This is a genomic window from Helicobacter magdeburgensis, assembly GCF_000765825.2.
In the GTDB taxonomy this organism is placed as follows: domain Bacteria; phylum Campylobacterota; class Campylobacteria; order Campylobacterales; family Helicobacteraceae; genus Helicobacter_C; species Helicobacter_C magdeburgensis.
The window spans coordinates 56288-113958 of the sequence record NZ_JRPE02000004.1; the positions used below are offsets into that span (position 1 = coordinate 56288).

General features: G+C 39.1%; 51 protein-coding genes and 2 tRNA genes (2 of these 53 running past the window's edge). 34 read left to right on the plus strand and 19 right to left on the minus strand.

Annotated elements, in window-relative coordinates; genetic code table 11:
* The 11 genes from LS74_RS03800 to LS74_RS03845 all read left to right on the plus strand — a co-directional run.
* Window positions 1-309, plus strand: the 3' portion of a protein-coding gene (locus tag LS74_RS03800) for an FKBP-type peptidyl-prolyl cis-trans isomerase (RefSeq protein WP_034585578.1). The gene continues 252 nt to the left of window position 1, outside the view; only the last 309 of its 561 coding nucleotides appear in the window; the start codon falls outside the window, past its left edge; the stop codon is at window positions 307-309.
* Between the two features lie 36 nt (window positions 310-345).
* Window positions 346-444, plus strand: a tRNA-Sec gene (locus LS74_RS10830).
* Window positions 445-478: 34 nt separating this feature from the next.
* Window positions 479-745 carry a flagellar biosynthesis protein FliQ gene (fliQ, locus tag LS74_RS03805; RefSeq protein ID WP_002957507.1) on the plus strand — a complete coding sequence of 89 codons (267 nt, stop codon included), beginning with the start codon at window positions 479-481 and terminating at the stop codon, window positions 743-745.
* A gap of 19 nt (window positions 746-764) precedes the next feature.
* The gene (locus LS74_RS03810; protein WP_034585575.1) at window positions 765-1556 is read left to right on the plus strand and encodes a UDP-N-acetylmuramate dehydrogenase; all 792 of its coding nucleotides are present in this window, start codon (window positions 765-767) and stop codon (window positions 1554-1556) included.
* A 239-nt stretch (window positions 1557-1795) separates the two neighbouring features.
* The gene (gene secG, locus LS74_RS03815) at window positions 1796-2191 is read left to right on the plus strand and encodes a preprotein translocase subunit SecG (RefSeq protein ID WP_034585571.1); all 396 of its coding nucleotides are present in this window, start codon (window positions 1796-1798) and stop codon (window positions 2189-2191) included.
* 3 nt (window positions 2192-2194) lie between these two features.
* Window positions 2195-2752, plus strand: a complete 558-nt coding sequence (gene frr, locus LS74_RS03820; RefSeq protein ID WP_034585568.1) for a ribosome recycling factor — start codon at window positions 2195-2197, stop codon at window positions 2750-2752.
* A gap of 2 nt (window positions 2753-2754) precedes the next feature.
* Window positions 2755-4566, plus strand: coding sequence for a threonine--tRNA ligase (thrS, locus tag LS74_RS03825; protein WP_034585566.1), 1812 nt, complete (start codon window positions 2755-2757; stop codon window positions 4564-4566).
* Window positions 4563-5087 carry a translation initiation factor IF-3 gene (gene infC / locus LS74_RS03830; RefSeq protein ID WP_034585563.1) on the plus strand — a complete coding sequence of 175 codons (525 nt, stop codon included), beginning with the start codon at window positions 4563-4565 and terminating at the stop codon, window positions 5085-5087. The genes thrS and infC overlap by 4 nt, the downstream gene beginning before the upstream one ends.
* Before the next feature lie 21 nt (window positions 5088-5108).
* On the plus strand, window positions 5109-5303 hold the full coding sequence (rpmI, locus tag LS74_RS03835) for a 50S ribosomal protein L35 (protein ID WP_014666543.1): 195 nt from the start codon (window positions 5109-5111) through the stop codon (window positions 5301-5303).
* Window positions 5304-5384: 81 nt separating this feature from the next.
* Window positions 5385-5738 (plus strand): 50S ribosomal protein L20, encoded by a 354-nt coding sequence (gene rplT, locus LS74_RS03840; protein WP_034585560.1) that lies wholly within the window; start codon window positions 5385-5387, stop codon window positions 5736-5738.
* A 253-nt stretch (window positions 5739-5991) separates the two neighbouring features.
* Window positions 5992-7149 (plus strand): metallophosphoesterase, encoded by a 1158-nt coding sequence (locus tag LS74_RS03845; protein WP_034585557.1) that lies wholly within the window; start codon window positions 5992-5994, stop codon window positions 7147-7149.
* A 94-nt stretch (window positions 7150-7243) separates the two neighbouring features.
* On the opposite strand, the gene LS74_RS03850 is transcribed toward LS74_RS03845, so the two are convergent.
* The 6 genes from LS74_RS03850 to LS74_RS03875 form a co-directional block, all read right to left on the minus strand.
* On the minus strand, window positions 7244-7957 hold the full coding sequence (locus tag LS74_RS03850; RefSeq protein ID WP_052086369.1) for a DUF2393 domain-containing protein: 714 nt from the start codon (window positions 7955-7957) through the stop codon (window positions 7244-7246).
* Between the two features lie 8 nt (window positions 7958-7965).
* Window positions 7966-8709 carry a bifunctional phosphoribosyl-AMP cyclohydrolase/phosphoribosyl-ATP diphosphatase HisIE gene (gene hisIE, locus LS74_RS03855; protein ID WP_034585554.1) on the minus strand — a complete coding sequence of 248 codons (744 nt, stop codon included), beginning with the start codon at window positions 8707-8709 and terminating at the stop codon, window positions 7966-7968.
* Between the two features lie 3 nt (window positions 8710-8712).
* On the minus strand, window positions 8713-9843 hold the full coding sequence (locus LS74_RS03860) for a prohibitin family protein (protein WP_034585552.1): 1131 nt from the start codon (window positions 9841-9843) through the stop codon (window positions 8713-8715).
* 9 nt (window positions 9844-9852) lie between these two features.
* Window positions 9853-10776, minus strand: coding sequence for a branched-chain amino acid transaminase (locus tag LS74_RS03865; RefSeq protein WP_034585551.1), 924 nt, complete (start codon window positions 10774-10776; stop codon window positions 9853-9855).
* A 70-nt stretch (window positions 10777-10846) separates the two neighbouring features.
* Entirely contained in the window at window positions 10847-12883 is a 2037-nt protein-coding gene (locus tag LS74_RS03870; protein WP_034585596.1) for an ABC-F family ATP-binding cassette domain-containing protein, read from the minus strand.
* A 1-nt stretch (window position 12884) separates the two neighbouring features.
* Window positions 12885-14357 carry a hypothetical protein gene (locus LS74_RS03875; protein WP_034585547.1) on the minus strand — a complete coding sequence of 491 codons (1473 nt, stop codon included), beginning with the start codon at window positions 14355-14357 and terminating at the stop codon, window positions 12885-12887.
* A 347-nt stretch (window positions 14358-14704) separates the two neighbouring features.
* Between LS74_RS03875 and LS74_RS03880 the strand changes: the two genes are divergently transcribed.
* The 4 genes from LS74_RS03880 (at window position 14705) to LS74_RS03895 (ending at window position 21020) form a co-directional block, all read left to right on the plus strand.
* Window positions 14705-17950 carry a DNA translocase FtsK gene (locus LS74_RS03880; RefSeq protein WP_138128831.1) on the plus strand — a complete coding sequence of 1082 codons (3246 nt, stop codon included), beginning with the start codon at window positions 14705-14707 and terminating at the stop codon, window positions 17948-17950.
* A gap of 77 nt (window positions 17951-18027) precedes the next feature.
* Window positions 18028-19473, plus strand: coding sequence for a Do family serine endopeptidase (locus tag LS74_RS03885; protein WP_034588637.1), 1446 nt, complete (start codon window positions 18028-18030; stop codon window positions 19471-19473).
* A gap of 21 nt (window positions 19474-19494) precedes the next feature.
* On the plus strand, window positions 19495-20325 hold the full coding sequence (locus tag LS74_RS03890) for a CheR family methyltransferase (protein WP_236096795.1): 831 nt from the start codon (window positions 19495-19497) through the stop codon (window positions 20323-20325).
* A gap of 2 nt (window positions 20326-20327) precedes the next feature.
* Window positions 20328-21020 carry a CheB methylesterase domain-containing protein gene (locus LS74_RS03895; protein WP_034588632.1) on the plus strand — a complete coding sequence of 231 codons (693 nt, stop codon included), beginning with the start codon at window positions 20328-20330 and terminating at the stop codon, window positions 21018-21020.
* 103 nt (window positions 21021-21123) lie between these two features.
* On the opposite strand, the gene LS74_RS03900 is transcribed toward LS74_RS03895, so the two are convergent.
* The gene (locus LS74_RS03900) at window positions 21124-22377 is read right to left on the minus strand and encodes a GNAT family N-acetyltransferase (RefSeq protein ID WP_034587018.1); all 1254 of its coding nucleotides are present in this window, start codon (window positions 22375-22377) and stop codon (window positions 21124-21126) included.
* 160 nt (window positions 22378-22537) lie between these two features.
* On the opposite strand from LS74_RS03900, the gene LS74_RS03905 reads away from it, so the two are divergent.
* Window positions 22538-22612, plus strand: a tRNA-Asn gene (locus tag LS74_RS03905).
* A gap of 123 nt (window positions 22613-22735) precedes the next feature.
* On the opposite strand, the gene LS74_RS03910 is transcribed toward LS74_RS03905, so the two are convergent.
* The 10 genes from LS74_RS03910 to leuS form a co-directional block, all read right to left on the minus strand.
* The gene (locus LS74_RS03910) at window positions 22736-23536 is read right to left on the minus strand and encodes a hypothetical protein (protein ID WP_236096793.1); all 801 of its coding nucleotides are present in this window, start codon (window positions 23534-23536) and stop codon (window positions 22736-22738) included.
* Between the two features lie 94 nt (window positions 23537-23630).
* Entirely contained in the window at window positions 23631-23882 is a 252-nt protein-coding gene (locus tag LS74_RS03920; protein ID WP_014666964.1) for a hypothetical protein, read from the minus strand.
* Window positions 23872-26916, minus strand: a complete 3045-nt coding sequence (gene mfd, locus LS74_RS03925; protein WP_034587020.1) for a transcription-repair coupling factor — start codon at window positions 26914-26916, stop codon at window positions 23872-23874. Before mfd ends, LS74_RS03920 begins: the two co-directional genes overlap by 11 nt.
* Window positions 26917-26928: 12 nt before the next feature.
* The gene (locus LS74_RS03930; protein ID WP_034587022.1) at window positions 26929-27354 is read right to left on the minus strand and encodes a bactofilin family protein; all 426 of its coding nucleotides are present in this window, start codon (window positions 27352-27354) and stop codon (window positions 26929-26931) included.
* The gene (locus LS74_RS03935) at window positions 27312-28211 is read right to left on the minus strand and encodes a M23 family metallopeptidase (protein WP_034587024.1); all 900 of its coding nucleotides are present in this window, start codon (window positions 28209-28211) and stop codon (window positions 27312-27314) included. Before LS74_RS03935 ends, LS74_RS03930 begins: the two co-directional genes overlap by 43 nt.
* 7 nt (window positions 28212-28218) lie before the next feature.
* Window positions 28219-29091, minus strand: coding sequence for a M23 family metallopeptidase (locus tag LS74_RS03940; RefSeq protein ID WP_034587026.1), 873 nt, complete (start codon window positions 29089-29091; stop codon window positions 28219-28221).
* On the minus strand, window positions 29076-30299 hold the full coding sequence (locus LS74_RS03945; protein ID WP_034587028.1) for a folylpolyglutamate synthase/dihydrofolate synthase family protein: 1224 nt from the start codon (window positions 30297-30299) through the stop codon (window positions 29076-29078). Before LS74_RS03945 ends, LS74_RS03940 begins: the two co-directional genes overlap by 16 nt.
* Window positions 30300-31358, minus strand: a complete 1059-nt coding sequence (locus LS74_RS03950; protein ID WP_034587030.1) for a hypothetical protein — start codon at window positions 31356-31358, stop codon at window positions 30300-30302.
* Window positions 31348-31860: an LPS assembly lipoprotein LptE gene (gene lptE / locus LS74_RS03955; RefSeq protein WP_034587032.1), complete on the minus strand. Its 513-nt coding sequence runs from the start codon at window positions 31858-31860 to the stop codon at window positions 31348-31350. Before lptE ends, LS74_RS03950 begins: the two co-directional genes overlap by 11 nt.
* Window positions 31861-31874: 14 nt before the next feature.
* On the minus strand, window positions 31875-34358 hold the full coding sequence (gene leuS, locus LS74_RS03960; protein ID WP_138128833.1) for a leucine--tRNA ligase: 2484 nt from the start codon (window positions 34356-34358) through the stop codon (window positions 31875-31877).
* A 224-nt stretch (window positions 34359-34582) separates the two neighbouring features.
* On the opposite strand from leuS, the gene alr reads away from it, so the two are divergent.
* The 11 genes from alr (at window position 34583) to LS74_RS04015 (ending at window position 49314) form a co-directional block, all read left to right on the plus strand.
* Complete coding sequence (gene alr, locus LS74_RS03965) at window positions 34583-35824, plus strand: alanine racemase (RefSeq protein WP_034584744.1); 1242 nt, start codon at window positions 34583-34585, stop codon at window positions 35822-35824.
* 116 nt (window positions 35825-35940) lie between these two features.
* On the plus strand, window positions 35941-38145 hold the full coding sequence (gene flhA, locus LS74_RS03970) for a flagellar biosynthesis protein FlhA (protein ID WP_034584667.1): 2205 nt from the start codon (window positions 35941-35943) through the stop codon (window positions 38143-38145).
* A gap of 9 nt (window positions 38146-38154) precedes the next feature.
* Window positions 38155-39279 (plus strand): DHH family phosphoesterase, encoded by a 1125-nt coding sequence (locus tag LS74_RS03975; protein WP_034584669.1) that lies wholly within the window; start codon window positions 38155-38157, stop codon window positions 39277-39279.
* 27 nt (window positions 39280-39306) lie between these two features.
* On the plus strand, window positions 39307-39573 hold the full coding sequence (locus LS74_RS03980) for a hypothetical protein (protein WP_034584671.1): 267 nt from the start codon (window positions 39307-39309) through the stop codon (window positions 39571-39573).
* A 5-nt stretch (window positions 39574-39578) separates the two neighbouring features.
* The gene (gene purN / locus LS74_RS03985) at window positions 39579-40256 is read left to right on the plus strand and encodes a phosphoribosylglycinamide formyltransferase (protein WP_034584674.1); all 678 of its coding nucleotides are present in this window, start codon (window positions 39579-39581) and stop codon (window positions 40254-40256) included.
* Window positions 40253-41434 carry a cation:proton antiporter gene (locus tag LS74_RS03990; RefSeq protein ID WP_034584677.1) on the plus strand — a complete coding sequence of 394 codons (1182 nt, stop codon included), beginning with the start codon at window positions 40253-40255 and terminating at the stop codon, window positions 41432-41434. Before purN ends, LS74_RS03990 begins: the two co-directional genes overlap by 4 nt.
* Complete coding sequence (locus tag LS74_RS03995; protein WP_034584679.1) at window positions 41434-42834, plus strand: sodium-dependent transporter; 1401 nt, start codon at window positions 41434-41436, stop codon at window positions 42832-42834. Before LS74_RS03990 ends, LS74_RS03995 begins: the two co-directional genes overlap by 1 nt.
* A gap of 6 nt (window positions 42835-42840) precedes the next feature.
* Window positions 42841-44643 carry an extracellular solute-binding protein gene (locus tag LS74_RS04000; RefSeq protein ID WP_034584681.1) on the plus strand — a complete coding sequence of 601 codons (1803 nt, stop codon included), beginning with the start codon at window positions 42841-42843 and terminating at the stop codon, window positions 44641-44643.
* Window positions 44644-44700: 57 nt separating this feature from the next.
* The gene (locus LS74_RS04005; protein WP_052086340.1) at window positions 44701-46491 is read left to right on the plus strand and encodes an ABC transporter ATP-binding protein/permease; all 1791 of its coding nucleotides are present in this window, start codon (window positions 44701-44703) and stop codon (window positions 46489-46491) included.
* Entirely contained in the window at window positions 46475-48238 is a 1764-nt protein-coding gene (locus tag LS74_RS04010) for an ATP-binding protein (protein WP_034584682.1), read from the plus strand. The genes LS74_RS04005 and LS74_RS04010 overlap by 17 nt, the downstream gene beginning before the upstream one ends.
* On the plus strand, window positions 48238-49314 hold the full coding sequence (locus LS74_RS04015; RefSeq protein ID WP_034584685.1) for an ATP-binding protein: 1077 nt from the start codon (window positions 48238-48240) through the stop codon (window positions 49312-49314). The genes LS74_RS04010 and LS74_RS04015 overlap by 1 nt, the downstream gene beginning before the upstream one ends.
* A 14-nt stretch (window positions 49315-49328) precedes the next feature.
* Here LS74_RS04015 and purH read toward each other — a convergent pair whose 3' ends face one another.
* Window positions 49329-50855 carry a bifunctional phosphoribosylaminoimidazolecarboxamide formyltransferase/IMP cyclohydrolase gene (gene purH / locus LS74_RS04020; RefSeq protein ID WP_034584688.1) on the minus strand — a complete coding sequence of 509 codons (1527 nt, stop codon included), beginning with the start codon at window positions 50853-50855 and terminating at the stop codon, window positions 49329-49331.
* A 125-nt stretch (window positions 50856-50980) separates the two neighbouring features.
* Between purH and LS74_RS04025 the strand changes: the two genes are divergently transcribed.
* The 4 genes from LS74_RS04025 to trxB all read left to right on the plus strand — a co-directional run bounded on the left by LS74_RS04025 (window position 50981) and on the right by trxB (window position 53900).
* Entirely contained in the window at window positions 50981-51901 is a 921-nt protein-coding gene (locus LS74_RS04025) for a 3'-5' exonuclease (protein WP_034584689.1), read from the plus strand.
* Window positions 51898-52134 carry a hypothetical protein gene (locus LS74_RS04030; protein ID WP_034584692.1) on the plus strand — a complete coding sequence of 79 codons (237 nt, stop codon included), beginning with the start codon at window positions 51898-51900 and terminating at the stop codon, window positions 52132-52134. Before LS74_RS04025 ends, LS74_RS04030 begins: the two co-directional genes overlap by 4 nt.
* A complete protein-coding gene (hisH, locus tag LS74_RS04035; protein ID WP_034584695.1) occupies window positions 52127-52855 on the plus strand; it encodes an imidazole glycerol phosphate synthase subunit HisH in 729 nt (242 codons plus the stop codon). Before LS74_RS04030 ends, hisH begins: the two co-directional genes overlap by 8 nt.
* A 109-nt stretch (window positions 52856-52964) precedes the next feature.
* A complete protein-coding gene (gene trxB, locus LS74_RS04040) occupies window positions 52965-53900 on the plus strand; it encodes a thioredoxin-disulfide reductase (protein ID WP_034584698.1) in 936 nt (311 codons plus the stop codon).
* Window positions 53901-54059: 159 nt separating this feature from the next.
* Here trxB and LS74_RS04045 read toward each other — a convergent pair whose 3' ends face one another.
* Window positions 54060-54758, minus strand: coding sequence for a toxin-antitoxin system YwqK family antitoxin (locus LS74_RS04045; RefSeq protein WP_052086342.1), 699 nt, complete (start codon window positions 54756-54758; stop codon window positions 54060-54062).
* 211 nt (window positions 54759-54969) lie between these two features.
* Here LS74_RS04045 and dapB point away from each other — a divergent pair, with 211 nt between their 5' ends.
* The 3 genes from dapB to LS74_RS04060 all read left to right on the plus strand — a co-directional run.
* Window positions 54970-55737: a 4-hydroxy-tetrahydrodipicolinate reductase gene (dapB, locus tag LS74_RS04050; RefSeq protein ID WP_034584701.1), complete on the plus strand. Its 768-nt coding sequence runs from the start codon at window positions 54970-54972 to the stop codon at window positions 55735-55737.
* Between the two features lie 78 nt (window positions 55738-55815).
* A complete protein-coding gene (gene purF, locus LS74_RS04055) occupies window positions 55816-57252 on the plus strand; it encodes an amidophosphoribosyltransferase (protein WP_034584704.1) in 1437 nt (478 codons plus the stop codon).
* On the plus strand, window positions 57237-57671 hold the 5' end (the start) of the coding sequence (locus LS74_RS04060) for a TIGR01212 family radical SAM protein (RefSeq protein ID WP_034584706.1). It continues 528 nt past the right edge of the window; 435 of the gene's 963 nt are visible here — the first part of the coding sequence; it begins with the start codon at window positions 57237-57239; its stop codon lies beyond the right edge, outside the window. Before purF ends, LS74_RS04060 begins: the two co-directional genes overlap by 16 nt.

Below are 57671 nucleotides of genomic sequence, written 5' to 3' on the forward strand. Positions count from 1 at the left end.
GAAGGCATCGACCTAAAAGCTGGAATGACACTTTTTGGACAAAGTGAAGATGGGCAAACCGTGCAAGTGATTGTAAAAGATTTTAACGACAAAGCTGTTATGATTGATTACAATCACCCACTTGCTGGCAAAACCCTTAGCTTTGATGTAACAATCCTTGATGTGCGTGAAGCAACGGAAGCGGAAGTTCTCCAAGGTGGTGTTGGTGGAGGCTGTGGTTGTGGAAGCGGTGGCGGACACGGAGGAGGTGGCTGCTGTGGTGGTGGCGGACATAGCCACGGCGGTGGAGGCTGTGGTTGTAGCCACTAAAGTTTTAGAATCTAAGGCAAAGTCTTAGATTCTAAATGGAGGGCAAGCGTCTCTGGTGGGCGTCGTGGGCTTCAAACCCACTGAAGGGTTAGGTGTCTAATCCTTGGGGAGTTCGATTCTCTCGCCTTCCTGCCAACTTTAACTTTTAATCACTAGGCAAAGGATTTTTATGGAAGCTCAACTTATGGCTCTAGCTATTCAAACCTACAAGCTTACTTTGATTCTATCACTCCCTATGCTTTTGGCTGGGCTTATTGTGGGGCTACTTATCAGTATCTTTCAGGCAACAACACAAATCAATGAGATGACACTCACTTTCGTGCCAAAGATTCTTGCCGTTGTGGCTGTGATTATCTTTGCAATGCCGTGGATGATTAATATGATTACCGATTATACGCGTATGCTTTTTACGATGATTTCTAGCATTAATTTCTAAGAATGTAATTTTTAAGCTAATGCAGACAAAAATTATTGACTTTTCCACCTATTCTAGCCTAAAAATTGGCGCTCCCATTGAAGTAAATCTTATCCAAACGCCACAAGATTCTAAACTCGCACTCTCTCAGCATATGCAAGTTATCGGCAAAGCAAACAACCTACTTGTTTCTCCAAAGGCTACAAATCTCGCCCTACTTGATAAAACATTTTCATATATCACTGATTGTGGGGAATATATTGAAATTGGTGGGGCATACCCCTCTGGGAGAATCTTTAGCTATTTTAAATCTCATAATCTCGGTGGCTTAGAGTTTCTCCAAGCCCTGCCCGGAAGCCTTGGAGGCTTAGTCAAAATGAATGCGGGTATGAAACAATATGAGATAAAATCAATCCTGCATTCCATCAATGTCAATGGAGAGTGGCACGATGTCAGCACATTTCCTATGAATTACCGCGATAGTGGCATTACAGGCATCATCTTAGCAGCAAGATTCTATAAAAAAATAGGCTTTGACACAGCTCTTCATACGCAATGCAATGCCTTGCGGAAGCACCACCCAAAAGAGCCAAGTTGCGGAAGTTGCTTTAAAAACCCAAAAGGCGATTATGCAGGGCGACTTTTAGAATCTGCGGAACTCAAAGGATATAGGATAAATGATATTGCTTTTAGTGAGCAACACGCCAATTTTCTCGTCAATAAAGGCAAGGCAAGTTTTGAAGACGCCATCTCCCTTATAGAGCTTGCCAAAAAGCGTGTTTTTGAGCAAAGCGGTATTCAGCTAGAATGCGAAGTGCAGATTCTGCACTGAATTGAAAGGCTTAGCAGCACTTAATTTTAGAATCTGCAAACAAATTTCGCCTACACAACAAACTTTTAATTTAACAAATGTTTTTATACTCCTTGCATAGTTTGTCATATTCTCAAATTTGTTACATTTTCATTAAGCCTTTGACTTTGTTTAAGGATTTTTTGCTATAATCCACCATTTGTTTTCAATATTTGTTCCAACTTAATTTTAACTTAATTTTTAAATCTTTGGAGTTTTAGATGACAACTACCCTTTTTGTCGTGCAAATTGTATTGGCTATATTTATCACCATTATGGTGCTTTTGCAAAAAAGCTCAAGCATAGGACTTGGAGCATATAGCGGAAGTAATGAATCTGTATTTGGTGCCAAAGGTCCTGCTGGATTTTTAGCGAAATTTACAATGTTTTTGGGACTGCTTTTCGTTCTTAACACAATTGCCCTTAGCTACTCATACAATAAACAAGCGGAGAAAAGTATCCTTGATTCTCTGCCTAGCACACAAACACCCGCCGCACCACAAGCAGCGGATACACCTGCAAATCCAAATGCTTTCATTGTTGATGAAAATGCCGCCCCCACTGCACCACTTGCAGCACCTTTAGATTCAAGCCAAAACAATCAACCAAAGGAATAAGTTATGTTAAATGATATTTATAACAACGCCAAGTCCCATATGGAGAAGACCATAGAATCTCTCCGCAGGGACTTTAGCACATTGCGTAGTGGGAAGGTGAGCATTAGCATTTTAGATAATATTCGTATAGATTACTATGGCACACTCACACCGCTTAATCAAGTAGGTTCTGTCATTGCTCAAGATGCTACAACTATCATTATCACACCTTGGGAAAAGCCATTGCTTAAAGATATTGAAAAGGCCATTCAAGAGGCAAACATTGGTGTAAATCCAAATAGCGATAGCGAATGTGTGAAACTCTTTTTCCCCCCGATGACACAGGAGCAACGCAAGGAAATTGCCAAACAAGCCAAATCGATGGGAGAAAAGGCAAAGGTAGCTATCCGCAATATCCGCCAAGATTCTAACAATGGCATTAAAAAGCTTGAAAAGGATAAGAGCATCACCGAAGATGAGGGTAAAAAGGGGCTTGATGAGATTCAAAAATATACTGATGAGTTTGTCAAAAAATGCGATGATATGGTAAAACACAAAGAAGAAGAGGTAATGAAAGTATAAAAATGAGTGAAGTTATAGGCATTAAACATAATCAAAATATTTATGATCTCTGCACCGCAAGTGAGCTACATATCAATGGGGAAAATATATATTTTGATAACTCTCCTGAATCTTTAGAAATTATCCGCCACTCTTGTGCACACCTTATGGCTCAAGCGATTAAATCACTCTATCCAGAGGCGAAGTTTTTTGTGGGACCTGTAGTAAATGAGGGCTTTTACTATGATTTTAAAGTAGATTCTAAAATCAGTGAAGAGGACCTGCCAAGTATTGAATCTAAAATGCTAGAGATTGCTAAAAAAGCCTACCCCATCACAAAATCCACACTTTCACGCAAAGATGCAGAAGCAAAGTTTGCCAATGATGAACTCAAACAAGCCGTGATGAGTAAAATCCCTGATGATAAGCTAAGTGTTTATGCACAAGGGGATTTTGAAGATTTATGTCGCGGACCGCATTTGCCAAATACAAAACTTTTACAGCATTTTAAGCTCACTAAAATCGCTGGGGCTTACCTTGGTGGAGATGAAAAGGCTCAAATGCTTATCCGCATTTATGGCATTGCCTTTGCCGATAAACAATCGCTCAAAGATTATCTTTTTGCCATTGAAGAAGCCAAAAAGCGAGACCATCGCAAACTTGGGCAGGAAATGGGACTTTTTACCTTTTATGAAGACATAGGTGCAGGGCTACCCATTTGGCTACCCAAAGGTGCGAGACTGCGGCAGAATCTTGAGCGATTGCTCACTATCGCCTTAAATGAAAGGGGTTATGAGCCTGTAAGGGGACCTGAGATTCTCAAAAGTGATGTGTGGAAAAAAAGCGGACATTATGATAACTATAAAGAAAATATGTATTTTACAACCATTGATGAGCAGGAATATGGCATTAAGCCTATGAATTGCGTAGGGCATATCAAAGTCTATCAAAGCTCGCCGCGAAGTTATAGAGAGTTGCCGTTGCGTTTTTATGAATATGGAATCGTCCATAGACACGAGAAAAGCGGTGTTTTACACGGACTTTTGCGCGTGAGAGAATTTACCCAAGATGATGCGCATATTTTCTGCCAAACAAACCAAATTAAAGATGAAGTCAATCACATCATAAGCTTTACCAAAAGCATTTTAGACGCCTTTAATTTTGCGTATGAAATGGAGCTATCCACACGCCCGGAGAAGTCCATCGGCAGCGATGAAGTATGGGAATCGGCTACAAATGCGCTTAAAAATGCTTTGGAAGAAAATAAAATCGCCTATCAAATTGATGAGGGCGGTGGGGCATTTTATGGACCAAAGATTGATATAAAAATTACAGATGCACTCAAACGCAAATGGCAGTGTGGGACGATTCAAGTAGATATGAATCTCCCTGAACGCTTTAATCTTAGCTACACAGATGAGAATAACGCTCAAGTGCAGCCTGTTATGATACATCGTGCGATTCTTGGCTCGTTTGAACGCTTTGTGGCAATTTTGACAGAGCATTTTGCCGGTGAGTTTCCACTCTTTATAGCCCCTACACAAGTGATACTTATCCCTATAGGGGACGCACAGCTAGACTATGCAAGGGAGTTGCGTGATGAGATTATTAAGATAGGTGGATATGCGGAGATTATGGACAAAAATGAAAGTCTTAATAAAAAAATTAGACTTGCAGAAAAACAAAAAGCTCCGCTGATTGTGGTGATTGGAGCAAAGGAAGTGGAAAGCAAGATTCTAGCAATCCGCGATAGGCGAGAGAAGGCTCAATATGAGCTTTCTCAAGCTGAATTTATTACGACACTAAAAACAAAAATAGGAGAGGTTCGCTTTTGAGCAGAGAAGAAACATTACTCAATGAAGAGATAAATTTTAAAGAAGTGCGTTGTGTAGGCGATAATGGAGAGGTGTATGGGATTATCTCCTCCAAAGAAGCTTTGAATCTAGCCAATCAAGCCGGACTTGATCTTGTGCTGATTTCGCCCAATGCCAAGCCGCCGGTGTGTAAGATTATGGACTATGGCAAGTTCCGCTATCAGGCTGAAAAAAAACAAAAAGAAGCACGCAAAAAGCAAAAGCAAATTGAGATTAAAGAGATAAAGCTTTCAACGCAAATTGCACAAAATGATATTAACTACAAAGTCAAACACGCCATTGAATTTTTAGAATCTGGTAAGCACGTGAAGTTTAAGGTATTTCTCAAACAACGAGAGCTAAGTATCCCACAAGCGGGTATGGATACGCTTCACAAAGTCGCAGCAATGCTTGAAGATATTGCTATTGCTGAAAAAGAACCAAAGCTTGAGGGCAAATATTTGAATGTGCTTTATGTGCCAAAGAAAAAAGACAAACATTAATCTTATGAAAGGAGAGAGATAATGCCAAAGATGAAAACAAATCGCGGTGCAGCCAAACGCTTTAAGCTAAAGAAAAATGCCATTAAACGCGGAAGTGCGTTTAAAAGCCATATCTTAACAAAGAAATCGCATAAGCGTAAGGCAAATTTGAATGCACCAAAATATGTTCACAGCACAAATGTTGATTCTGTAAAAAGTCTGCTTTGTATGGCTTAAGAATCTAAACTCCCCACTATGCCAAGCATTATGGGAAAGAGAAGCAAAAAAGCTTACACCTAAAAAGGTAAAGGAGAAAAAATGAGAGTAAAAACAGGCGTTGTCCGAAGAAGAAGACATAAAAAGATTCTAAAACTTGCGCGAGGCTTTTACAGCGGACGCCGCAAACATTTTAGAAAGGCAAAAGAGCAACTAGAACGCAGTATGTGCTATGCTTTCCGTGATAGGAAGCAAAAAAAGCGTGATTTTAGAAAGCTATGGATTACGCGTATTAATGCGGCTTGTAAGATGAATGGGATAAGCTATTCTCGCTTTATCCACGCTTTGAAACTTGCCAATATTGACCTTGATAGGAAGATTCTTGCTGATATGGCGATGAATGACATACAGACATTTAACACTATTATCGCAAGTGTCAAGGATAAGATTAAATAAGGATTTTAGATTCTACATTTAGGGCTTATGCCACATTGTAGAATCTACTCCTCACAAAAAACCTTCCTTTTAACTTCAATCAATTTTCAACAATCTCTTTAACAAAGTATTTTCCACAAAAAATGATAGCCTTAATGGACTTTTGAGTATTGCTATCTTACAATACTCCCCTAGAAATCAACCCATAAGCTTTGTAAATTACCACGCAACAAGGATTTATTAAAGCTTTCAAACCACTTCAATAAGGATTTTTATGCAAGATGTGCCTGAGTTTGCCCAAATGCAAAGTGCCATTTTTCCCTTTATGGGTTCTCTGCTTTTTATTATTCTCCATATTTATGTCTATAAAGCATTGTTAAAATCCCTTAGCACCAAGCCTTTTGTCCGTCTAGTGTGGAAAATTTTTACCATCATTAATGCCCTGCATTGTATAGCATATCTCTTTTTACGTGATAATGCCAATGTCCCGCAGGTATATTATTTTCTACTCTCACTTTGTCTTGGCATTACTTTTTTCTTTGTTATGGCAGCTTTAATGTATCAAATCTGCTCACTTTTTATTATGACACTCCGCACAAAATCCGCACGCAGTAGGTGGCGACATAGAGTAAAGGTAGGAATATTTTGCCTTAGCCTTGTAATGCTTGTATTTGCCACTTATAATGGCACAAAGAAGCCAGATATTATCCAACATAGCCTTGAGATTGAAGGGCTTAGCACGCCTCTTAAGGCAGTGGTGCTAAGTGATATTCATATCGGTGGACTTATGGAGCAGAGCAAAACAAGGCAAATTGTAGAGATGACAAATGCCCTAAATGCCGATGTGATTTTTCTCGTAGGAGATATTGTAGATGCTAAATTAGAAGATGTTAAAAATAGCGTAGATGAGCTTAAGAATCTTCAGGCAACACAGGGTGTGTTTTATGTATTAGGTAATCACGAGTATTTTCACGATGTCGAAAATATCCTTGAAAAATTAGAATCTTTAGGATTCCATATTCTCATCAATCAAAATTATGTGCTTGATAATACCATTAATATCGCTGGAATAGCAGACTTTATGGGGTGGCGTGTAGGCTACCTTGAGCCTAATATTGAGCAGACTTTTGAAGGCGTAGATTCTGCCTTGCCTACTATCTTGCTTTCTCATCAACCAAAAGTGATACATTATCTCACTCCACCTTATGATAAAGTCAGCCTTGTTGTGAGCGGACACACACACGGGGGGCAGATTTTTCCATTTTCTTTAGCAATGCTTTTGCAACAGCCCTATATCTCCGGACTCCACACACTTGAAAATTTAAGCAAAACACAAGTGTATGTTTCCCAAGGTGCAGGATTCTGGGGACCACCTATGCGGATAGGCAGTGAGCGAGAGATCACCCTCCTTGAACTCCTACCTCCAAAATAAATACTGATTTTATTTTTAGGGAAGTTATATTTTGGCTTATCACATAAAGATTCTATTTTTATCTTTAGACACACAAAGTAGAATCTTGCAGAGCTTAATGAGACAACAAATCTTGTGATGTTGTTGAACTTGGTGCTTGTGGTGTTGATGCCCGTTCTTGCACATCTTGCTCTTGCAGCTCATTCTCTTGTGTTGGGGTTAATACTTCTGGCTCCTTGGGAGTGATAATATCCTTGCTAGGGGATTGTTTCTTTTGCATTTTTTGGGCAAATTTATTTGACAAATAGCAATCCACATACACTCTAAACAAAGGCTCTTGTGCTTCAAAATTTGGCACAATCACAGAAAAATCAGCATTACTATCAGGCTCAATATCAATGTCAATACTCGTGCTTAGGGAGCTTTTTGGAAAAATGCTATTAAAATATTTCATAAACTTACTATCCTTCTCATCACGCACAGAATCTACACTAATCAAACATTCATTAATAGGTGCTCTGCCTTTATTTGTAATATTTCCTGCGACAAAGAAACCTTTTGTATATTGCATAGGATACGCACTCATCAAAGTAACATCTGTCTTATACAGCACATTTTTCATCATAAAATGCAAAACAAAAGGTGCGGCAAGAATGGCGATAATAGACAAGAAAAAGAAAAACCTTGCAATGAATCTCCGCCCACGCAAAAGCAGCCCTAAAGTAAAAAGCATAATAAAAATAAAAAAACCAATCAGTATTAAGCCTATCTCATAAACGGATAAATAAGACACCATTTGGATAAGCAAAACCTTTAGCTTTTCAAACATCATATATCCTAATGCGTTTGACGCGAGGCTTTCTCTTCTATGCCACTTTGCCCCTTGCGTCTTTTAAGCTCCTGCAATACACGCTCAGGGTTAATATGCTCTAAGGCTAAGCCCACCAAAATATGATAGAGCAAATCCGCACATTCATAGATAATTTCAGATTCCTGCCCATCTTTAATCGCAAAGCACAGCTCTCCTGCTTCTTCAATAATCTTTTTACAAATGCCATTTGCCCCTTTTGCAAATAAAGACGCACTATAAGAAGTTTTGGGATTTTCGTGTTTTTTTTGCTCTATGATATGATACAGCTCATCAAGGATATGATAGATTCCATAAGGGCTTTGAATCTTTGGGGCTACTTGACTTACGCCATTAGATTGAGCCACTTCGCTTTTGCACCCATCTTTAGATTCATCTTTCATTTCGCTTGGGATAATGCGTTGAAAAAAGCAGCTTTTTTCTCCCGTATGACAAGCCACACCCTTTTGCTCCACGAGAAAAATCAAGCTATCATTATCACAATCAAGTCGCACTTCTTTGATTTTTTGTGTGTTGCCACTTTGTTCACCTTTTTGCCAGATTCTCTGCTTTGAGCGAGAAAAATAATGTGCGATTTGGCTTTGCAAAGAAAGCTCTAAAGATTGTTTAGAAGAATACGCAAACATTAAAACTTCATTACTCCCCCACTCTTGAGTAATAGTGGGGATTAGCTCATACCGCTCCCAATCAATCTTTTCTAGCACATCACGCATATATTACTGCCCTACGACACTGCTTTTTTGCTTATTTTTAGAATCTACCCAAATATTTGGCACAGCCCCACCGGGAGTTAAGAATATTTGTGCGTTTGTATTTTCTTTTAACGCCTCATTAAACTTGCCCTGCGTTTCAATTTGCCGCAATTCAAGCAATCGTTGAGAGAGGCTTTCATTCACAAGGCGGTTTGCCTGACTTTGACCTTTGGCTTCAATCTCTAGTGCATCTGCCTTACCCTTTGCCCTTTCACGCAAGGCATTTGCCTCTTCTTTTGCCTTTTGCGCGTCCCTTTTAGCAAGTTCCACACCTTCAATTCTCGTTTTCACCTGCTCTGGCAACACAATCTCACGCAACTGGATAGATACAAGCTTCACAGGCTGATTTGGCGTTGTATCAAGCTTACCTTTAAAACCATTATAGATAAGATTTGCCACTTCATCGCGTTTTGTCGGTAGCTCCTCTGTGGGGTAATTCCCAACAGCACTTCTTACCACATCACGAATGACGGGATTGATGATTTTTTGCTCCCACGCCATACCATACTCTGCAATAGTCGCAGGGACTTTTTCACGCTCAAGCTGATACTGCACGGTGAGTTCAATTGAGATTGTCATACCGCTTGTATCCATAACATTAATCGCATCATTACGCAAAATGCTTGATTCTCGTCCTACATTTCCCATATCCTCGCTACGAGAGAAGTTAATCGTCCTTACCTTTGTATCCACTAAAATCACATCTTGGATAATAGGCATAAAAAAGTGAAGTCCGGGATCAAGCGGCTTAGGGTCATACTGCCCTGTTGTTACTTTAATGCCAACTTCCCCCGCATTGACAATCACAAAAGGACGCGCAGCGATAAAAATCACAATCAATAAAACAACGATAATAATCACGCCAAGCGACTTACCACTAGGCATTGAGGGCATAGGCATATCAAGGTTAAATCCACTGCCACCACGATTATTGTTGTTATTTGGGCGATTATTGCCACCATTACCACCACCGCCATTATTGCGATTGCCACCACCACTATTTTGGTTTCTTGGCTGCTGATTATCGCTAGAGCCTTTTTTTTCATCAAGTTCGGCTCGTTTTTTCTTCAAATGCTCGTTTAAATCAATAGGCATTGTTACTCCTTAATCTATATAAGTTAAATAATGAGAATATTTTGGATTTTCACCATTGACAACATCAAAATATGCTTGTTGCAATTTCTTTGTCAAATCCCCAGCCTTGCCATTGCCAATAACTCTCGCATCAAGCTCACGCACAGGCGTAATCTCTGCTGCCGTCCCTGTAAAAAAGGCTTCATCAGCGATATATACTTCATCTCGTGTAATGCGTCTTTGTTCTACGCTTAAGCCCATATCCTTAGCTATCTCAATAGTTGTGGCTTGTGTGATAGATTCTAGTGTATTATCATAGGGTGGGGTAATGAGCTTACCATTCCTTACGATAAAAAAGCACTCGCCACTACCTTCTGCCACAAAACCATTATCATCAAGTAATAATGCCTCATCGCACCCACAAGCCAATGCTTCGTGCTTTGCCATTTGTGAGTTAAGATAATTTGCCGCCGCCTTTGCTTTACCCATAAATGACTTTGTAGGATTCCGCACAAAAGAGCTTGTTTTGACTTTAATTCCATTATTTAAGCCTTCTTCACCAAGATACGCTCCCCACTCCCAAGCGGCAATTGCGACATTCACCGGTGCGTTAATGTGATTTAGCCCCATAACACCATAGCCAAGATAAATAATAGGGCGGATATACACATTGCCTTTATATTCATCTTTATTTGCCTTCAAAAGCTCCACTTGAGCTTTTTCTAGCTCATCTTGCGTAAAGGGCGATTTAATACAAACAATCTTAGCTGAATCTAAAAGCCTTTTTGTATGCTCCTTTAAGCGAAAAATCGCCAAGCCTTTTTTTGTCATATATGCTCTTGTGCCTTCAAAAACGGCATTTCCATAATGCAAAGTATGGCTCAAAATATGCGTAGTAGCTTCTGCCCACGGGATAAGCTTACCATCTTTCCAAATATATTTTGCTTCTTTCATTGAAGATACTCTCCTTATTGTGAATCTAAACAATGTCGCAGATTGTAGCAAAAGTTTTATAATATTCTAACTATGCCAAATCACTATTTTTCTGCTCTAATTCCAAATATTGCGTGATTTTAGAATCTAGCTCCTTTTCCACTTCTGCTAGCTCCGTTGCCAAGACACTAATACCTTGCTGCTGATAGGTTTGTGGGTTGCTAAGGGCAGTTTGCAGGGCTTTTTGCCTAGATTCTAGCACTTCAATCTCTTGGGGCAGAATCTGCAATGCCCTTTGCTCGTTGTAGCTTAGCTTTTTTGCTTTTTTCACAGGGGCAGATTCTATGGGAGCAGATTCTGTATGCTGTGATTGAATCTTGGGCTTAGAATCTGCACTCAAAGATTCTAATTTCTCAAGCTCTAACAAACTTTCATTCATCTCCAAATACTCGCTATAAAGCATATGTGTCTGCACCACTTTGCCGCCCCCTTCAAAGACAAGCAGTTTTTGGGCGAGTTTATCCACAAAATACCTATCGTGGCTTACAAATACAACCGCACAATTCAGGCTTAAAAGATATTCCTCCACAATATTAATCGTTTGTATATCTAAATCATTTGTTGGCTCATCAAGGATAAACACATCAACTTCCTTGGTAAAAAGCAAAGCTAGGGCTACGCGGTTTTTCTCCCCACCGCTAAGAGAGCCTATTTTTTGCGTTAAAAACTCTTTTGGAAATAAAAAGTTTTTCAAATACCCATAAACGTGTAAATGCTTCCCACGCACTTCAATATATTCCCCACCATTTGGACAAAAAGTCTCTAGCAAATCCTTATCATCTTCAAGTAAAGCTGTGTGCTGATCAAAATAGCCTATGCGTATATCGCCTACCTTTACCACACCTGAATCTGCCTTGTCTTGCCCTAGCAGAATTTTTAAAAAGCTTGACTTGCCCGAGCCATTTTTACCAACAATGGCGATTTTATCATTCCGCAGGATTCTTAAGTTTAAATCTTTTATTAGAATCTTGCCACCTATATTTTTACACAAATGCTCTATCTCAAAAAGGCATTTTTGATTATTTACACTTTCACGCTTATTAAAGCTTTTCTGCTCTCTTTCAAGCTCAAGTCGCATTTTGCGTATCACAGATGGATTGTGCTTTGCCTCTTCACGCATAGCTAAGATTCTATTTTTTCGCCCCTCATTGCGTTTTAGCCTTGCTTTCACACCTTGCCGTAGCCATTGCTCTTCACTTTTTAGAATCTTAAGGAGTTTTTGATGGGCTTGACTTAAATGCCTTAACATTTCCTCTTTTTTGGCTAGATAGTCTAAATACCCGCCATCAAAACTTGTCAAATGAGCGCAATCAATCTCAATAATGCGTGTAGCTACTCTGTCAATAAAATATCTATCGTGGCTAATAAATACAAGTGTAAAGCGGGATTTTAAAATAAAATTCTCCAAAAATGCCACCATTTGCGTATCAAGGTGGTTTGTAGGCTCATCAAGCAATAAAATATCGCAAGGTTGCAATAAAATACTCGCTAATGCGATTTTTTTCTGCTCCCCTCCACTTAGAGAATTTGCAAGCCTATCTCTAAAAACTTGTAATCCAAAATGCTCTAAAATTTCTTCTGCTCTTTTCTGTAAATCCCAGCCATTGTTGTCATCTAAGAAGGCACTAAGTCTTGCGTATTCATCTAACATCTCTTTATGCGTGTTTTGCATTGTCTTTTTGGGCGTGTTTGAGGTTTGAGAATCTTGGCGAGAGGCGTGATATGTAGAATCTTGTGTCATTGAAAGCTTGTTGTTTATCTCTTGCAGGGCGTTATGAGCTTTTGTTATCTCACTCATAGATTCTACAAGCACATCATACACACTTGCATTTGCCTTAAAGATAGGCTTTTGCTCTAAGGATAGAATCTTAAGATTTTTAACACTTATTCTCTCACCGCCATCTATCTCTAGCCCTCCGGCAATAATCTGCAATAAACTTGACTTGCCCGAGCCATTTTGACCAATAACCGCAATGCGTTCATATTGAGAGATATTAAGACTTGCTTGTTTGAGAATAACTTTATTATCGTATTGCTTATGTATATCTTGGAGCGATAAAAGATTCATCTCAAAATTCAAAAGTCTTGATTTGCGCGAGTGATAAAAGGGCGAAATTTGTTTGCTTATTTTTCTTGGATTCTTTACCAATTTTTATGATAGAGGCGGGTTTTTGAAACTTCAGTTCAGAATCTATGTAGATAAGCTCAAAAGTCTGGCGATTTACCGCACTAAAATATTCAATCTCTTTGTGGTAAATCACAACATTATGAAACTTACTCGCTGACATAATCTTAATTTTCAAATCCAAGCTAAAAGCGGGATTATCCGAAAAAATCAAAAAATTCTTAGCATTTTTTGCCATATACTTGTTGTAATATTGATAAACCTGATATTCATTATCGCGTAATTTGCCCTTATCAAGCATTTTGGTGTGATTGCCCAAAAATGTCATTGCACAAAATGGACTATTAATATTATGCTTAAAAAAGACATTTTTAATCGCTAAAGATGACATACCAAGCTTCCATAGCTTATTATCAATATGTGTGGCACAAATATCCATTGCATCTTTTGTTTTATTGATAAGTATCTCATACATCTTATTAAACACGCCCTCAAACTTTATGAGATTCTCTTTCTTAAAATTCTCCGCAAGAGCTTTTAGTCTATCAATAGTCGCACTGATAATTTTAATATCAGATTCAGCTTTTGTAATCACCGCTCTTGTTCTCACCTTACGCTCTTCTAGTGCTTTTGGATCACCCTTTTTAGCATCAAGCTTAGCTTGGATTGAACGCAATTCCATTGAGCCTACGCGAATCTTATTTTGCATAGAAAGCTTTTTTTCATTAAATGTTTCAATCGCCCTTATCACGCCCTTGTAATGATACTGCACATCAAGGAAGCATTCTTGGTAAATTTTATCGGGCGTCAAGTTAGTGTTTGTTTGAAATTGCCTATAAGAATACTCTAATTTTTTAAGCACCTGCATATCATCAGCAAAATTATCAATCGTAATATGTCTATCATTAAACACAAGATAATCAATCGCCTTTGAAAGATAGGGCTTAACAATAACATAATTTATCTTCGTCTGCTGGTCCTGCCCCTCTTCTTCCATACCAGAAATAGCTGTGAGTGCGTGAAACTCTTCTTGAAAATAGTCTTTTATCGTTTCAGGGATTGGTGTGCTTAGCTGAATACTATTGAGTTTAAGGTAATTTGTCTCGGCAAAAATCTGCTTAGCAATGGCAGCCTTTGCATCTGCCTCTTTACTTTTTAGCTCATCATCAGTATTTGTCCGCCAAAAGTCAATCTCGCGTATCAGCCCATTCTCCGGGAAACTTTGATACCTAGAAGCCTTGCAATCCGTAATGACATATCCATTATCATCAAGGCGAAATTCCACAAGCATTCCCGCACTTGGCATCATTCTTTGATCGTGCCAACTTGTATTGCGTAGCTCAAAAATCTTCTTAGAAGCATTCACAACAACGCCATTTTTGGTTTGATTAGAATATCTCAATATCTTGCCATGCATATATATTCCTTACAAAACGAATCTTTAAAACTCTATCCCACAAAAACACAAAGCTCACATTCTAGCCAAATAAAAATAAAAAACTCATTAGTAAAAATCTCAAATTCTTTATGATATAATACCAAATTTTTTAGCCCAATGCGTGAATCCCCGCGAATCTCATAGAGCAATCTTAAGAAATATAAGAAGAACTTAAATTAAATTTTAAATTTTTCTTCAATATCTTTAAGGAGTCTCAAAGATTCCAAGGCTCATTCAAAGCATTCTTGCAGGCTAATCAATCAGCATTATTGAATACTAAAGGATAACTCATCAAAAAACTATACTTATATATTGCATTAAATATTGTGCTTATTTTTCTCTCTACCGCAACGCTTGTTGGCGATTATGGGCTTGTTGGCGATTATGGGACGCGTTTTGCCGCCCTAAACATAGGCATTTTTGGATATGTGGCATATATCTTTTTACCTTTTTTGCTCTATCCACTTTTTTGTTTGTATAAAAATCATCATCTTACTTTTAGGCGATTAGAGCTTATTGTATCTTTTTCTCTCTTTTTTATCGCACTTTTAATTTTTCAATCCCTAAGCCTTGACAAAGGCTCATTTGGTAACTCTCTTGTGTTGTTTCTTAAAGATTACATCGGCTATTTTGGATTATGGGTGCTTGATATTTTTCTTTTTATTTTTTCGTGGCTCATTTCCACAAAACGCAATATTGATCTGCTTTTAAAACAGCTTAAGCACAAACTTCTTGTAGCTTATGATTTTATAAAACTTATTTTATCTATCCTTTATACGCGTATCAGGGCATTTGTCAAATACTTGATTGAAGCGATAAAGCCAAAGATTCAAAATCTTTTTGCCAAAAAAACACAAGATATTCTTGATTTACAAAATGCCAAGCAGGAGACAACCACACAGGCGTATTATGATTTTAAAGATGTTTTTATAGACAAAGCCTTTGATGAAATGCCACAACGCCCCACCACAGAGCAGAATCTACCACAAAATTCGCAACCAATTTTACACAAAGATTCATATCCAGCACAGAATCTACAAGCCCCAGTCCAAGAAAATCAAGATGAAAATCAAGATTCTCACATTTCTATTTCAGCACCACATTTTACACCACAAGAGCCAAGCACTACAAATACCCAGCCACAAGAGCCAAATACACCCAAACAGCCCCATTTAGAAGTCGTGCCAAGATCGCAAGATGATTTAAAGCTTGAAGAGTTTTTAAGAATCCAAGCTGAAAAATACCGCAACGCATTTGCAAAAAATGTCCAACACACAGCCTTAAGTGATCCAGCCATTAAGCCAAGACAAGATTCTATCCAGCTTGTAAATCAGCCAAGCACTCCCCAATCAGCCAAGCACCCGCAATCCCCAGCAGATTCTATCCAGCAAACAACATCACAACCCACAACACCATCACAAACCAATCCAGAATCTTTGCTAGATTCACAATCTCACATAAGCCCATCAAAAGAGATTCCTACACCTCCATCGCGTCCCATTAACCCTGATGTTTTTCTTAAACCAAAAGAAACAAAAAGCCCTTTAGACACACAAAATCCACATCAAGAAATAAAAACAGATTCTATCTCTACACAAAACACGCATTTACCTTTGCAGGAGACATATTCACAGCACCTAGCACAAACACAAGAAGCTTTTACACAAGAATCCACACAACAAAGCCTAGCACAACCCCAAACGCCACAGCATATACCAACACCCCAAAAAATTACGCAAGATTCTATTCACACAGACACACCGCAATCCCAACAAAACCAAATGCTACAAACACCAAACTTCCCACAGCAAGAATCTACGCTCCCCCAAACGCCCACAAACGCCACCTCGCACGCCACCTCGCAAAATACACAAGCTCCACTTGCACCACAAATGCTAGATCTTGAGATTAAAGAAATCACGCCCACTCGCACCAGAGAACAAACCCCACAAAATGCAAATTGGGCAGATTCTATCGTGCAAGAGATTATCCCAGAATCTCCACTGCCAAACCAAACAACACAACCAACGCATACGCCACAAGCACAGCCATACAGCCAAAATTTTAATAGCATTCAAGATTCAAAGCCCATTTACACACGCGTAACCGAGCTTGATGAGAATAAAGCCCTGCTGAATAATTTAGATTATGGCGATGTGGCTAAACCACTACATTTTAAACTTCCTACAACAAGCCTACTGAATCAACCACTAACAGAAAAAACTGAAATTGATGAAAGCGAGATAGATCGCAAGATTGAAGATTTATTAGCTAAACTTAGGACTTTCCGCGTTGAAGGCGATATTGCACGCACTTATTCAGGTCCCATTGTTACAACCTTTGAGTTCCGCCCAGCCCCGGGCATTAAAGTCAGTAAGATTCTAACTTTAGAAGATGACTTAGCAATGGCTTTGCGTGCGAGATCTATCCGCATTCAAGCACCAATCCCGGGTAAAGATGTTGTAGGGATTGAGATTCCAAACAACACTACACAGACGATTTATCTGCGTGAAGTGCTAGAATCTGATTTGTTTAAAACTTCCACTTCGCCCCTTACCCTTGCCCTTGGTAAAGACATTGTGGGTAATCCTTTCATCACGGATTTAAAGCGACTTCCGCATTTACTTATCGCTGGGACAACAGGTAGTGGGAAAAGTATTGGGCTAAATGCGATGATTCTTTCCCTCCTTTACAAAAACTCACCGGATAATTTAAAGCTTTTGATGATTGATCCCAAAAAGGTGGAGTTTAGTATTTATGCAGATATTCCCCATCTCATTACGCCTATTATCACACAGCCTAAAAAGGCGATTGTAGGGCTAAATAGTGCGGTAGCGGAAATGGATAGGCGATATGATTTAATGAGTGAGCTACGCACAAAAGACATTGATAGCTATAATCGCAAAGCGGGGGCTGAAGGAATGGAGAAATTCCCCTATCTTGTGATTATTATTGATGAACTAGCAGATTTAATGATGACAGGGGGTAAGGAAGTGGAATTTGCCCTAGCGAGAATTGCTCAAATGGGTCGTGCCTCTGGGATTCACATTATCGTGGCTACACAGCGACCAAGTGTAGATGTCGTTACAGGACTGATTAAGACAAATCTCCCCTCACGCATTAGCTACAAGGTAGGAAGCAAAATAGATTCTAAAGTGATCCTTGATACTTTTGGGGCAGAATCACTGCTAGGCAAAGGCGATATGCTTTTCACACCGCCGGGTGTTGGGGGTGTTACACGGCTTCACGCTCCGTGGAACACTGAAGAAGAGATTGAAAGAGTGGCAGAGTTTATCAAATCCCAACAGGAAGTGGCGTATGATAAAAACTTTATGCTTGATGAGAGAGATAATCTTGTGAGTGAGAATCTAAGTGAGAGTGGAGAAAATAGCGACCTTATCAGCGAGGCAAAAAAAATCATTCTCCAAGATAAAAAAACTTCAGCAAGTTACCTGCAAAGGCGTTTAAACATAGGCTACAACAAGGCAGCAAATCTCGTTGAGCAATTAGAGAGAGATGGCTTTTTATCCGCACCCAATGTGAAGGGTGTGAGAGAAATTTTAGGGAGCTAAACTCGCTTTGCCTAGCATTTAATTTAAGCTAATAGAATCTCCTACTTCAAACAAACACTATTTTTAAGGAGTATTCTATGAAATATACACAATATGTTTTCAGCAGTGTCATTTTTTTTATTTTGACTTTAAGCAGTGCGTTTGCCATAGATTTTAAAGAAGCACCAAAGATTCAAAAACGCATTAATCCACAAGAAGGCAATGATGCCGTATATTCTTTTAATTCCTCCATTGAACAGGCAAAAAAATCTGTCGTTAATATCTCTACACAAAAAAATGTCAGTAATCAATTTGCTAATCACCCTATGTTTAATGATCCATTCTTTCAGCAGTTTTTTGGCGATATTTATGGGCAAGTGCCAAAAGAACGCGTGGAGCGAAGTCTGGGTAGTGGTGTGATCATCTCAAGTGATGGCTACATTATTACAAATAATCACGTAATTGAAGATGCCTCTAAGGTGCTTGTCTCGCTCTCTGATAGCTCAAAGGAATATGTCGCAAAAGTCATCGGCACAGATTCTAGAAGTGATTTAGCAGTCATTAAGATAGAGAAAAACAATCTTCCTCCCATCAGCTTTGCTCAAAGCTCCAATGTGCTTATTGGCGATGTTGTCTTTGCCATTGGGAATCCTTTTGGTGTGGGAGAGACAATCACGCAAGGCATTGTTTCAGCACTCAATAAAAGTGGCATAGGCATTAATGATTATGAAAACTTTATCCAAACTGACGCGTCAATCAATCCGGGCAATTCCGGTGGGGCATTGGTAGATTCACGCGGAGCGTTGATAGGCATTAATACTGCCATTTTATCTCGCACGGGTGGGAATCACGGCGTAGGCTTTGCTATCCCTTCAGATATGGTCAAAAAAATCGCTAAAGAACTTATTGAAAAAGGCAGTATTAAACGCGGGTTTTTGGGCGTTGGGATTCAGGATATTAATGAAGATTTGAAAGAAAGCTATGGCGATAATAGCGGTGCGGTTGTCATTAGCCTTGAGCCACAATCTCCAGCTGCAAAAGCAGGACTTATGGTGTGGGACCTTATCACGCATATTAATGGCAAAAGAGTTTCAAACGCAGCGGAGCTAAAAAATTTCGTTGGTATGCTTTCACCAAATGAAAAGGTGGTAGTAAAATTTATCCGCGATAAGCAGGAGCGTGTCGCACAAATCACTCTAGCAGAATTGCCCGATTCTAATAAAGATACAAAAGCAAATCCTTCTTCAAATGCTCAAGGCTCAAGTGCCACTATTGAAGGCCTAAGCGTTGAAGAGCTTAGCTCAAATATACGCCAACGCTATGGGATTCCAAATAATATTAATGGCGTTGTAGTAACGCGTGTAAATGCAAACTCAAAAGCCGTTCAAGCGGGATTTGAAGTGGGCGATATTATTGCACAGGTTGAAAATATCGCTATTAAAACTCCTGCGGATCTAAACAATGCCTTTACAAGATTCAAAGGCAAAAATAAAAGAGTGCTTGTGTATAGCTCAAGTGGCACAAAAACAATACTTATCAAATAAAGGGGGAAACCATAAGTGGTAATGCTAGACAACAAACAGCTTTCGCTTATACAAGAGCGTTTGTATAAGTATTGCGGTATTTTTTTGAGCGATTCAAAGCTTACAATGATAAAAAACAGAATCTACCGCCTTATGCGTGATACACATATTGACAACATAGACACGCTGCTTGCAAGTATTGAAAGTAACCCTAAGATTCAACAACAATTTATCAATAGTTTTACAACAAACAAAACAGATTTTTTTCGTGAAGACTTTCACTTCCAAGATATGATTGATCGTGCGTTGCCCTTACTTTTTAAACGCAATAAGCCTATTAAAATCTACTGCTGTGCGAGTTCCACAGGGCAAGAGCCTTATTCTATCGCAATGAGTGTGCTGTATGCTAAAAAACTCTATGGTGCAAGCACGCCGGTGAGTATTATTGCCACAGATATTGATACTGATGTCCTGCAAGAAGCAAAAGAGGGTATTTATACGATTGATTTTAAGATAGAGAAATTCCCAAATTGGTTTGAAATGGAGGAATATTTTACCCCACTTGATGATGGTAAAAACCCAAATGTGCGATTACTCAAAGCCAAAGACAAGCTTAAATCAATGATAACTTTTAAGCAAATGAATCTCTTTGATAAACGCTATCCATTTATGCGTGAAGAGTTTGATATGCTCTTTTGCCGTAATGTGCTGATTTATTTTAAGCAAGAAGACCAGCAGGAGATTCTATCCCGCCTCATTGACACACTAAGAATTGATGGCACTTTTTACTTAGGACATAGTGAAAGTCTCTACCACTTAACCGAAAAATTTGAAAAGCTTGGTAACAAAACTTTTGTTAAGATAAAGGCGTAATTATGTTAATGGAAACGACAAAACACCACCCAGATACCATTCTCAAAAGTAACCCTTGCAAAATCACGCGAAGTAAGCTTGTTGTTATCGGTGCTTCCACAGGGGGTGTTGATGCACTCTCTTATATCTTTTCACGCCTGCCTGCACAGCTCCCACCCATTGCCGTTGTCCAGCATATTCCGCCAACTTTTGGTTCATCTTTTATTAAACGCTTAAATACACTCTCTGAACTGACAATCTGTGAGGTTACAGGCAAAACCCAGCTTAAAGACAATCACGTCTATGTAGCAGGGGGTGATAAACATATGACAATTGATTTTGCTATGGGTTCATATTATGCCAACTCTTTAAATGAAGAGAGACGCATTTCAAGACATAAGCCAAGTGTTGATATTTTATTCCGCAGTGCGAATAATGCCGCTGGACGCTCTGCTCTTGGGGTGATTCTTACAGGAATGGGCGATGATGGCTGCATAGGACTAAAAGAAATGCACGATAATGGAGCACACACTTTGGCTGAAAATGAAGAAGATTGCGTGGTGTTTGGTATGCCTAAAAAAGCCATTGAAATGGGTGCGGTGAGTGAGATTCTAAGCCTTGATATGATAATCCATAGAATCATAGACTACGCCAAAAAGCCAATCAAAACCCTAGCAAAAGATAGCAACGACCCAGCCATTTTTTCTGATGAGTAGGATAGGCCAGAATCTAAGCAAGATTCTAGTATTTACTTAGATTTTCAACTCTCTTAGATTCTAGCACTCTGTTCTGTTTCCATATCTCACGCCACAAACTAAATCAAAAATAATCACTAAAATACGCCTTGCCCTCTGGCAGAATCTCTTCTAGCTTATCAATACTCTCATCATTTGCTTTCAAGCGATTAATACTGCGTAAGTATAGCGGACGCTTATAGCCTAAAAGCATTGTTACAAGCGTTTGTATATCAAGCTTAATGTGATATTCTCCTAGATTCTGATTCTCCCTACTCGCCACAATCTCACTCGCCACAACTTGCAAAGCCAACTCCCCATCTTTAAAATGCAAAATAAAATCCCTATTATTCCATTCCAAAAGCGGATCGCTCACACTGAGCCTAAGAGACATATTTGACTTAACAAACTCAAAAGGATATTGTGTCAAAAACTGCTCCACATCAACGATACGCGCCATAATATAAGGCTGAATGCTTTCTTTGATATGCCCATCTTCAAGCAAAAAAGCAAGATTATGATTACTAAAATTTGCCCCCTCAATACTATCAAACATTGACTGATGGGCGTTTATGTAGCCCCACAGCCCATATCGTGCCTCTTCATTCAAATAAATCATCTCTTTAATCTTAAAAATATCATTTTCCAAAAGATAGACAATATAGCCCGTTGGCTTATCGCATTCATCATAATAAATTGCTACAATCGTATCCTCCACATCCCAACGCCAATACTCATTCCACGCTAGAGTATCACGCACCAAGCAGCCGTGCGTCTTTGCTGCAAACTCATTATGCAGGGCTTTTAAGTCGGGGTGATCTTCTGTAACTCTTTGCATCATACCGCCAACTTGAGGGGGCTTTGGAAATTGATTATCCTTAATGACAAAACTCATCTTATCACTCACTATCTCCCACCCGCGCGAACGATAATAAGGAATAGAATATGGATAAAGACAAGAAATGCTCTGCCCCTTCTCTCGCATCATTTTTAGAATCTCACGCATTAAATCTGCCATCAGCCCAATGCCAGAATACTCCGGATAAGTCGCTACACCTGTAATGCCACCCATAGCGTAGATTCTATTATAAATATTCATCTGCATAGGATAGAGTGCGATTTGTGAGATGAGCTTTTGCCTATCAAACCAGCCTAGCACGCTTGCATTTTGCAAAATGGGGTATTTGGAGCGTTTAATCTCTTCATTATTCCAGCCAAACTCCAGCAAATCACTATCAGTTACTTGAAATGCGTAACGCAAAAGCTCATTAAACTGCTCAATATGGCTAATATCAAGCTGCTGCATAGTAAGACGTTCTCGTATTTGCGTTTTTTTCATCTTTTGCCCCTTTGTGTGGAATCTTTAGGAAATCTCACTTTGTGAAGTATAACAAAAAGTGGCAATATCAGGCAAATATAGGCATTTGTGTTTAGGCTAAAAGGGGCAAAAGCCCTTGACAATAGGAGCAATTTTATATATAATCTCGCTCTTTGTTTATTCCGGATTAGCTCAGCGGTAGAGTAGGTGGCTGTTAACCACTTGGTCGCAGGTTCGAATCCTGCATCCGGAGCCACTTCTCGCAATAAAATCACCACAAAACTTTAGATAATCTGTAACTCAACCTATCCTTCAAACAAAGCTATAAAGGTGAGCTTGTGCTATCTTATTACTTCTGCCGACCTAAAAATTTCAATCCCTAAAACACAGCTCCTATGCTAAGGCTTATAGGTGCTCCGTCTTGCAGTGTGATTCTAGCGTGTTTATCATCTTTAAATCTTATGCTTGTATGGGCAATATAGCCTACTCTCATATCAAAATAATTAAATCCCACAAACACTCGTGCATCATCAATCAATCCACCCTTATTATACACCCCACCCACATAGGCTATCCAATCATTATTGATATGATAATTTACTCGCCCAAAAAATGGAAACTTCACACCCGTAAAGCCCTCTGCAAAATACCCCTTTGTTTGATAGTCATAATTGAGCTTACTCCAATCAAAGAGATTCCATACATTGCTTAAATCCCCACTTAGCATTGCATCTTTAACCTTCTCAACAAACTCTGGCTTCAAAATGCTCTCCACATACGCCAAATCAGCCGAATCAATATGATTTGCCTTGCCATTATGGGAGAATTTCACACTTTGCGTGCCTATTATCCCAGCCCCAAGCTCAAGACTCACATACTGCACAGGACGCAGCAAAAAACCAAGTGTCAAATCAAGCCCAGAGACTTCTGAAGTATTGTAATTTATTTTTTTGTTGCTATAAGTGTTAAAATTCACATCATAGCCTAGAGCCAAACGCCATTCAAATGCTTTGTAAGATTTTTGTGCAGATTCCCATTGAGATTTTCTCTTAGATTCTAGCTCGGCTTCCTGTCTAGATTCACTTGTAATAGAATCTCCAAAATGCCAAGATTCAAATTCTTGCTCATCGGCAAACACATAGCCTACAATCAGCATTCCGCATAAGACAAGCTTTCTCATAACTCCCCCTTTAGAATCTTGCTTTATTTTCTAGCCACACATTACAATTTTACGCTCATTCAAAGCCCACAAAATCACAACACGCCTCATATCCCTACTCATAAGCTTTAAGTGCCTCACACGCCTTTTTATCGCTTTTAAACAAACATTGTCTCTGCAAATGCTCATACTGCTCTAAATGCTCTTTTGCTCTTTGCTCTTCTTTTGCCTTTTCTATGGCTTTTTGCTCCCTATACTGCTTCATTTGAAACTGATTAACCACATACATAAATACGCAAATAAAAATGATAAGCAACACATCAATTTTTTTGAGCCTTTTTATCCTATCACAGAATCTACACGCCATTTTTTATCTCCATTTTTACCCCATTGTTTTGCTTTTTAAGATTCTCACGCAAAAAATTCATAATACTCATAAGCACATCGTCCCAATCCTTGCTTGGTGCTTGAATACTCTGCTTTGTGCTATCCATAAAAGTAAGGGTAATATTCTGCCCATAGTGCATAATCTGCTTTAAGCCTAACGCATTTGCCAACACCTTAATGCGTATAAGCTCAATAAATGCCAAACTCACATCATCAAGCTTCCCAAATCTATCAAAGATTTCAGATTCTATCTCACTGACTTCTTGTAGATTTTCACAGAGTGAAAGACGCCGATACAGCTCTAAACGCAAAGTATCACTTGCGATTAAGCTAGGGTTAAGATAGGCATTAAGACTGAGTTTCAAATCACATTGCGTTTGCGTAATATTCCCCTTTCCGCTTAGATAGTTAATACACTCTTCTAACATACGCAAATACAGCCCATAGCCGATATTTTTAATATGTCCGCTTTGTGCCTCTCCTAGCAGATTCCCACCACCGCGAATTTCCAAGTCATAATAGGCGAGATTCTCCCCACTGCCAAGATAGGAATTTTTCTCTAATGCACTCAAACGCTTTTTAGCTTCAGGCGTAATTTGCTCCATATCCTCTAGCAAAAAGTAGCAAAAGCCCTGTTTATCCCCACGCCCCACGCGTCCGCGTAGCTGATGTAAATCCGCTATGCCAAATCTATCCGCCCTAGCAATGATAATGGTATTAGCATTAGGCAGGTGAATGCCAGATTCTACAATGCTTGTGCAAAGTAGCACATTATAAGCGTTATTGGCAAAATCAAGCATAATCTCTTCACTCTTAGCATTCTCCACTTGTGAATGCAAAATAGCAATTTTAATCTGTGGGAGAATCTGCTGCAACTCTTTTGCTCTTTTTTCAATACTTGCGATGTTATTATGGATATAAAACACCTGCCCACCGCGTCTTATCTCACGCAAGATAATCTCTTTTAGCAACGCATTATTACTCGTTTTGATAAAAGTCCTAACTGGGATTCTAGCCATAGGGGGTGTTTGCAAGGAGCTAAGAGACTTAATCTGTGAAAGTGCCATATTGAGCGTTCTAGGGATAGGCGTAGCACTCATACTTAACAAATGCGTATTGGCACATAACTCTTTAATCTTTTCTTTTTGTTTTACCCCAAATTTATGCTCTTCATCAACCACAATCAACCCAAGATTCTTAAATCTCGCCCCAAGCAATGCGTGTGTGCCGACAACGACTTGTATCTCGCCTTTTTCCAAAGATTCAAAAAGCTTTTTTTTCTCATTTGCTTTTAAGAATCTATCGCACCTTGCTATGCGGATATTATGTGGGGCTAAACGCATCTGCAAGGAATGAAAATGCTGTGCGGATAAAAGCGTTGTAGGCACAATCATCATCGCTTGAAAGCCCGATAAAATAGTAGCATATATGGCATTTATCGCTACTTCTGTCTTACCAAAGCCCACATCACCGCTTAAAAGCCTATCCATCACTTTGCCAGAGCTTAAATCCGCATAAATCTCTTTGATACTCCGCTCTTGGTCTTTTGTAAGGGTAAATCCACAAGTGCTTTGAAAATGTAAAAGCTTGGGATTACCTGTATCAATTTTTACCCCTTGCAAAAGGTTGCGTTTTGCCGCAAGCTCAATAATGCCATCGGCAATTTCTAGTAGCTTTACTCTTACCTTTTGCTTTAATTTAGCAAAGCTCCCCTTGCCTAGCCTATCTAGCATTGGTATCTGCCCTGAATCTGCCACATATCTATCAATCATATTGAGATTTTCAACCGGCAGTAAAAGCTTATCCTCGCCCTGATAGGCTATTTCAATAAAATCTCTTACCACACCGGCTACTTGAGCTTGTTTTATCCCCTGAAAAATCCCCACACCATAGTCATTATGCACGACATATTCACCTTGCGAGATTTCATTAAGCTTTAATGTGGGCTTTTTGTGCTTGGTTTTTGGTGTGAAAGCATTAAGTGATACAATCAGCTCACTTGGCGTGATGAGATTGACTACCGCAGTTGAATGCTTAATTTTGACATTTTCAAAACTTTTTATATCTACATCAAAGGCTTTGAGTTTAATATCATTATGCGTAATGATTGTGATTTGCCTTTTTGCGTGGGCTTGAAGCATTGAAGGGAGATTTTGGGGTAAGAATACAATATCATCATAGCCTTGCTGTGATTCTAAGATAGGCAGTTGCCGTAAAGATTCAAAGCTTATTGCTTGCTCCATTGTGTTAAGCGAGTAGCTCTCTTGTGCTTCTTGTAAAGATTCAGAAGATAGAATTGTTTTGAAGCTTAAAGGCAAAAAATGTGCATTTTCATTTAAAAACCAGAATCCAAATGAAGCCATATCCTTATGAAAGCCATCAAATGTGCTTTGGGCAACAGAATCTTGTATATCCTTACTCTGCTTTTCATTTAAGCAAAAAAGGGCAGGTGTAATCTCAAGGCTACTTATCTCATTTGGGTTACTTAACTGCGTATGAAGATCAAACTCACGGATACTTTCAATCTCATCATCAAAAAACACAATGCGATAAGGAGATTCACAATGGGGCATAAAAATATCAATAATCTCCCCCCTAAAGCTCACCTCCCCTTCTAGCTCCACAACCTCAACACACTCATAGCCATATTCTAAGAGCCGTTTTTGTAGCTCTGCCATTTTATAGACTGCAGATTGTTTCAGCTCAAAGCTCTGTAATATCTCTGCCTTTGGCAAGGCATACAATACGCTAGAGATGGGGGAAATTAGAATCTTTGGCGATTTTGCCGCATAAAAAAGTCGCAATACGCTTAAAGATTCTAAAAATTCTTCCCTAAACGCACTTAAATCATCACCATAGACAAAACGCATCTCCGGCAAGATAAAAGGCGTAATCTTTTCATAGAATCCAAAGACTTCAAAAGCATTCCGTGCTTCTTTAGAATCCTTTGTTAATAGAATCTCATACGCAAATTGCCCTTGATGAAGAAGTCTATACAGGCAAGATTGTATCAACTTCTCCCCTTGCTATTTGTCTTTTTTAGGAAGCTCTAGTGATGAAATGTCAGCTTTTGAAGCTTTAGGGTCTTTTGCCTTGCTCTCACCCATAAACACACCTTTGCGTTCGATGATAAATTCAGCTACTTCAACGCTACCTTCAACGCGTCCTTGAGGCTTAATCTCAAGCATATTAGCAGTTACATTGCCGATAAATCGTCCGCTTACAATCAAAGAGTTAGCACGCACATCACCACGCACCACACCACTTTTGCCAACCATTACCACATCTTTAGCGTGGATATTCCCCTCAAACTCGCCATCAATATGCAAACGGCAATCTGTATTAATTTCTCCCTTAATCCTTGTGCCTTGAGCGATAATAGTCGCCCCTCCACCACCACTACTCGAACCTACTCCATCAAGCTGTTTATTGTCGCTAACAAAGATTGCCATGCTACACTCCTTTCTTTTTCAAAAATTGAATCAAAGTTACTCATCTTCCATTCCATAAAGTTTTTAGGATCAATAACATTACCTAAAAATCTTATTTCATAATGAAGATGAGGACCTGTGCTTTGTCCTGTATTGCCACTATAAGCGATAAGCTGTCCTCGTTTGACAAACATTCCTTTTTGCACCACTATTTTATTCAAATGAGCATAATAAGTCATAAACCCAAGTGAATGATCTATTTTAACCAAATAACCATAACCGCCGGTTGAAAAACTCGCCGCATTCACTACGCCATCAGCTGTGGCATACACGGGAGTGCCAATAGCTGTGGCAAAATCCACGCCTGTGTGTAAATGCCTTGTAAAAAACAGCGGATGCACTCTATAACCGTAATCTGCGGAGATTCTATTATAATGTTCCATAGGGTAACCATTTGGAACAAATTTCATAACAAACGCCTTTTGTGTCCCGCTTAAAGACGCTGCATCAATGCGATGCTCCAAATTATTCTGTTCTCCTTCAGGCACTTCAGTAGAAACACCTATAATACTCTCCAAATCCCCGACACGATTATCAACTTCGGTAATTTCTTCCATTCTTTGCTCTATTTTGATATTCAAAGCCTCATTTTTAGCAAGCATCTTTTCATAACGCTTAGCGATATTTTCATTTAAAATCGCCATTTTTTTAATCTCTGCACTAAAGGTTTTAATTGAAATCACCCCAAAAGCCATAAGCGTGATAACAAAAACAATAGCATACAAGGCAACTTGCTTAAAAATAGAGCTGACATTAAAATAACGCGACCCATTTTGGTCGGTTATCATCAAAACAAGGCGACTTTTTTGTGCTTTCATTCTATGATTAGTAAGTCAAAATATTTTCTTCGCTTTGGTAGCTAATGCGGTAATTTTTAAGCTGAATAATATCATCTAACGCCCACACAAGGCTTTTCCAATCAATGGCACTATTGAGTGCAACTGTGGCAAAATTCTCACTATCCCAGCTTGTATATTTTGCCACCTCAAGTGTAGAATCAATAAAACGCAAGTCATAATACAAATTCGCACTTGAAGCACTATATCCTATAATCTGCCCCTTAGTAACAAAATCGCCCTTCTGCACAACAACTTTGCCCAAATGCCCATAGTTTGAAGTAAATCCATAAGAATGCTGAATCTGGATTCCATAGTTTTCATTCCCCGCTACACGCACAGAGTCAATAATCCCATTTGCTGTGGCATACACAGGGGAGATTTTAGCAAGACTATAAACTGAAGCTCCCTTGCTTGGAAAAGTCTGGGTTGCAAACTCATCAACCGGATTGCCATTAGGAATAATCTTTAAAATCATATCTTTTTGCAATGACGAAAGAGAATCCAGGTTAATATCTTCATTATTATGCGTCCCATTGCTGTGTTTGCGTATATTGACAATGCTTTCTAGCTCATTAATCTTGCTGCTAACTTTCATTAGCTCACTTGTTTTGTAATCAATATTGCGTTCTAGCTCACTATTTTTTTCGTAAATACTTTGGAAACTCTCACGCACCTTCGTGTTATTTGCCAAAATGACTTCAAGCTCACTCATTAAAAGATGTGCCAGAATAAAATACAAAATCACCACCGACACAATGCCTATGCCCGTAAATAATGCAACCTTTTGCACCAAACGATGCACACTAAATTGCTTTGAGCCATTATCATCAATAATAGAAATCATTAATTTATCTTGCACTGCACTTCCCCTTGTCTTGTTGTAATTATATATTGTTGTAAAAATTCCTGTGCTACGCTAAAAGAACCAAAGATGAGATAGGTTTCACTCTCACTCATCGTAGCTATGTCAAAGTCCATAAACGCGATTTGCAAAGATTCTAGAATCTTAACCAACCTTTGCCTTGGGCAAATCCGCGAATTTTGCACGGATAATATTAAAACTTTCTTAATATTTGGCAAAAGTTCGTGTAAAATCGCCTCAATGTCCTTTTCAATGTAGCTATTATACACCAAATTGACCTTTTTGTCACCCAAAAAAGCCCTTAAAGCCCTAGCTCCATCAATATTATGCCCCACATCAAGCACAATATTTTTTGCCAAAATCTCACAGCGTCCGCGTAAAGACAGCCTACCAAGCGTTGCAAAATCAAATTTCATTCCAAAAAATGCCAAAACACGCATAGCATTGCTAAGATTCTCCTGTAAAAACACAGGCAAGTTATATCGCTTGACATACTCATAAAAAGCTTTTTCTTGCTCTCCTAGAATCTTATCCATTCCCTCCCACAAGGCACACTGCAGAGCTTTTTGTGAAGCAATCTCTAAAGCAATTCTCTCTACTTCCTTGTAATTTTGCCTAGCAAGTATTGTGTATCCACTCATCGCTTTAAGCTTTGTCTTCGCAATCTGCTCTATATTTTCACCTAGCATCTCTTGATGATCTAGCCCAATGAGTGTAAAAACACTCATATCTGCTAGAACAACAGAAGTGGAGTCAAACTCCCCGCCAACCCCCGCTTCTAGCACCAAATATTCATACTCCATTCCTAGCACAAGGGCTAAAAATGTCGCATATTCAAAATAACTCGCCTCACGCACAGATTCTATCGCCCAGAGTTTTTGATGAATAGATTCAAGCTTTGATTGTGAAATCTCCCCCCTAAAATCCCCACGACTCACAAAAAATCGCTCATTAAAATCCAATAAATGCGGGGAGCTAAAATGTAGCACACTCTTCCCCTGCTGCTCTAACCCCATTGTGATAAATCGCCCAGTGCTACCCTTACCATTTGTGCCAATAATGTGTATCACCTTACACTTTGTGCCAAAGCACTTTTCAAAGCCAAAAATAGGTGCGATAGAATCATAGATTCTTTTAGCCCTGCTCGTATCAAATGGAGCATATTCCGCCCCCTTGCTTATTAAAACTTCATCAAGAGTTGGCATTTAAGAATCTTTAGATTCAATATTGATATGTGAATTATGCAACTTGTCTCTTAAGGTGCTATTAAGCTGCTCTAATGTCTCAAACTCTCTATACTCAAGCACTTCAGCACTAAACCCAAAAGTAAAAAGCACCCCTTGGTAAGAGAATTTCTGCGTTTGAAGCCGCTCTTTAATGGGTGCAATCTTTTCAAGCACTTGCTCTTTTTGTTCTTTTATCATCACGGCAAAGCCATTTTGATAATGCCCCACAAGTGTAGCTTCTTCCAATGCTTCAAGGCACATTGTTTTTAGAATCTCCATAGCCTTATTGATTGCCTTATCCTTATCAAAATCAGCCTTTTTCTCCACAAACTGCAAATGATTAAGCTTAAAAATCACAATGCATCTTTGTGCCATCTCATCTTTAAGAAACGCACTCTGAATCTCCTTAATCCCCAAAAGCTTCTCAATCTTTTCAAGTAAATACACATCAACAAGATTTTCAGGGTGCATAAGCAGCACTGAAGAAAGCTCTAAAGCTTCCTTGCTGACTTTCCCATTCTCTGTTGGGGTGCGAAGAATAAAGGCAAGGATTCTAACAAGCTTTCTCAAAACGCCAGAATGCACCCCAGAGCTCCTAAAACGCCGCCAATAATTAGCAAGTTTCTTTGTGCCTTCAACTTTGTTTAATCCCCCAATGCCAAAGAGAAAAGAAAATCTTTGCTTAGCATTAATAGAAAAAATATCACTCACACACCCAAGCAATAAGCGATTAAGATTCTTAAGCTCCCTTATATGCTCTAGATTCTGCGTTTCTTTAGAATCTTTTAGTATTGTAGAGAGTATATCAATAAATTCATCAGGACTTTGAGCCTTTTTCAGCTCAAGCTGCAAGGGCTTATCAAACTTCTTAAGCCACTGCTCCTGCCAGTCTAAATCCTTAACTTGCACAGAATCCTTTAAAGACTTTTCTTTTTTCACCACTTCATAAAATGCCTCAAAATACGCACTAGGCGTTGGCGGCTTTTTTGATATATACAAGCGTTGCAAAGCCTTGTGTGAAATCTCCTCAATTCTCATAATAAAACTCTCCATAATAAGCTATCTGTGAAATAAATTTATCAAGGGCTTGATTTGTGGCATTGGCAATAGATTCTAAACGATATTGATCAAGCACAATGGTTGAAGAAAAATCCGCACTATAATCATAAAATCCCGTGTTTGTAGCACTAAAATTCACACCTTGAGCGTTCTTAAACTCAATCAGCAACACAACATTTGTGCGATAAAAGCTCACAAAGCCCTGCTGATTATACGCAATAGGCGTTTGCGTGATACTTTGGATATTAATATCAAGAAAGCTTTGTGCCTCTTGTTTGCTTTTAAGCTTGCTATGAAAACGCTTGATGATAGCATTATTGACCGCATCTTTTACGCCCGTGCCAGATTCAGGCACAGATGGATTAATACGCACCTCCACATATACGCCATCATTAAAGATATCATGCGAATAATGGCTCACAGGCTTATACCCACAGCCGCAAATCCACAACCCCACGCACAATATGAGAATCCACCGCATATGCTTAACGCCCCCTACTTCACCACAAGATTCACAAGTTTATTTGGCACGACAATTTCTTTGACTATACTCACATTCTCTAGCCATTTTGCCACACTTTTTTTCGCCTCATTTAAAATCGCTTCATTCTCTAAACCTAAGGCAAGTTCAATTACAGCGCGTTTTTTACCATTAATGGTAACCGCATAACACACACTCTGCTTTTGTAACGCCGCAGAATCCACACTGATAGGAGCAAAATTTGCCCTAGCAAAAAGATTATTGCTTAGCTCCCAGCAAATATGAGGCACAATAGGCTCTAAAATATGAAGCAAGATAAAATAGCCCTCCGTCCATACTTGCGGATTCTCCTGCTCACTTAACGCATTAAAGGCTTCCATACTTGCAGCAATAAGTGTATTAAACGCATAACCACTTTGCTTTTTACTAAAAATGTCATAGCTTTTTTGTAATGCCTCATAGACCTTAGCCCTAGCATATTGCTCCTGCTTTGATAGCTCACTATGGGCGATTATAGGCTTTTTCTCACAGACTAAAGCATTACTCGCCCTTTCCCACAATCGCTTTAAGAATCTAAATGCCCCCTCTAACGCACTATCATTCCACTCTAGCTCCCGCATTGGCGGCGCAGCAAAAAGTATAAACAGTCTTGCTGTATCTGCCCCATATCGCGTGATAATGTCATTTGGATTGACTACATTGCCCTTAGATTTACTCATTTTTGCGCCATTTTTTAGCACCATACCTTGAGTAAGGAGATTCTTAAAAGGCTCATTGATATGTATATAGCCCAAATCTCGCAGCACTTTTGTAAAAAATCTCGCATACAGCAAGTGTAAAATGGCGTGTTCAATCCCGCCGATATACTCATCAACATTCAGCCAATACTCCAAATTTGCCTTATCAAAGGCTTGTTTTTCCCACAGCTCCCTTGGTGTGGTATAACGCAAAAAATACCAGCTTGATTGGATAAAAGTATCCATTGTATCACTCTCTCTTAAGGCTTGTTTTCCACATTGCGGACATTTGCAAGTTTTCCAAGTAGGGTGCTTATCAAGCGGATTACCCTCACCATCAATCACCACATCTTCAGGCAAGATAATAGGCAGATTCTCTATCTTTTCAGGCACAATGCCACAGGATTCACAATGCACCATAGGAATAGGCGCACCCCAATATCTCTGCCGTGAAACACCCCAATCACGCAAACGATAATTAATCACGCCCTTGCCTAACTGCCTTTTTTCAAATGTAGCAATAATTGCCTCTCTTGCCTCCGCACTACTTTTGCCGCTAAACTCGCCAGATTCTATCAAATAGCCATCTTCACATATCGGGCTATCAAACTCCATAAAATGAGATGTCTTAGAATCTTGCTTTTCTTTTACAATGACGCATTTTAAAGGCAAACCATACTTCTTAGCAAACTCAAAATCCCGCTCATCGTGCATTGGCACACTCATCACCGCCCCACTGCCATAATCCATAAGCACAAAGTTTGCCATCCACACAGGAAGTTTTTCTTTCGTCAATGGGTGAATTGCGTAAATCCCTAAGTCAAAGCCGATTTTCTCACTTTGAGCACGTTCTCTTGCGGCGGTGTTTTGAATAGCTGTAATAGATTCTATCACTTCTTTTGAAAGCTTCTTTTGAGCGATGAGTTCCTTTACAATGGGATGTTCAGGTGCCACCGCACAATATGTAACACCAAAAATCGTATCAGGACGCGTCGTAAAAACCTCCAAGTCTTTTATACTAGATTCTAAAGCAGAATCTAGCTCTAGCTTAAAGCTTAAGCCTTTTGACTTCCCCATCCAATTTCTCTGCATTTGTAGCACTTGCTGGGGCCAATGCCCTTCTAGCTCATCAAGCTTTGCTAGCAACTCATCAGCATACGCTGTAATTTTTATATAGTATTGAAACATCAGCTTTTGCACCACAGGCGTATCACATCGCCAACATTTACCTTCAATCACCTGCTCATTTGCTAAAATCGTCTTATCATTTGGGCAGTAGTTTAAATACGCCTCTTTGCGGTATATAAGCCCCTTTTCCCACATTTTGATAAAAAATTCCTGCTCAAAACGCGTATAGATAGGATCACTTGTCGCAAACTCACGCTCTTTTGAAAAGCTAAGTCCAAGCGTTGCAAGCTCCTTTCTCATTGTGTCAATATTGCTATAAGTCCAAGTTTTTGGGTGAGATTTATGCTTGATAGCGGCATTTTCCGCAGGCATACCAAAAGCGTCCCAGCCCATAGGGTGTAGGACATTGTAACCACTCTTGCGATAGTGTCTTGCCAACGCATCGCCTATGCAATAATTCCTTACGTGTCCCATATGGATAGCCCCACTTGGATAGGGAAACATACTCAAAATATACTTTTTTTGCTTGTTTGAATCTAGCAACATTGAATCTGGCTCAAAGCTGTGATTCTCCTGCCAAAACTCCTGCCACTTAGATTCTATATCTTTAGGATTATATTTCCGCTCTTGCATTACTTACACTCACTTATTGAATTTAAAGTAGCATTATAGAAAAAAAAGCTTAAATCACACCATAGTTAATATCATTCATCACTGCCTTTTGGCTTTAAAATTTTGTTACTTTTTGAAAAAATTTTAATAAAATATTCATACTCAATGTTACAAAATTTAATATTTTTTCTCCTACTTAGTGTAGAATTATTTTATAAACAAACTTATATTTTAAGGAGCAAAAAATGAATATACTCAAAACAGGATTTACTGCCCTATCGTTTATAGGAATGCTTGTTAGTGTGAATCTAGCCTCACCTATACTTGTTGAAAGCACAAATGTAAAGAAAAACAATACAAACTCTTTTATGGAAGTTGATATAAAAGCTTTTAAAAACAATGTCCAAGTCGCCAAAAAAATAGCAGGAAATGCTAAAGTTTGCGCAGTTTTAAAAGCCAATGCTTATGGAGCTGGAATAAGCAAAGTGTTGCCCACTATCATAGAAGAAAAAATCCCTTGTGTGGCTATTACAAGCAATGAAGAAGCAAGAGTTATCCGCAAAATGAAATATACAGGCGAGATTCTACGAATACGAACAGCCACAATGGGAGAAATAAAAGATGGTTTAAAATATAACATCACGGAAGTTTTGGGAAATTTAGATCAAGCAAAAAAAGTAGATTCTCTAGCAAAGACGATAGGCAAAAAACTTCCCATTCATATCAAACTCAATTCAGGTGGAATGGATAGAAATGGTATTGATTTAAGCACCGATAAAGGCAAAGAATCTGCAATTCAATTAGCTACTCTACCGCATTTAAACATAAAAGGGCTTATGACGCATTTTCCCTATGATGATGCCTCAAAGGTAAAGGAAGGCTTAAAGCGCTTTGAAGAGGATACAGATTTTCTCATCAACAAAGCAAAACTTGATAGAAACAAACTTGTGCTACACGCTGCTGCTTCGTATGCAGCAGTGCAAGTGCCTCAATCAAGGCTAGATATGATACGACCCGGAAAACTTATTTATGGTTATGGTGGTGGAGATGCAAATCTACCCATACAACAAATTATGAGCCTAAAATCCCAAGTAGCGGTTATAAATGAGTATCCAAAAGGAAGTAAAGTAAGCTATGATGGAACTTATACGCTCACAAGAGATTCTAAACTCGCTAATATTCCAGTGGGCTATTATGATGGCTATGCAAAATCTTTAAGCAATCAAGGCAAGATTCTTATTAGAGGGCATAAAGTGCCTGTTATTGGGAGAGTTACAAAAAATACTTTTATGGTAGATGTAACTGATTATCCAGATATTAAAGCAGGTGATGAGGCTGTGCTTTTTGGCAAACAATGCGGCAATGAAATCACTCAAGCTGAATTTGAAAAAGGCACAGGCACGATTCTTTCCGAAACATTAGGATATTGGGGAAGTGCAAATCCTATTTTTGTTAAAGATTATAAAACAAAGGAAGTGTGCAAATAACTTTACAAAGAATGCACATATATTCATTCATAAAAAAGTGGCAAAGCATTAAATTTAAAAATTCTTGCTACAATGCCACACTATTTTTATAAATCAGGCGAGCATAGGATAGAGCATTGACATTTAACGCGACACACATTTTAGACCAAGTAATGTCATCTTTTAAAAGCCTCTCTCAAAGCAAAGAGATGATTATTGTCATCTTTATGGTGTTGATTGTAGGCATTATAATGGTGCCCTTGCCAAGTGCAATGCTTGATTTTTTACTTAGTATCTCTATTGCCCTATCTATCTTGATTATCCTTATTACGCTGTATGTAGATAAAGCCACGGAGTTTTCAGCCTTTCCTACAATTTTGCTTATCGTTACACTCTATCGCCTAGCTCTTAATGTCGCCACAACGCGTATGATTCTAAGTGAAGGGCATAATGGCGTGGAGGCTGTTAGCAGCATTGTCTCTGCTTTTGGGCATTTTGTCGTGGGTGGAAATTATGTCATTGGGATTATTGTTTTTACCATTCTTGTGATTGTCAATCTCATCGTCATTACAAATGGTTCTACACGCGTTACAGAAGTGCGTGCGAGATTTACCCTTGATGCGATGCCCGGCAAGCAAATGGCGATTGATGCGGATTTAAATGCTGGGCTTATTGGGCAAGATGAAGCACAAAAAAGACGCGATGCCCTAGCTCAAGAAGCGGACTTTTATGGCACAATGGATGGAGCAAGCAAGTTTGTCAAAGGCGATGCGATAGCCTCCATCATTATCACAATTGTAAATATCATCGGTGGATTCTTAATTGGCGTGTTTGAACACGGAATGAGTGTGAAACAAAGTGCGGAGACTTTTACAATCCTTACCATTGGTGATGGGCTTGTTGGGCAGATTCCAGCCCTTATTGTTGCTACTGCTACGGGTATTATTACCACGCGTGCAGCTAAAAGCTCTCAAACAAATTTCGCAGGGGATATTATCACGCAAATTACAGGTAGCTCAAAGATTCTAAGTATTGTTGGCTTTATCCTTATTCTTTTTGCACTTGTGCCCGGACTTCCCATTTCGCTTGGTTTTGTTGGGGCATTTTTCCTTGCGGTGGCGTGGCTTGTGAGCCGTGAAGATATGGGGAGTCTTTTCTCTATGGTGGAGAAATTTATCAGCAAAAAAGCCCCGCCAAATAGCAAAAAAGCCGATGAAGATTCACAAAAAGAGATAGATATTAATCAGCATAAAGCCCAAAGGGTGCAGAAAAGCGAAGAAGAGATTAAAAAGGAAGAAGAAGCTATCATTAATGAAGCACTTAAAGTTGAAACACTAGAGATTTATCTAGGCTATCAGCTTATCCGTCTAGCTGATGTCAAGCAAAATGGCGACTTGTTAGAAAGAATCCGCTCTATGCGTAAGAAAATCGCCACAGATTATGGCTTCCTTATCCCGCAGATTCGCATTAAGGATAATCTCAATCTCCAGCCCACTGACTATGAAGTTTTACTCAAAGGCGTGAAAATCGGCGAAGGCAGTGTCCTGCCCGATAAATTTTTAGCTATGGATACAGGAATGGTAGCAGAAGCCATTGATGGAATCCCCACAAAAGAACCAGCCTTTGGGCTTGATGCGTTATGGATAGATTCTAAAGATAAAGAAGAGGCAATAATTAGGGGCTATCATATTATTGATCCCTCTACGATTGTAACAACACATATGACAGAGCTTATTAAAACTTATGCAGAAGAGTTTATCACAAAAGATGAAGTCAAGGTGCTTATGGATCGCCACGCTAAAGACTATCCTGTGGTTGTAGGAGAGGCGTCAAAAATTCCAATGAGCGTTATTATACGCGTTCTGCGTGAGCTTTTACACGAGAAGATTCCAATCAAAGATTTGCCGACCATTTTAGAATCTATCACAGATACCTATCCCATCTTACAAGATGATACCGATAGTATCGTTGAGCAAGTCCGCTCCCGCCTAGCTAGGACAATCACGGATATTTTTAAAGCCGAAGATGGCAATCTTAAGATATTCACACTCTCCCTTGCAACAGAGCAATACTTAATAGATAGGCTTAAAGAACAGCCCGGCGGGAAAAACTTTGTGCTGCATTCAAATGAAGTCCAAAAGCTTGTAGATTCCATACAAGAAGAAAGCTTAAAGCTTATACAAAAAAATATGACGCCTGTGTTGCTTGTGGATTATAGAATCCGCAAACCCCTTGTCAAGCTCCTTGAGCCATTTAGGGTAAATATCACCATTTTGGGTAATGCCGAGATTGACCCACACGCGACCTTTGAAGTTGTCGGCACACTCAATATAGAATTTTAAGGATAAGAAATGCAAGTTTATCATCTCTCACACACAGATTTAGACGGCTATGGCTGTCAGTTTATTGCTAAAGAGTTTTTCAAAAATATCACTTTCTACAATGCTAATTACGGCAGAGAAGTGCTTGTGCGGATTAATGCTATTTTAGATACTATCACGCATTCCTCTCAAAATCTTAGCACCTTGCTTAGTCAAAAATTTGGCAAAAGCAAAAAATCCCCTGCTTCAAACGCTTCACAAAATAAATTCCTTGTGCTAATTACAGATTTAAATCTCACACTCAATGAGTCAAACTACCTGCAACAAAGAATAGAGGAGCTAAAAATTAATGGCGTTGATGTGGAGCTTTTACTGCTAGATCACCACATCAGCGGACAGGAATGTGCGGATAAATATGAATGGTATCATTTAGATTCTACGCGTTGTGCGAGTAAAATCACCTTTGATACACTTATCTTACGAGAGAAAATGCTAGATTCTACGCGTGAAAAATGGATAAGCAATGTGAGTAAAATGATAAACTCCGTGGATATTTGGCTTGAAGATGGCTATAAATTTGACTTTGGCAAGGTAGCTATGGGGGCGATTAGCGGGAGCTTTGAGCTGAATAGATTTATGTTTGATGAAGAGCATAGATTCTATAAATTTGCCATTTTAGAATCTGCTAGAGAGTTTTTAGAGCAGCCAAATGGCGAAGTGGCATTTGATAATGCCCTGTATGAGATTAAAAAACGCGCCCTTGGTGGAAACCCACAAACAGAAACTATGGATACAATTACTTCAAACGCCCAAGTCAAGCTCTTAAGCCAAAAAAAGGATTCTTGCACCATTTTTTACAATGACAAAAAAGGTTTTTTAAGCTACTCTATGGGCGGTGTGAGTGTGCTAGCTAATCTTTTTTTACGCACAAATAGTGAGTATGATTTTTACCTTGATGTGAATCCGCGTGGTAATGTAAGCCTTAGGGCAAATGGGAATTGCGATGTGAGCGAGATGAGTAGAGAGCTATTTAATGGTGGAGGGCATAAGAACGCTTCGGGTGGGAAGATTGAAGGTTTTAAAGAGAGTTTTTCGTATGTGGATATAAAATCGCAGATTGAGTATATTCTTAATAAAAACCAAGAGATTCAATAGACAGATTCAACAAAACAAGGAGAAGCGATGAATATTAATGAAAATATCAGCCAAGAGCTGACACTGGAAATGAGTTTAGAAGAAATGGCATTAGAAGTCATTGATATGCTAGGCGTGGCACTTTACTTTGCCGGGGCGAAAAAAGCACATATTGAAGAGCTTATTGAGCTTTATTCCAAGCAAATGGATAAATTTTATGCCAAACTCCCAGAAGATGCGACTTATGGGCAAAATGAGATGATTGAGATTATCAAATCTCTCAAAAAAGACTATCCAAAATTTTTTATGAAGTAAGACTTATGCAGATTCAATGTGCGATTTTATTTAGTGGTAATGGCAGCAATATGCAAAATCTTATAGAATCTTTGCATAATAAACACTTCATACACACACAAACACACAAAGATTGCAAACTCCACATAGCCCTTACACTTTGCAATAATACAAACGCACACGGTATAACACGCGCTAAAAATCTACAAATCCCTTGTGCCGTGCTACCTCATCGTGATTTTAGCTCAAGGGAAGAGTTTGATAAGCAGATGATTGCTACTTTGCAAACTTATAAGATTGAATATGTGATTTTGGCTGGATTTATGAGAATCTTAACGCCCATTTTTACAAACACTTTCCGCACAATCAATATCCACCCTTCATTCCTGCCCGAACACAAAGGGGCAAACGCTATAAAAGATAGCTTTTATGCTAAGCAAAGCTATGGTGGCGTAAGCGTGCATTGGGTGAATGAAGAACTTGATGGTGGCGAGATTATACTGCAAGAAAAGATTGAAAAGATTCAAGGTGAGAGCCTTGAAGGCTTTGAATCTAGAATCCACGCCCTTGAATACACACTCTACCCTAAAGCCATTCTAAAAGCCCTTCATCTACTCCCTAAAGAATCTAGCGTGGAATCTTATATAGAATCTCACTCACAGCCCAGCACAGAATCTGCCATATCTAGCAAGGATAAGCAATGAGTCATTCACTTGAGCTTTTAAGTGCATTTGGTATCTTTTCTCTGCTGATTCTATCCGCCTCGCCTATAAGCTCACTCACACGCATTCCCATTGTTGTAGTTGAGATGATTTTAGGAGCGGTTGCAGCTCACTTTTTTAGCTTCATCAATACATTTAAAGAAATCTCACTTGTAGCGGAAATTGGCTTTTTGTTTTTGATGTTTTTATGCGGTTTGGAAGTGGATATTAAATCTTTTGCGAAACTTGGCAAAAGCTTTTTACTTAAAGCCCTAGCATATTTTTGCACCCTTTATGGCATTACTTGCCTTGTGGTATTTAGCACAAATCTCTCATACATATATATAGCCGCTTTCCCCGTTATGAGCTTGGGTATGATTGTAGCGCTTATAAAAGACTATGGCAAACATCAGCCTTGGCTTGATTTAGCCCTAAAGATTGGAATCTTAGGGGAGCTTGTGAGTATTGCCGCACTTGTGATTATTGATGGTGCTTCAAGGCACGGCATAGGCAGTGAGCTATTACAAAAATTGCTTATTCTACTTATCTTTTTGCTGGTTGTTGCCTTTGGCTTTAGAATTGCAAAAGTGTTTTTTTGGTGGATGCCACAAGTGCGATTTGTATTTTTGCCACGCGATGATAGCAACTCCCAAGATTTGCGTTTTGTCTTTTTTCTACTTTTTGCCTTTGTGCTTTTAATGATGGTTTTGGAGATTAAAGCGGTTTTGGGAGCATTTTTAGCCGGGACTATTCTTAGCACATTTTTCAAGCACAAAGCAGACTTGCCTAAACAGCTTAATCACTTTGGATTTGGCTTTTTTGTGCCATTTTTCTTTGTGTATGTTGGCTCTACGCTTAATCTCAATGCGATTTTTGGCGATATTGACATTCTCTATCACGCTGCATACTTAATCGCTGGAATGCTACTTTTACGCATTATCAGTGCGAGTATCGTCTTTGGCAGATATTTTAAGAATCTTAAATCCACGCTCCTTTTTGCCCTAAGCGATTCTATGCCACTGACTTTTCTTATCGCTACTGCTACTTTAGGTAAAAGTATCGGGGAGCTAGATGACACACTTTATGCCTCATTTGTGCTTGGTGCGATTTTGGAGGGCATTATTTTTAGTGTATGTATTAAAGTCATTTATGTATTTTGGAAAACAAAAAAGGAGAAATAATGCAAACGCCTCGTCAAACTTGGAGCTCTAGCTTAACTTATGTTTTAACGGTAGCAGGGGCTACCATTGGCTTTGGGGCGACTTGGAGATTCCCCTATCTTGTGGGAGAAAATGGCGGTGGGGCGTATGTGCTTATCTTTGTGTTAGCGATGATCTTAGTTGGAATCCCTGTGATTTTAGTAGAAAATGTCATTGGCAGACGCGCACAGAAAAATGCCATTGACGCATTTGGCGGTGAAGTTAATGGCAAAAAGATTTCGCGTTTTTATAAGATTATTGGCTATCTTGGTATTGCTGGGGCATTTGGGATAATGGCGTATTATATGGTGCTTGGCGGCTATGTCATCACTTATATTACTAATATCATCAGTGGGAATTTGAATCTAGCCTCCCCCATTGAAAAAGACATCGCACAAAGCTTTTATGAAAACAATATTACGCATAATCCGCTGATGGTTGGAATCTACACGGGCATTTTTGTGCTTATTAATTGGATTATTTTGAAAAAAGGTGTGATTGATGGGATTGAGCGGAGTATGAAATATCTTATGCCCTTGCTTTTTATCTGTTTGCTTATTATGGTCGCACGCAACCTTACTTTGCCAAACGCAATGGAAGGTGTAAGATTCTATCTTTTACCTGATTTTAGCAAAATTAATGCAAGGCTTTTCATTGATGTGCTAGGACAGGTATTTTTTGCACTCTCGCTTGGCTTTGGCGTGATGATAACACTCTCTTCATATTTGCAAAAAAATGAAAATATGATAAAAACCGCCGTTGCCACTGGAATCTTAAATACAATCATCGCCCTTTTAGCTGGATTTATGATTTTCCCTTCACTCTTTAGCTTTGGGCTAAGCCCCGATCAAGGGCAAAGCCTTGTGTTTCAAACGCTTCCCATTGTGTTTTCCCATATCTATTTTGGCAATATCTTAGCGGTGGTGTTTTTCCTTTTGCTTATTACCGCTGCCCTTACCACTTCACTGCCTATCTATGAAGTCATCATTACCACATTGCACGAAAAGCTTAAAGTCTCCCGCACAATGGCTATAAATATCACACTTGGGAGTATTTTTATCCTTGGTAATATCCCTTGTGTTCTCTCTTATGGTCCTTGGGAGCATATCACTTGGAATGGCAAAAATATCTTTGATATGTTTGATTATGTAAGCGGCAATATTCTTTTTGTGCTGACTTCCCTTGGCACTTTGTTTTTTGTAGGCTGGGTGCTTAAATCTCAATCCCTAAAAGAGCTTAGCAATAATGGCACACTCCACCCACTGCTTGTAAAAATTTGGTATTACTATGTGAAGTTTTTTCTGCCCTTTATTGTGGTGCTGATTTTTATCGCGGGGAATTTTCCAAAGAGCCTTGAATACTTATTTGCCTTCTTGCGTTAGATAAAAATGAGAATCTTATCTGCTTTTTTTGCTCTGTGTGCTTTTGCTACTCTAAGCAACGCCTTAAGCACACAAACCCACGCTTTAAGCATTTATGGCAATCCAAAATATCCCAAAAACTTCACACATTTTGATTATGTCAATCCAAACGCCCCAAAAGGCGGCACTTTAAAAAGCTTTACACTCGGCACTTTTGATAGCCTTAATCCCTTTAGTCAAAAGGGCAATCCCGCAGCAGAACTTAACGCCCTTGTGTATAACACCCTCACCATTCAAAGTCTTGATGAGCCTTTTAGCGAATACGCCCTTGTGGCAGATTCTATGACGCAAGGCAGGGATTTTATTATCTTTCATCTTAATAAAAAGGCGAGATTTAGCGATGGGAAGCCTATTAGAGCAAAAGATGTTGTTTTTAGCTTTGAGACACTTTTACAAAAAGGCAAGATTGACTTTAAACGCTACTATGCTGATGTGAAGAGTGTTAAGGCGTTAAATGATTTAGAAGTGATTTTTTATTTTAAAACAGATTCAAATAAGGAGCTACCGCTGATTTTAGGGCAGATTCCTATTTTGCCCTCACACATTTATCTTCAAAATGGCAAAAACACCTTTGGGGAAAATCCCTTGCAAATCCCTGTGGGAAGCGGGGCATATAAAGTCAAAAAGTTTGATTTAGGGCGGAGTATCACCTATGAGCGAGACCCAAACTATTGGGCAAAAGACCACCCCACACAAAAAGGAATGTATAATTTTGATGAAGTGGTGGTGGAATATTACAAAGATCCTGCCGTGGCACAAACTGCGTTTATGGCGGGAGAATATGACTACCGCATTGAAACTTCGGCAAAAGTATGGGCAAATGACTATGAAGGCAGGGCAAAAAGGGAGGGGAAGATCATCTTACAAAGCTTTAGACACGAGCTACCTAGCACATTGCAAGGATTCTTTTTCAACACAAGAAAGCCCATTTTTGCTGATAAAAGAGTGCGAGAGGCGATTTTTTATGCCTTTGATTTTGAATGGAGCAATAAGAATCTTTTTTATAATCAATATGAACGCACCACACATATTTTTCATAACTCCCCTTTTGCAAGTTCTGCTTTGCCGCAAGGAAAGGAGCTAGAAATACTTCTGCCCTATAAAGACAGGCTAGATTCTAGAATCTTTACCCAACCCTACATTGTGCCTATAACAAATGGAGCGCAAAAGCGTGGGGAAAATTTGCGAGAAAATCTCAAATACGCAAGAGATTTATTAGAATCTGCGGGATTTTATGTGAAAAATGGCAGACTTTATACGCCAACACACAAGCCTTTTAGCTTTGAAATCCTTATCTCTTATGAAGCTTTTGAACGCATTTGCCTACCCTTTGCTAAGAATCTTAAAAAGCTAGGGATTGAAGCTAAAATACGCAAGGTTGATGATTCACAATACATTAATCGTGTGCGGGCTTTTGAATATGATATGGTTGTTGAACTCTTAGGGCAAAGTTTGTTTCCGGGCAATGAGCAAAACTACTATTGGAGCTCTCAAGTTGCCAACACCAAAGGAAGTAAAAACTTTGCTGGTGTGCAAGATCCTGTAGTAGATGAGCTGATTACCAAATTGCTTAATGCCAATTCGCAGCAGGATAGAATAGCTATTGGCAAAGCCCTTGATAGAGTGCTACTATGGGGCTTTTATGTCCTGCCGCATTTTAATCTCCCAGCATTCCGCATAGCCTATTGGCATACAATCGCTATGCCTAGCCAAACTCCGCCCTATGGGATTGACCCATACTTATGGTGGAGTAAGGGAGCAAAAAGCTAGAAAATGCTAGAATCCACGCTTTTTTACACAATAACATAGAGATAAAAAGGATAAAAAATGCCACGCAAAAAACGACATAAAAATCAAAAAAGTGCTTTAGGAATCTTAAGGGAGCTGACTACAAGGCGAGATAAGATTATTTTGCTTTTTTTATTTATCGCTACTATCATTCTATCTTTGATTGAAACGCTTGGCATTAGTGTGATTATGCCTTTTATCACATTTGCAAGTAATCCGGATATGATTTTTGCCCACTGGAGTTCAAAGTGGCTATATGACACGCTTGGCTTTGACAGCACATTGCATTTTATGTATGCTTTTAGTGCTTTGCTTTTGGGATTTTATGTCTTTCGTGCGTTGTATAATACATTATACAATTATACAATTTCTCGGTTTGCTTTTAGGAAGTTTCACTACTTTGCCTATCGGCTTTTTTGTAAAAGTGTGGATCTTAGCTATCTTGATTTTGCCCATAAAAAGACAGATAAGATTCGTGAGACCATAACTACCCAAGCACAAAACACTTCATTTTATCTCCAAAATCTTTTACAACTTGCTTCAGAGTTTTTTACCATTTGTCTTATGTATGCACTTTTGCTTATGGTAAGTTGGAAAATGACTTTGGTGCTGACATTGTTGCTTGGTATGCAGGTGTTTTTTATTATTAAACTTCTTTCACGCAAAATCAACAAAAAAGGTGAGATTGATGTAGAAATGAAAACAAAGTTAAGTGAGCTTATCACAAAAACTTTTGGGAATTTTAAGTTTATTAAGCTTAAAGGCAATCAAGATGAAGTCTATCATGCATTTGATAAACTCTTACGCAAACGCACCAATGCCAATATTATCACATACAGCCTTCTGCCACTCCCGCGTATTATCCTTGAGACCATTGGCTTTAGTGTGCTTATTGCCTGTGTGGCTTATATTTTATTTCAATATAACGATGCAAGTGCGGTTATCCCCATTATCTCTATGTATGCCTTGGCGTTATATAGAATCTTGCCTGCAGTAACGCGTATTCTTGGCAATATCAACAATATGAACTACTACACCCATTCCGTATATAGCGTATATGAAAATCTCACCTACCATACAGAAGATGAATATCAAGAGCCTTGTGCGTTTGTAGATTCTATTAAGTTAGAAAATGTTGATTTTGCCTATGTGAGCCATAAGCCGATTTTAAAAGACTTTTCATTAGAGATTAAAAAAGGAGAGAAAGTCGCATTTGTGGGGCAAAGTGGAGCTGGGAAAAGCACACTTGTAGATCTCATCATTGGAATCTACAAGCCCCAAAGAGGACATTTACTTGTAGATAATGTGCCTATTACCAACCACAATCTAAGGGCGTGGCGGAAAAAAATCGGCTATATCCCACAAAGCATTTATCTTTTTGATGGCTCCGTGGCGGAAAATGTCGCCTTTGGCTCTGTTTTTGATGAAGAAAAAATCAAAATCGCCTGTCAAAAAGCCCAGATTCTAGATTTCTTAAACACACATAATGGAATCTACACACGCGTAGGAGAGGGTGGAATCTTGCTCAGTGGCGGACAAAAGCAACGCATAGGCATAGCAAGGGCGATTTATGATGACCCTGAAATCCTTGTGCTTGATGAAGCCACCTCCGCGTTAGATAATCAAACTGAAGCTGACATTATGGAGCAAATCTATGATGTGGCGAGTAATAAAACACTGCTTATCATCGCCCACCGACTAAGCACGATTGAGCGATGTGAGCGTAAGATTGAGCTACAAACAAATAGCAATGGGGGGGGGGCAGTAATGAAAACCTATAAAACCCAAAATACAATAGATCAAGGGATCAAAAATGAAGTATTATCTTGATTTTATCCACGCCACAACAATAAAAAAAGCAAAGATTTTTAGCTTTTTAAAATGCGATGAGAATGAGGCTAAGATTTTACAATTTATGGCAAAGGCTTTGCTTCAAGGGGAGAGTGATTTTGTGGTGCATACTTTGCTTTACAAAAGCCTGATTGAACCAAAGGCAGATTCAAGAATCAAAACAAGTGAAAAAGCCCTAAGCTTTTTGCCCCATATCCGCAATCTTATTGAGCTAGGCTGGATAACACAAAGCTCCTTTTTACAGCCTAAAATCACAGATATTGCCTTGCTTGAGCTTTATAATGATAATGTCTGCTTGTCTCACGCATTTTTGAAGCTCCTAGAAGATGGTGCGTTGAATGTTGATTTGCCAGAGATTACACCTTATGAAGACCATTTAGAATACTTAAAAGATCGCTTTTCTCACATTGAGCTTTTACACAAAATGAGTGGGCTAAAATTTTCTCAAAAGCTAGATTCTCCCTCACTTTCCCGCGCGAACTACCGCCTAAAACTTTTAGAAGAAACAATCCAATCACGCCTTCAACTCACAACAAAAGATATAAGCATTATAAAGCTCATCAAAGAACAGCATTTAGAGCCAAAAGAGCAGATTATCTTTTTTGCGTTATTGAAAGAAGAATATAGCAGTAGCGATGAAAACTTGCGTGATATGAATGCCCTGCTTGAGCTTATAAGCCTTGATGAGTATGATAAGATTAAGCACCGCTCCTTGCTTGATGAAAATTCCAATCTCGTGCAAAAGGGCTTAATTGACTATGATGAGCTTTTAAATCCCTTTGGTGGAATCTCGCGGACTTTTTTTATCCCAGAAGAGATTTTACAAAATATTATCCACCCTAATAAAAAGAAAAAACGCAATAAAATTAGCCTAGATTCTCTTATCAAAAACCAAGATATTTTTGAGCTTGTAGAGCCAAAATATGATATGAATGAGATTATTTTGCACCAAAACACGCGTGAGATTCTCAATAATCTCTTAGCCCAAGTCAATAGCAATGTCGTGCATTTACTGCACCTTTGGGGCATAAGAGATAAGAAAAAGGGCATTGATGCTAAAATTTTGCTCTATGGCACTCCCGGCTCTGGCAAGACAATCACCGCCCTAGCCTTAGCTAAAAGCCTAAAAAAGCAGGTGCTAAGCTTTGATTGCTCTAAAATCCTATCAATGTATATTGGTGAATCTGAAAAAAATGTCCGCAGGATTTTTGATAGCTATAATGAGATTTGCAAAAGCATTAAAAATGAGCCGATTTTACTGCTTGATGAAGCCGATCAATTCCTTAGCACACGATCCAGCAGCGGCAATAGTGCAGATAAAATGCATAACCAAATGCAAAATATTTTCTTAGAGCAAATTGAGCGATTTGATGGAATCTTAATTGCCACAACCAATCTTTTAGAAAACTTTGATACCGCCTTTTCACGCCGCTTTAACTACAAAATAGAATTTAAGCGTCCAAATAGGGAGCAAAGAGAAGCCTTGTGGCTTAAGTATCTGCCACAAAATGCGGAGTTTAGCGTAGATTCTAAAGAGAATCTTGCCAAAACCCTAGCAGAATATGACTTAAGCGGAGGGCAAATCGCCCTTGTGATTAAAAACACCGCCTATAAAGTTGCCACAAAAAAAGAGAGTATTTTCACGCAAGAAGATTTTATCACGCAGATTAAAGCCGAGCTTAGTGGGAATTTTGACAATAACAAACCTATGGGCTTTAGAGCCTAATGCAAGATATTTCAAAGTCCTACCTTGAACGCGTTGTGGGGATTAAGCCTAGGCGTTATGGGCTAAAAAAACAAAAAACTTTTCTCTATGGGGCAAGTGGAGTGGGGAAAAGCTCTCTGGCATTCTTACATAGTGCAAAATACAAAAAGACGCTGTATATTAATTGTGCTGATTCTCGCATAGATATAGAATCTGCCAATGCCCTTATTCTAAAAAGCTTTTTGGAGAAAAACCTTGAGCTTTTGATTATTGATTCTTATACGCCAAAAATCTCCCTGCCAAATCTTAATTACATTATTCTTATTGCAAATTCCAACGCCCACTGCCCAAAAGATTTTAAGAGTAAGAAAATCCACCCCCTAAGTTTTGAAGAATACATTGGCTTTGATTCTAAAAATCTCTCAATCAATAATCTTTTTAATCTTTTTTTAAAAGAGGGCAATCTCCCTGAGATTCAAAAACTTGATCCAAGCTATAAAATCACTCGCAAGCAAGAGATTTTACAACTCTCCCTTAAAAACGACTTTGATATTTTTTGTTCTCTTTTAACAATGCAGGGGCAAAAGCTCACAATAAACCACATCTACACGATTTTGAAAAAAACGCATAAAATTTCAAAAGATAGAATCTACCCCTTGCTTCAGTCCTTAAATGAATCTGGCTTTATTTTTTTACTCCCTCATCACACAACTTCAAGCAAAAAGCTTTATTTTTATGACTTTACTTTGCCCTTGTGCGTGCAGATTGAGCGGAATTTTTTAGCAAGTTTGGAAAATATGCTTTTATTAGAGCTTATTGCTTTTTGTGAGCGTTATGAGTGTGAAAGCAGTATATATTATGGCGATATTGGGGAGTTTATAAGCCCACTTGGCATTTTTATCTTTCTGCCCTTTAGCACCAAAGAGAGCATAGAATCTAAATTGAAAAAATTTAGCTTTCAAGCCTTGCATATTTATGTGATTACGCTTAATTTTGAAGGCAGTGGGAAGCTCAATCTAGCCCACACTACACTTGAATGGGAGGCATTAAACTTTATTGACTTTGCCCTTGAGTTTAGCCCACAAGCAAAGGCTTAAAATCTTAAGATTCACTAATGCAAAAAATGCCTTGTATGTGTGAAAAGCATAGCTATGCCATATTCATCACACGCCTCTATCACCTCATCATCGCGGATTGACCCGCCCGGCTGGATAATCGCACTCACCCCCATTTGATGAGCCATATCCACACTATCACGGAATGGGAAAAACGCCTCACTCGCACACACACAACCCTGCAAATCTAGCCCCATATCTTTTGCCTTAGCAAATGCCGCCCTTGCTGCATCAACGCGGCTTGTCATACCCATACCAATGGCTACAAGTGTGGAATCTTTGACATACACGACACAATTTGACTTTGTAAGTGCGGCGATAAGATAGGCAATCTCTAAATCCCTTTGTTGCGTAGAATCTGGAGCTTTTTTAGTTTTTAAGCTAGATTCCATAATCTCTTCTTTTTTCACACAATCGCTATTTTGAAACACAAATCCACCCTGAATATGCTTAAAGTCATACTCATCTTGTGGCAGGGGGGCAGTTTGGATAAAAATTTTCATTCGCTTTTTACTTGCAAACACATCTAACGCCTCTTGTGTGATGTCCTTTGCCACAAGCACTTCTATAAACATCTTATTGATCTCTTTAGCAAGCTCTAAGCCCACCTCGCCATTTATAGCCGCCACGCCACCATAAGCACTGATATTATCACATTGCAAAGCCGCCCTATAAGAATCTAAAAGCGTGTCTTTTAATGCAAAACCGCAAGGATTGCCGTGCTTGACAATACATACCACTTTAGAATCTTCCCCAAATGCTGTGGCGATTTTTACCGCAGCATTCATATCTGTAAGATTATTAAAACTCGCCTCGCCCTTTTTTTGTATAAAGTGCTTCTGCCAAAAGGATCCAAACTCATACAACGCACCGCTTTGGTGTGGATTCTCCCCATAGCGTGTTTGAAAGACCTTCTGCCCCACGATAAATCGCTTTTCCCCAAAGCCCCCATTAAATCGCTCATTCATATAATTTGCAATCGTGCTATCATAACTTGCTGTATGCTCATAGGCTTTAATCATCATTTTTTGTCGCAACTCAAGTGTGTTTTGATTATTTTTTAAAGCTTCTATAATCATTTTATAATCTGCCTTATCAGTTACCACTAGCACACTTGCGTGATTTTTTGCAGCTGAACGCACCATAGCAGGACCGCCAATATCAATATTTTCAATAATTTCTGCAAAATCCTGTGTCCTTTGGATTGTCTGCTTAAATGGATACAGATTCACACATACAAGATCTATGCTCTCTATGCCCTTTTGTGTCGCGACTTTGACATCATCTTCACATTCTCGGCGATAGAGTATGCCGCCGTGAATCTTAGGGTGCAGAGTTTTCACTCGCCCATCAAATAACTCTTCACTCTGTGTGTATTCCCCCACATCAATGGCTGATACTTGAGATTCTAATAAAAGCTTCAAAGTCCCACCCGTGCTTAGAATCTTATAGCCCAAAGCTACTAAATCTCTACCAAACTCTACAATGCCCTCTTTATCACTGACACTTAGTAACGCATACATAATTATCCTTATTTGTAAATTTTGTGTAGTATTGTAGCCATATTTTTTCTAAGGCAATTAAATGACAAGCGACTTCATAGCAAAGCGTTTGCAAAGCAAGGTATTTAAATGACAAGGCGGTTTGAATGATATGTGTCTTTGATATTGAGACGATCCCGGATTTTCATCTTTTAGCAGATGTATTTGAGCTAGGCGGTTCGCCACTAGAGATTGCCAAAACCGCCCAAAATATACAGAAAGAAAAAAGCGGAAGTGAGTTTTTGCCTTTATGCTTTCATCGTGTGATAAGCATTAGCAGTGTGATATGTGATGAATTTGGAGCTTTCAAAAGAGTAGGGCATTTTGGGAAAAACTTTTTAGAATCTTTAGAATCCAAAGACGCTTTAGATTCTATGGACAAAGATTCTAAACTTGACTTTTTATCAAGTGATTTCCTAGATGAGCTAGAAAAGACTTTGCTCCAAGAATTTTGGCTTTTTTTTAATAAAAACAACCCGAAGCTTGTAAGCTTCAATGGGCGGGGCTTTGATATTCCCACTCTTGCTTTGCGTTCTATGCGATATAATCTCAATGCGTGGGCGTTATTTGAGCAAAATAATCAAGCCTTAAATAAAACAAAATGGGAAAACTACCGCCAACGATATAGTGAGCAGTTCCACACTGATTTATTTGATAGTCTTGGGCAGTTTGGTGCGACACGATCTTTGAATCTCCATAGTCTTTGTAAAATGCTTGATCTTGTTGGCAAATATGATATGAGTGGGAGTGAAGTGTATGAGACTTACCTTGGCGGTAAAAATACCAAAGAAGCAAAGTTATCCGCCCTTGAAACTATCAATCACTACTGCCACAGCGATGTGCTAAACACCTATTGGCTTTATCTTAAGTATGAGCTTTTAAAAGGGGAGCTTTTGCTAGAAGATTATTATCATCTTTTGCAAATCTTAAGTGAGAAGCTCCCACAGGATAAACCCTACTCTGCTATTTTTACCCAAACACTACAAAAGCACATATCTCAAGCTACCACGCAAAAAGGCACAAAATGACTACCCCTTACACGACCAAAAATGGCGAAATCACCACCAAGGAAGCCTTGATTAAAGAAATTGAATCTATTCTTAATCTTATCCCAGCCAAATCCCAAACCACGCTCTCTTTAGCCGTGATGAGCTCACTTGAATGCGCTGATTTAGAATCTATCCGCGATAGTCTTTTACAAAAGCATAATGCCATTATCGCAGAAAACAAAGAATGGCTGTTAGGACTAGCAGATGGATAAAATAGGCATTATTGATTATGGTGTAGGTAATCTTGGCAGTGTGCAAAATGCCTTTAGATTCTGTGCGAATCGCCCACCAGAAGCTTTGCATTTAGAAACTTCACAGCTAGAATCCCACATTACACAATCCCAAAATCTACAAGATTCACTTTTACAATCCCACATAATGCGTCCCTTTTCTCTCCATATAGAATCTAAGCCTGAAAATCTTAAAAAGTATGATAAGCTTTTACTGCCCGGTGTTGGGGCATTTGGCAATGCAATGGAGCAGCTACAAAAAACGGATTTGTTGAGTGCAGTTATAGAGTTTGCCAAAAGTGGCAAATATATGCTTGGAATCTGCCTAGGAATGCAGCTACTTTTTGAAAAAAGCTTTGAGTTTGGAGAGCATAAGGGGCTAGGGCTGATTGAAGGCGAGATTGTAGGCTTTAAAAATATCGCTCCGCTAAAAGTCCCACATATCGGCTGGAATAGCTGCTCTTTCACGCAAAGTGGAGAATCTTCGCCACTATTGCAAGGCATTAACAATGGCAGTTTTTTCTACTTCGTGCATAGCTTTCATATTGCAACGCAGGAAAAGTTTATCCTTGCAAAATGTGAGTATGGCTATCCATTTGGAGCGATTGTCAATAAAGATAATCTTTTTGGGATTCAGCCACACCCGGAAAAAAGCCATAATGTCGGTTTGCAGCTACTCAAAAATTTCATAAATCTACATTGAATTTATATTGAATCCACATTAAAAAACACAAAATTATCGCAATATTTACTCTTAGATTCTTTTATTGAGTTTTAATAATGGAAAATTTTTATCAAAAAAGGAGTAAGAAATGATTGATGTAGCAATTATCGGTGGTGGTCCTGCTGGGCTAAGTGCGGGGCTATATGCCACACGCGGTGGATTAAAAAATGTCGTGTTGTTTGAAAAGGGAATGCCCGGCGGGCAAATCACAGGAAGTAGCGAGATAGAAAATTATCCCGGTGTTAAAGAAATAGTCAGTGGTATGGACTTTATGGAGCCTTGGCAGGAGCAATGCTTTCGCTTTGGCTTAAAGCACAAAATGGCTGAAGTCAAGCAAATCACAAAAGACAATGGAATCTTTAACATTCACTTGGCTGATAAGAGTGTAGAACAAGCAAAGGCTGTAATTTTTGCCGCTGGTGGCAGCCCAAAGAGAGCCAATCTCAAGGGGGAAAATGAGTATTGGGGCAAGGGCATTAGCACTTGTGCGACTTGCGATGGATTTTTCTATAAAGATCAAGAAGTAGTCGTGCTAGGTGGGGGCGATACCGCCCTTGAAGAAGCCATATATTTAAGTAGAATCTGCTCAAAAGTGCATCTTATCCATAGACGCAACGAGTTTCGTGCTGCCCCTAGCACCATTGCTCACGCCAAAAATAATGACAAGATTCACTTCATCACACCTGCGGTGATTGAAGAGATTTTAGGCGATAGCTCGGGTGTGAGCGGTGTGCGTATTAGACATACGGATTCTAATGAAACTGAAGTCATCTCCGTATATGGGCTTTTCATCTTTGTGGGCTATGATGTCAATACCACAACTTTAAAGCAAGATGATGGCTCAATGCTGTGTGAGTGCGATGAATGGGGAAGTATCAAGGTTGATTTATCAATGAAAACAAGTGTAGAAGGGCTATTTGCCGCTGGAGATGTAAGGACACAAGCAAGTAAGCAAGTCGTGTGTGCTGCTGGAGATGGTGCTACTGCGGCGTTAAATGCGATTGCATATTTGGAGCATAAGTAAGCAGGGATACTTTTTATTCTCTCATATGCGGGGCAAGGCAAGATTTTGCCTTGTCTTAAATTATGTAATGTAAGGGCATAACTTATAAGTTAAGTGCTCCTAGCAAAGTATTCTTGCCCTTAATAATCTCAAATAGAAATCTAGCGACAAAGCTTTATTTTATTCCTTAGTAAAACCATTTTCTATCAAATAAAAACGTTTCTCTCTTAGTTGCCCATTTTTATCATAGATTTTCGCAACACCATCGTGCTCGCCATTTTTGTATGGAGCTTCTCTGAGAAGCTCTCCGGTTTCATAATATTCTTTCACAACACCATTTAGTTTACCATCTGTGTATGGAGTTTCTCCTTTTAATCGCCCATTTTTATAATACCTTTTTTCAATGCCATTTGCTTTGCTATCTGTGTATGGAGTTTCTCCTTTTAATCGCCCATTTTTATAATACCTTTTTTCAATGCCATTTGCTTTGCTATCTGTGTATGGAGTTTCAAATTCAAGCTGTCCACTTTCATAATACGATTTTTCAACACCATTTTCTTTGCCATTTTTGAATGGAGTTTCTCCTGCTAATTGTCCATTTTTATAATACCTTTTTTCAACACCATTTAGTTCACCATCTGTGTATGGAGTTTCTCTTTTTAATCGCCCATTTTCATAATATTCTTTCTCAATGCCATTTTCTTTGCCATTTTTGAATGGAGTTTCTCCTGCTAATTGTCCATTGTTGTAATAATACTCCTTTCCCACACAACCTGTTATCTTATCCTCATCACTCTCGCACTCGGGCAAGGACTTTGAACACCCCGCAAATACACATATCGATAGTAGCAGAGCAGAATATATGAGATGTTTTAGCATTTTCTTTCCTTGTTTCAAAATAAGTGCATTATATCTTATGTTCTCTTAGACGCCCCTTAAGATTCTCTTGGCTTTGAAGCTTAGCGATGAGTTTCTTTTGTTTGGGTACCCACATAGCTAAGCTGCATAATTTCTTACCTAACATCAATGCAAGTAACACTATTTAGGTATAATACGCTCACTTTTATTCTAAAATTTGCAAGGAGAAACTATGCTAAAAGTAGGAATTTTTGGTGCGACAGGGCGTGTGGGGCGATTGCTTATTGAGGAGATTCTAAACCACAATAGGCTTAATCTCTCAAGTGTGTATGTGCGAAATGAGTTGCAGTATTCACTCCCTTCTAGCACGATGGTAACAAAAGATTTTAAGATTTTTTTAGAATCTAGTGATGTGATTATTGACTTTAGTTCTGCTCACGCTACTAAAGCCCTGCTAGAAGTAGCCTTACACTCCCCTACACCACTTGTTATCGGCACAACGGGGCTTGATGATGACACTAAGCATTTGTTAGAGAATGCCTCCACAAAAATGCCAATTTTGTATGCGACAAATATGAGTAAAGGTGTAGCAATGCTAAATAAAATCGCCGCCCTTGTGAGTAGCACACTCAAAGAAAGCGATATAGAAATCTGTGAGATTCACCACAGACACAAAAAAGACGCTCCCTCTGGCACGGCTTTGAGCTTGGCTGAAAGCTGTGCCAAGGCTAGGAATCTTAGCCTTGAAAAAGTCCAAGTGAGTGGGCGATGTGGAATGATAGGAGAGCGAAAAAAAGATGAAATTGCTGTGATGAGCCTACGCGGTGGCGATGTGGCTGGGCGACATACGATAGGATTCTACCTTGATGGAGAATATTTAGAGCTTACACACAACGCCACTTCACGCCTTACATTTGCCAAAGGGGCGATTGATATGGCAGAATGGATTGTAAAGCAAAAAAATGGCTTGTATAGCATTCAAGATGCTTTACAATTATAAAAACTTATTAGTTTTGTTGCTATACAATTGCGAATTTTAAAGTGCTAATTTTAAAAGAAAATCAAGGAAATTATACAGATGAAGCATTGGAATGAAGAATGTGCGGTTGTGGGCGTATATAATGTAGAAAATGCGAGTATTTTGAGCTATTATTCACTCTTTGCTATGCAGCACCGCGGACAAGAAGCAAGTGGTATTTCAGCAAGTAATGGCAGCAAAATCGCTACAATCAAAAACACCGGACTTGTAACAAAAATCTTCACAGAAAAACGCTTAAGCAAACTGCAAGGTCGCTCAAGCATAGGGCATAATCGCTATTCAACCGCTGGGGAAGATTCCATAAACGACACACAGCCTATCTTTGCTCGCTATGATTTGGGCGAAATGGCAATCGCACATAATGGGAATCTCACAAACGCCAAGCAAGTGCGGCAAATGCTGATTAATGAAGGGGCGATTTTCCAAAGCCACCTTGATACAGAAAATCTCATACATCTTATCGCACGAAGCAAAAAACAAAGTCTCACGGATAGAATCATAGACGCTTTGGGGCAGGTTGATGGGGCATATTGTTTTATATTCCTTTCACGCACAAAGATGTTTGCTATACGCGATCGCTATGGATTGCGTCCTTTGAGCCTAGGCAAGATTCAGAATCAAGATGGCAGCACAGGCTATATTGTGGCGAGTGAAAGCTGTGCGTTTGACTTAGTTGGAGCGGAGTTTGTAAGGGAAGTTAGAGCAGGAGAAATGCTTATTTTTGATGGGGCATACTCTTTAAGTGATAATCAGCCAAAAAGCATTCAAGTCTTTGAGCCAAAAGAACACCCCTGCGTGTTTGAACACGTGTATTTTGCACGTCCTGATAGCAATGTTTTTGGACATAATGTGTATAAAGCTAGGAAGCAAATGGGGATTGAACTCGCAAAAGAGCATAAGATTGAAGCCGATATGGTAATTCCTGTGCCAGATTCTGGTGTGGCAGCAGCACTTGGGTATAGCAAACAAAGCGGTATTGACTTTGAGCTTGGGCTTATCCGCAATCACTATGTGGGGCGAACATTCATCGAGCCAACACAACAGCAAAGAGAACTCAAAGTGCGGCTAAAGCTTAATCCCATTGCCGAGCTTATCGCTGGTAAGGACATTATCGTTATTGATGATTCTGTGGTCAGGGGGACAACAAGTAAGCAGATTATAAAGATTTTGCGTCAAGCGGGGGCAAGGAAGATTCACTTGCTTATCAGCTCTCCGCCGACTATCTCGCCTTGTTTTTATGGCGTGGATACACCGCATAAGACAGAGCTTATTTGTGCGAATAAAAGCATTGAAGAAGTGCGAAAATATATCGGGGCAGATTCTTTGGGATTCTTATCTATTGATGGGCTTATGCGGAGCTTGGGAGATGAGAATAAACCGATGTGCAAGGCGTGTTTTGATGAAGTGTATATTGATGATTTCACAAATGATTTTAGAAACGACTTGACAGGGGCAAATCCGTGCGTGTCGTGCTGAGTGTGGGGCGATACTTTAAAAAACGATTTGGCGGGAGAGTTAGAAAAATCCCCATTTCCTTGCAAGGCTTTACTTGTCCTAATATTGATGGCTCTTTGGCAAAGGGTGGGTGCATATATTGTGATAATGAAAGCTTTTCACCTAGCCTTATTAAACTTGATAAAATCTCGCAAGTAAAGATGAATTTTTCACTCACTACAAATCCACTACTTGAAAAGCAACTGCATCAGCTTGAAGAGCAATTCTATTGGCATTCGGAGTTTCATCAAAGAAAATTTGGCGTAGGCAAATATATGGTGTATTTTCAATCCTATACAAACACTTACGCACCATTTGATACGCTTAAAGCCCTGTATGACAAGGCGTTGAGCTTTCCTAATGTCGTGGGATTAAGCATAGGCACACGCATAGACTGCGTG

Bases quoted from the DNA above. Each gene is read 5' to 3' on its own strand.
- fliQ (WP_002957507.1), top strand. From the start codon at position 479: ATGGAAGCTCAACTTATGGCTCTAGCTATTCAAACCTACAAGCTTACT.
- LS74_RS03810 (WP_034585575.1), top strand. From the start codon at position 765: ATGCAGACAAAAATTATTGACTTTTCCACCTATTCTAGCCTAAAAATT.
- secG (WP_034585571.1), top strand. From the start codon at position 1,796: ATGACAACTACCCTTTTTGTCGTGCAAATTGTATTGGCTATATTTATC.
- frr (WP_034585568.1), top strand. From the start codon at position 2,195: ATGTTAAATGATATTTATAACAACGCCAAGTCCCATATGGAGAAGACC.
- thrS (WP_034585566.1), top strand. From the start codon at position 2,755: ATGAGTGAAGTTATAGGCATTAAACATAATCAAAATATTTATGATCTC.
- rpmI (WP_014666543.1), top strand. From the start codon at position 5,109: ATGCCAAAGATGAAAACAAATCGCGGTGCAGCCAAACGCTTTAAGCTA.
- rplT (WP_034585560.1), top strand. From the start codon at position 5,385: ATGAGAGTAAAAACAGGCGTTGTCCGAAGAAGAAGACATAAAAAGATT.
- LS74_RS03845 (WP_034585557.1), top strand. From the start codon at position 5,992: ATGCAAGATGTGCCTGAGTTTGCCCAAATGCAAAGTGCCATTTTTCCC.
- LS74_RS03850 (WP_052086369.1), bottom strand. From the start codon at position 7,957: ATGTTTGAAAAGCTAAAGGTTTTGCTTATCCAAATGGTGTCTTATTTA.
- hisIE (WP_034585554.1), bottom strand. From the start codon at position 8,709: ATGCGTGATGTGCTAGAAAAGATTGATTGGGAGCGGTATGAGCTAATC.
- LS74_RS03860 (WP_034585552.1), bottom strand. From the start codon at position 9,843: ATGCCTATTGATTTAAACGAGCATTTGAAGAAAAAACGAGCCGAACTT.
- LS74_RS03865 (WP_034585551.1), bottom strand. From the start codon at position 10,776: ATGAAAGAAGCAAAATATATTTGGAAAGATGGTAAGCTTATCCCGTGG.
- LS74_RS03870 (WP_034585596.1), bottom strand. From the start codon at position 12,883: ATGAATCTTTTATCGCTCCAAGATATACATAAGCAATACGATAATAAA.
- LS74_RS03875 (WP_034585547.1), bottom strand. From the start codon at position 14,357: ATGCATGGCAAGATATTGAGATATTCTAATCAAACCAAAAATGGCGTT.
- LS74_RS03885 (WP_034588637.1), top strand. From the start codon at position 18,028: ATGAAATATACACAATATGTTTTCAGCAGTGTCATTTTTTTTATTTTG.
- LS74_RS03890 (WP_236096795.1), top strand. From the start codon at position 19,495: ATGCTAGACAACAAACAGCTTTCGCTTATACAAGAGCGTTTGTATAAG.
- LS74_RS03895 (WP_034588632.1), top strand. From the start codon at position 20,328: ATGTTAATGGAAACGACAAAACACCACCCAGATACCATTCTCAAAAGT.
- LS74_RS03900 (WP_034587018.1), bottom strand. From the start codon at position 22,377: ATGAAAAAAACGCAAATACGAGAACGTCTTACTATGCAGCAGCTTGAT.
- LS74_RS03910 (WP_236096793.1), bottom strand. From the start codon at position 23,536: ATGAGAAAGCTTGTCTTATGCGGAATGCTGATTGTAGGCTATGTGTTT.
- LS74_RS03920 (WP_014666964.1), bottom strand. From the start codon at position 23,882: ATGGCGTGTAGATTCTGTGATAGGATAAAAAGGCTCAAAAAAATTGAT.
- LS74_RS03930 (WP_034587022.1), bottom strand. From the start codon at position 27,354: ATGGCAATCTTTGTTAGCGACAATAAACAGCTTGATGGAGTAGGTTCG.
- LS74_RS03935 (WP_034587024.1), bottom strand. From the start codon at position 28,211: ATGAAAGCACAAAAAAGTCGCCTTGTTTTGATGATAACCGACCAAAAT.
- LS74_RS03945 (WP_034587028.1), bottom strand. From the start codon at position 30,299: ATGCCAACTCTTGATGAAGTTTTAATAAGCAAGGGGGCGGAATATGCT.
- LS74_RS03950 (WP_034587030.1), bottom strand. From the start codon at position 31,358: ATGAGAATTGAGGAGATTTCACACAAGGCTTTGCAACGCTTGTATATA.
- lptE (WP_034587032.1), bottom strand. From the start codon at position 31,860: ATGCGGTGGATTCTCATATTGTGCGTGGGGTTGTGGATTTGCGGCTGT.
- leuS (WP_138128833.1), bottom strand. From the start codon at position 34,358: ATGCAAGAGCGGAAATATAATCCTAAAGATATAGAATCTAAGTGGCAG.
- alr (WP_034584744.1), top strand. From the start codon at position 34,583: ATGAATATACTCAAAACAGGATTTACTGCCCTATCGTTTATAGGAATG.
- LS74_RS03975 (WP_034584669.1), top strand. From the start codon at position 38,155: ATGCAAGTTTATCATCTCTCACACACAGATTTAGACGGCTATGGCTGT.
- LS74_RS03980 (WP_034584671.1), top strand. From the start codon at position 39,307: ATGAATATTAATGAAAATATCAGCCAAGAGCTGACACTGGAAATGAGT.
- purN (WP_034584674.1), top strand. From the start codon at position 39,579: ATGCAGATTCAATGTGCGATTTTATTTAGTGGTAATGGCAGCAATATG.
- LS74_RS03990 (WP_034584677.1), top strand. From the start codon at position 40,253: ATGAGTCATTCACTTGAGCTTTTAAGTGCATTTGGTATCTTTTCTCTG.
- LS74_RS03995 (WP_034584679.1), top strand. From the start codon at position 41,434: ATGCAAACGCCTCGTCAAACTTGGAGCTCTAGCTTAACTTATGTTTTA.
- LS74_RS04000 (WP_034584681.1), top strand. From the start codon at position 42,841: ATGAGAATCTTATCTGCTTTTTTTGCTCTGTGTGCTTTTGCTACTCTA.
- LS74_RS04005 (WP_052086340.1), top strand. From the start codon at position 44,701: ATGCCACGCAAAAAACGACATAAAAATCAAAAAAGTGCTTTAGGAATC.
- LS74_RS04010 (WP_034584682.1), top strand. From the start codon at position 46,475: ATGAAGTATTATCTTGATTTTATCCACGCCACAACAATAAAAAAAGCA.
- LS74_RS04015 (WP_034584685.1), top strand. From the start codon at position 48,238: ATGCAAGATATTTCAAAGTCCTACCTTGAACGCGTTGTGGGGATTAAG.
- purH (WP_034584688.1), bottom strand. From the start codon at position 50,855: ATGTATGCGTTACTAAGTGTCAGTGATAAAGAGGGCATTGTAGAGTTT.
- LS74_RS04025 (WP_034584689.1), top strand. From the start codon at position 50,981: ATGATATGTGTCTTTGATATTGAGACGATCCCGGATTTTCATCTTTTA.
- LS74_RS04030 (WP_034584692.1), top strand. From the start codon at position 51,898: ATGACTACCCCTTACACGACCAAAAATGGCGAAATCACCACCAAGGAA.
- hisH (WP_034584695.1), top strand. From the start codon at position 52,127: ATGGATAAAATAGGCATTATTGATTATGGTGTAGGTAATCTTGGCAGT.
- trxB (WP_034584698.1), top strand. From the start codon at position 52,965: ATGATTGATGTAGCAATTATCGGTGGTGGTCCTGCTGGGCTAAGTGCG.
- LS74_RS04045 (WP_052086342.1), bottom strand. From the start codon at position 54,758: ATGCTAAAACATCTCATATATTCTGCTCTGCTACTATCGATATGTGTA.
- dapB (WP_034584701.1), top strand. From the start codon at position 54,970: ATGCTAAAAGTAGGAATTTTTGGTGCGACAGGGCGTGTGGGGCGATTG.
- purF (WP_034584704.1), top strand. From the start codon at position 55,816: ATGAAGCATTGGAATGAAGAATGTGCGGTTGTGGGCGTATATAATGTA.